Here is a 56,521-nt window from a genome sequence, read left to right on the forward strand (position 1 = left end):
GATCGGCATCATCTTCCAGCAGCCCAACCTGCTCCCGGCACTGACCGCCGCCGAGCAGCTGGTGATTGCCGACCACCTGCGCGGCAGGGCGCTGCGTGCGGCCCGCGGCAAGGCCGCCGAGCTGCTCGACGTCGTCGGACTGGGGGCGGAGGCCCACAAGCGCCCGCACCAGCTCTCCGGCGGCCAGCGCCAGCGCGTCAACATCGCCCGCGCGCTGATGGGGCGGCCCACCGTGCTGCTGGTGGACGAGCCCACCGCAGCCCTGGACCACGAACGCAGCGAGGCCATCGTCCGGCTGCTGCGCCGCATCACCGACGAGTTCTCGGTGGCCACCGTCATGGTCACCCACGACACCGAATTTGTCCCGCTGACCGACGCCGTCGCCACCATGCGCGACGGCAGGCTCACCGCCGCCATCCCGTCCATCCACTGAGTCATCTAGGGCGCAGTTATCGTTCATTCCGGCACCGGAATGAACGATAACTGCGCCCTAGTTGGGCCGGCCGGAGAGGATTGCCTCGTCCCGGGCCTCGTCATAGCTATCCCGGGCGGTGAGCATGGCTGCCACATTGGACTCGGCCCAGGCGCGCAGCGCGGCCAGCGGCTCCAGCAGCGTATGGCCCAGCGGCGTGAGTTCATAGTCGACGCGCGGGGGCACCTGGGCAAAGACCGTCCGCTTGAGCAGTCCGTCCCGTTCCAGTGCGCGCAGCGTCTGGGTGAGCACCTTCGGCGTCACCACGGAGACCATGCCGCGGAGCTCGGAAAAACGCAGCGGCCCGTCGGCCAGCACCTGGATCACCAGCGACGCCCACTTGTCGCCGATGCGGGCAAAGACCACGCGGGACGGGCAGGCCGGGTCGAAGATGTTGGCCGGGACGCTGATGGTATCCATTGGGTAAGTATATTCCGTTGCGGCCATCAGTTTCCAAAAGATACTCTAGGAGCAGCAAGCAGCTAAGACCACAGAACTCAAGGGAGTCCACCATGAAGATTGCAGTATTCGGCGCCACGGGAATGGTCGGTTCGCAGATCACGGCAGAGGCCCTGCGCCGCGGCCACGAGGTCACGGCAGTGTCCCGCAGCGGTTCCGCCGTCGAGGGTGCCACCGCCTTGGCGGCCCAGCTGGGCGACGCCGCGGCCGTCGCCGCCGTCGCCGCGGCGCACGACGCCGTCGTGCTGGCCACCGGTCCCAGCCGCACCGGCGGCGACCACCAGGTCTGGCTCAACGACATGGCCACCGCCGTGGGCGCCGTCGGCGGTACCCGCGTGTTCGTGGTGGGCGGCGCCGGCGCGCTGACCATCAACGGCACCCGCCTGGTGGACCTCCCGGACTTCCCCGAGGCCTACAAGCCCGAGGCGCTGACCATGGCCGCCCTGTACGACACCGTCAAGGCCGCCCCGGAGTCGGTCGACTGGACCATGCAGGCTCCGGCCCCGGCCATCTTCCCGGGCGAGCGCACCGGCAGCTACAAGCTGGGCACCGATTCCCCGGCCGGCGAGAGCATCACCACGTCGGACTTTGCCGTGGCCGCCCTCGACGAGCTGGAGACCCCGGCGCACCGCCGGTCCCGCTACACCGTCGCCAACTAGCCACGGACTGCCGGCCGGCCGCCGGCCGCCGCCACAGGCAGCGGATCAGGACTCCGGCGCCCCGTACCCCAGGTGCGGGGCGCCGAGTCCGAACACGTCCTTCAGCGCGCTTTGCGCGGCATACCAGCCACAGAGCCCATGCACGGCCGGCCCCGGCGGGGTCGAGGACGAGCACAGGTACACGCCCTCGGCCGGGGTCTTCCACGGTTGGGTGGAGACCACCGGCCGTTTGAGCAGCTGGCGCAAGGTGACCGCCCCCGAGCTGAAGTCCCCGCCGATGTAGTTCGGGTTGTACCGCCCGTACTCGTCGGCCGTAATGGTGTTCGTGGCCAGGATGACGTCGCGGAAGCCGGGCGCAAACCGCTCGATCTGCCGGGTGACGGCCTCGGCCCTGTCCACGGTGGAGCCCGCCGGCACATGCGTGTAGGACCAGAGCACGGCCGAGCCCGACGGCGCCCGGCCCGGGTCCAGCGGCGACGGCTGGCTCACCAACACGTATGGATTGGTGGGGTGCTTCCCCGCCGCCACCTCCGCCTCGGAGCGCGCCAGTGCGGCCCGGCTGCCGCCCAGATGCAGCGTCGGGGCGTTGGCCAGCTCGGGATGGGTCCATGGCACCGGCCCGGAGAGCGCAAAATCGACCTTGCAGGCGCCGTTTCCATATTTGAACCCGGCCAGCCTGCGCAGGTACGCCGCCGGGAGTTCCGGGCCCGCCAGCTCCGCCAGGGCGGCCGCCGAGACATCCAGCAGGATGGCCCTCGCCCCCGTCTCGGCCCGCACCTCGGCCGTGCTGGCCACCATCCGCTCCAGCACGATGTCCCCGCCGTGCGCCAGCAAATCCTCGGCCATGGCGTCGGCGATGGCCTGCGAGCCGCCCGCCGGCACCGGCCAGCCGCGCGCGTGCGCATGCGCCCCCAGCAGCATCCCGGCGCCGGCGGTGGAAAGCCGGGGCATCCGGCCCAGCGAATGTGCATCCACGCCGGCCACCATGGCCGGCGCCACGTCCCCGCGGAAGCGCACGTTCCACAGCGGCGATCCCTGTTCCAGCGTGCGCAGCCCGTAGACCAGCGCCGCCAGCGGGTCCCGCGGCATCCGCAGCAGCTGGTGCGAGGTGAAGTCGGTGATGCCGTCCAGCATCCGCACCAGCGGCGCGTACAGGCCGCGGTAGGCCGCGCCATCGCGCCCGAGGGCCGCCGCCGTGCGGTCCAGGTCGCGGTAGGCGATGCCGGCCCGGCCGCCGTCGAGCGGGTGCGCATAGGAGATCTCCGGCACCCGCATCTGCACGCGCTTTTCCAGCTCAAAGGCTTGGAAGAACGGCGAGGCCAGCGCCATCGGGTGCACCGCGGAGCAGACGTCATGCAGGAAGCCGGGCAGCGTCAACGCGGAGCTGCGTGCCCCGCCACCGACCGTCGGCGCCTGTTCGTAGACGCGCACCTTCAACCCGGCGCGGGCCAGGGTGAGCGCTGCGGCCAGGCCGTTGGGCCCGGCACCGACGACGACGGCGTCGTGCGTGCTAGCCAGCGGAGCCATCGCCTTGCCGTTTGGACCGGGCCAGCCGGCCCAAACGGCCCAAACGGCCCAGCTGCCCCGGAACGGCTGCCACCGCGGCCACGACCTTCCGCACGGCGCCGGGCCCCTGCCGGCGCACGCGCAGCGCCGCGGACAGCAGCGCATACTGCGTCCGCTTCAGCGGCACGTCGAAGGTGGTGGGCAGCACCACCACGTTCTTGGAGAAATTGCGCTTGAAGGTGGTCACGTTCGCCAGCGATGGGTAGGTCTCTGAGACGATGCCGGTCAGGCCGCAGCTGTGGTTGCCGCGCTCCTTGAGCATTTTGAAGCTTTCCCACAGCAGCAGGTAGGGGGCAAACACCGCCCGCGCCGCCGCGGAGCTCGCGGCAAAGTAGTAGACGGAGTAGCCGCGGTATTCGGTGGTGATCAGCCAGCTGACGGGCACGCCTTCGTGGTAGGCCACCAGCAGCTCCGTGCACTCGTCCAGGGACGCCAGCAGCATCCGGTAGTAGTCGGAGCTGAACGAGGCGAAGCCATCGCGGGCGGCGGTCTCGGCCATGATCGGGTACAGCGCCGTGCTGAACAGCTCCAGCCGCTCGCTGCGATCGATGGTGCGGATCTCGACGCCGGCCCGGGTGGCCTTGCGGATGCTTTGCCGGGCGTTGGGCCGGAAGCTGGCCAGCAGTTCCTTCTCGTCCAACGTCAGGTCAACCACAATCTCGCGGTCGTACCAGCCCGGTTCCAGCGCCGTGGCGATGGGCACTGGATTCAGTGCCGACGCCGGATGCTCCACCTGCAGCCGGACAAACACCGGATCCACCCGCGCGTCGGAGGCAAATTGGGCCTTCACGGTAGCCAGGAACCGGGCCTCGGCCGCCGGAGTGCGCGGGACGAAGAACACCGGGCCGTTCACCACCACCATGGACTCGCGCAGCCGGCGCGTGGAGTGCAGGTAGGCGGCCAGCGCCACCAGCCCGTCGCCGGGCAGGGAATCGTCAAAGTAGGCGAAGATGCCCAGCGGCTTCCGCCCGGAGTCCCGCTCGAAGGCGGCCCACTGCGGTGTCTGCTCCAGCGGCACCACCGTGCCGGGGTGTGCCTCCACCAGCTCGTCAAAGCGGGCCGGGGTCAGTTCTTCGTGGCGGTAGGGCACGGCATTCACTTAGGGATGTTCTCCTTGCGCGGGGCTGGCGGCGGATTCGTTGTCGCCCGCATTCAAGGGTAGCCGAGCCTCGGGGGCGTGCCCGGAGTGCCGGCCCGGCCGCAGGGCCAGCACGTCCGGGGCAAACTCCAACACCCCGCCCTGCGGATCGTCGGCGCCGGCCCGGCGCACCACGTCAAAGTCCGGACGCAGGATGTCGCGGACCACCACGCCCATGACGGCAATGGTCGCCAACCCGTAGGCCAGCGCGGCCAGCACAAAGTACGGCATGTCGATGGAGTGCTGGGCATTGCCGTCGCCGCGTTCCAGACCCTGGAAGAGCAGCAGCGCCAGGTAGTGCAGCACGGCCGCCAGCTGCCAGAGCAGCATGGTGCGCCACTTCGGGTGGGCCAGCGCCAGCAGTGGCAACAGCCAGAGCGCCTGTTCCGGCGCGGCATGCTTGTCCGTCAGCGTGTAGGCGGCCACCAGCAGGAAGGCCAACTGCCCAACGCGCGGGCGGCGGGCGGCCCCCAGCGCGAGGGTGGCCACCAGTGCGGCGCACACGATGAGCAGCACCAGTTGGACAGTGTTGGCTGCCGCCACCTCCATCGGCGCCAGGCCAAGCCGCACGGCGACCAGGTTCCAGGCGCCGTAGATGGACGACGGCGCGGGTTCCGCATTCACACCATTGCTGATGAAGGCCGTCCAGGCCGGCGGGTTGGCCACCAGCACGGCCAGCACCGGGACAAGCCAGCCAAGGGCGGCCGCGGCGGTGGTTTCCAGCGCCCGCACCAGAGTTCCGCCGCGCAGCGCCAGCAGCACGATCACCACCACCACCAGCAGGGCGTAGGGCTGCACCCCGGAGGCCAGGCCAAGCACGGCGCCGGCGGCGAAGGTCCGTTTCCGCGCAAAGAGCCCCAGACCCACGGCAACCAGGGCCACGGCCCACAGATCCCAACTGCTGAAGGCCGCAAAGAGCAGGAGCGGGCTGGCCGCCAGCATGGCCGCATCCCATGGGCGGCGGCGCATGCTGCGGGCCATCGCCAGCACTGCCACCAGCCAAGCAGCGGTGAGCAGGGCGGCATTGAGGTCGAAGAACGCCAGCTGGCGCACAGCCCCCGTTCCTGCCGGCACCGTCAGCCAGGCGGTGGCGCCCGCCAGGATCCCGGCCAGCGGCGGGGCATCAAAGGTGCTGCCCGGGCTGAAGAAGGGGAACAGCTCCGCCAGGTTTTTGTCCGCGAAGGTGTTGGGGATCGCGGACCAGCACGTGGTGGAATATTGGTCCGGCGTGGTCCAGCCGGCCTCGCGGCAGTGGAATTTGAACAGCAGGGCCACAAAGGCGGACACCACCACCAGCACCACCAGCACGCGCTCCACGGTGAAGAACCCGGGGTCGACGCTGCCCGGTGCCGTGTGCCGGCCCAGCGGCCCGCCGGCCACCTCGGTCATTTTCGACAACAGCGCATCGCTGCGCGAGGGCACAACAATGCGCGATCGCTTGGCGGGCGTGGAGGGGTGGGATTCCTGCATGGATTTGAGCTTACCCGCAGCTTCTGCGCGGCATTGGTCCGCACCGGGCGGGCGTTAAATGGAGCAGCCCACGCGGGCCGGCGTGGGCTGCTGTGGAGCGGTCAAGGGGCCGTGTCCGCGGCGGACCTGCCACAGGGAATGTGTAATGGACATTCCGGACCTCCCTTCAATTGGAGGGCGCGGGCGCACCTAGCGGATGGTCATGATGGTCAGCTTCAGGATTTCCTGCTGGTGTGCCTGGCGGGCGCTGTCGATCCGGTTCTGGTCGACGGGCGTGAAGAAGATCCCCTTGATGCTGGACAGAGAGGTCAAGGGGTGCATGGGTGCCACCTCCTTTCATGCGGTCGAAGGACAATAGAGGGCCGGGTTTGCCATTTGGGGGCGCAGCAAATAAAGCCAATTGAAACACTGTGAATTGGCGGTATTTGGGCATAAAACAGCGCGAATTGTTTATGCCAGGGTTCGAACCCGTACGGGAGTGGCCGGAAAGCGGCGGACCTGTCTCACGCCTGGGCGGTGCACAGCACCGCGGGTGAAAAGGGAGGGGCCTGCGGCTTAGCCTGCCGGGCCTAGCGCACTGTTCCGGAGTATTCCGTTACGAAGCGCGCCGCGCGCAGCCAGCAGGGGCCAGTACATTGCCGAACTCTGCGGTCTGGATTGTAATCATCATGGCCTCCTATTCCCTGGTGCGCGGAGGTTCAGGCGATTGCCTCGAACCACAAGTAAACCTACCCCATAACCGGAGCAGGTGGAAAGACATTTGCAAAAATGTTTTTACATTTCTTTATTCGGGGCCGCTTTAGAGTCCCCAGGCCTCGATGGCGGGGGTCTTCTTGTCCCAGCCCAGCGTGCAGACCTTGGCGGTGCCCAGCAGGAAGTGCCTGCCCTCGCCCGCATCCAGTCCGAGCCACCGGGCGCTGAGCACGCGCAGGAAATGTCCATGGGCCACCAGCAGGGCGTTGCCCACCACTGTCCCGTCGGGCTGCGGCCGGCGCACCCGTTCGACAATGCTGTCCGCGCGCGCCGCAACCTGGGCCAGCGTCTCGCCGTTGGGCACGCCGTCGTCCCAGATCAGGTAGCCCGGGTTCTGCTCCCTGACCTCGGCGGAGTTGATGCCCTCGTAGTCCCCGTAGTTCCATTCGACCGCCGAGGGCTCCACCAGGGCGTCCGGGAAGCCGGCAAGCCCCGCCGTCGTGCGGGCGCGCTGCAGCGGGGAGGTGAGCACCAGGTCAAAGTCGACGCCGGCCAGCGCGGACCGCGCCGAACGTGCCTGCTCCTCGCCCTCGGCGGTCAGCGGCAGGTCCGTGAGTCCGGTGTACTGGCCGCTGCGCGACCATTCCGTTTCCCCGTGGCGCAGCAGCCACAGCTTGGGCAGGGCGGAACCGCTGGCCTGGACTGCTTCAACGCTCACTGGGGGTCTCCTTAGTTGTCGGCGTGCTGGTCGAACGCGGATGCCGCCGCGGGTTCTGCGCCGCGGACGGCGTCCCCCGCCTCGGACGGCGCCGGAGCGGATTCGCTCTGCTCGGCCCACCAGGCCCGAAGCTTGTGCTCGGCATCCGCCGGGCTCAACGGACCGTGTTCCATCCGCTCCTCGAGGAGGAACTTGTACGCGCGGCCCACCACCGGGGACGGACGCAGTCCCAGCAGGGCCATGATCTGTGCGCCGTCCAGGTCCGGGCGGATGGAGGCCAGCTCCTCCTGCTCGGCCAGCACGGCAATGCGCTCTTCAAGATCGTCATAGGCGAAGGAAAGCCTGTCCGCCTTGCGCTGGTTGCGCGTGGTGACGTCGGAGCGGGTCAGCCGGTGCAGGCGCTCCAGCTGCGGTCCGGCGTCAGTGACGTAGCGGCGCACGGCCGAGTCCGTCCAGCCGGCGTCGCCGTAGCCATAGAAGCGCATGTGCAGCTCCACCAGCCGTGCCACGGACTTGATGGAATCGTTGTCGAAGCGCAGCGCCTTCATCCGCTTGGCCGTCAGCTTGGCGCCCACCATGTCATGGTGCCGAAAGCTCACGGCGCCGCCGGTTTCAAACCGGCGCGTCCCGGGCTTGCCGATGTCGTGCATCAACGCCGCGAACCGCAGTACAAAGTCCGGGCCCGGCAGGGCGCCGTCGGGGCCGGTCTCCAGCGAGGCCGCCTGCTCCAGCACCTGCAGCGAGTGCTGGTAGACGTCCTTGTGCCGGTGGTGCTCGTCCGTTTCCAGCTTCAGCGCCGGAACCTCGGGCAGCACAATCTCGGCCAGCCCGGTCTCCACCAGGATGTCGATGCCGGCGCGCGGATGCGCACCGCAGATCAGCTTGACCAGCTCATCGCGCACGCGCTCGGCGGAGATGATGCCGATCCGCTCCGCCATGGCGGTCATGGCCCCGTGCACGTCCGGGTGCACATCGATGCCCAGTTGGGAGGCGAAGCGGGCCGCGCGCATCATGCGCAGCGGATCGTCGGAGAAGGAGGATTCCGGAGACGCCGGGGTGCGCAGCACGCCCGCCGCCAGATCCTTGGCCCCGCCGTAGGGGTCCACCAGGTCCAGCTGGGGCAGGCGCAGGGCCATGGCGTTGATGGTGAAGTCGCGGCGCTGCAGGTCATCCTCGAGCGAGCTGCCGAACGCCACCACGGGCTTGCGCGAATCGGCGTCGTACGCCTCGGCGCGGTAGGTGGTGACCTCGATCATCAGCGGCACCCTGTTGGCCCCGCGCTTGCGGAACCCGATGGTGCCGAACGCGCGCCCCACTTCCCAGTGCGAGTCCGCCCACTTCTTGGCCACCGCCAGGATCTCGTCCGGCGTGGCGTTGGTGGTGAAGTCCAGGTCGGGCGAGGTGCGGCCCAGGAAGAGGTCGCGGACGGGCCCGCCCACCAGGGAAAGTTCGTAGCCGGCGTCGACAAAGAGCTGGCCCAGTTCAAGAACTGCGGGGTCTAACGAGGATGTATCCAGAACGCTTTCCATAGTCCTTTAAGGATGCCAGACTTTTCCGCCGCGGCTTCCGTGAGCGGGGCGATTGCGGGCCTCCAACGGGTGCGCGGGGCACGCGCGGATCTGTCATCATCAGTTGCCAAAGGTAGCTAGAGTGGTCTCCATGGCCCACCCAGTACCCAGCGCCCCGAAGAGGACACCATTGCCGTCGGCAATTGGTGCCCACGTGGCGCCTGCGGGTGCACCCACGGCTTCCCAGCTGCCCACGGTGGAGGAAATCTCCGCCGGCGGCGTGGTGGTGGACAAGCACGACGACGGCCTCCGGGTGGCCATTATCGCCCGCCTTAACAGGGGTGGACGGCTCGAGTGGTGCCTGCCCAAGGGACACCCCGAGGGAGTCGAATCACACCCCGAGGCGGCCGTGCGCGAAATCGAGGAAGAGACCGGCATCAGCGGTATCGTCCTGGCGCCGCTGGGCAGCATCGACTATTGGTTCACCGTCAGCGGCCACCGCGTGCACAAGACGGTGCACCACTTCCTGCTGCGCGCCACGGGCGGATTCCTCACCATCGAAAACGATCCCGACCACGAGGCCGTGGACGTGGCCTGGGTACCGCTGGCCGATCTTGGCCGCCGGCTCTCCTTCCCCAATGAACGCCGCATCGCCGACCTCGCCCGGGAAGTCCTCCCCACCGACTTCTAGTCCCCACTTGCCGGCCCGGACAATCGCTGGCGCGATTTTCCGGGAACCTGGCAAGCGTGGGCCCACCCAGCGGCTCCCCCGCTGACTTCCTGCAAGGTGAGAAGATGGGGTCGATGGCTAATCAGACTGACACCCGCACGCCCGAAGAGGCCCCACAGGACCATTCGCCCCAACGTGCGGCCCGTTCCAGCGCCGGCATGGCCGTGGGCACGCTGGCCTCACGCATCCTCGGATTCATCAAGGGAATCATCCTGGGTGTCGCGGTGGGCGGCACGGTGGTGGCCAACGTCTTTGATTCGGCCAACCAGGTGCCCAACGTCATCTACATCCTCATCGCGGGCGGCGTATTCAATGTGGTGCTCATCCCGCAGATCGTCAAGGCCTCCAAACTGCCCGACCGCGGTGCGGACTACATCTCCCGGCTGCTCACCCTCGGCATTGCCGTCCTGCTGGTGCTCACCGTCGTCGTCACCGTCCTGGCCGGCCCGCTGACACATCTGCTCACCCAGGGATACTCCCCGGGCCAGATGCGCGTTGCCATCGCCTTCACCACCTTGCTCCTGCCGCAGATCTTTTTCTACGGCCTCTATTCGCTGCTGGGCCAGGTGCTGAACGCACACAACTCCTTTGCCGCCTATGCGTGGGCCCCCGTCGTGAACAACATCGTGGCCATTGGCGGCCTGCTGGCATTCATCGCCGTCGCCGGCAGCGCGGGCAGCACCGAGCACACCATTGACAACTGGAGCAGCAGCCAGACCCTGCTGCTCGCCGGCACCGCCACGCTGGGCATCGTGGTCCAGTCCATGGTGCTGATCTGGCCCGTCAAGAAGCTTGGGCTGAAGCTCAAGCCCACATTTGGCTTCCGCGGCACGGGGCTCGGTGCCACGGGCAGGATCGCCGGCTGGTCGATGGCCACCATGGTCGTGGGAAACCTGAGCTTCCTGCTGATCGGCAAGATCGCCACCATTGCCACCGGCGCCCAATCGGACGGGGCCGTCTCCGCCCAGTCCAGCATCGCCGGATCCTTCGCACTCAACCGGGCCACCGAGGTCTACATCATGCCGCACTCGGTGATCGCGTTGTCCATCGCCACAGTGCTCTTCACCCAGATGTCGCGCGCCGCCGCCAACCATGACACCGCCGGCGTCCGTCTGGCCCTTTCGCGCGCCCTGCGGGCCACCGGCGTGGCCACCATTTTCGCCGCCGTCGCCCTGCTGGTCCTCGCGGGGCCGTTCGGCATGCTCTTCGGCGGCGACAAGGAATATGCCGGCCGCCAGGTGGCCATCACCCTGGCCATCTTGGCCATGGGCTCGCCCTTCCTGAGCATCAACTTCATCCTGAACCGGGTGTTCTATGCGGCGGAAAACGCCAAGACGCCGTTCTTCATCCAGTCCATCCTGGTGGTCTTCGGCGTCGGTTCGGCCCTGCTGGCCGCCACGTTCCCGCCGTCGATGATCATCTACGCGCTGGCCGCCAGCTACACGGTGGGCAACGCCATCGCAGTGGTGGTCAGCCACTTCTTCCTGAAGGCGAAGATCGGCGACTACGGCGGCGCCGGCATCGTGCGTGCGCACGCCCGCTTCCTCGCCGCAGCACTCGTGGCCGGCGGCGCCGGCGACGTGGTGCTCTGGATGATGGGCGGGTTCACCGGCGGCGGATTCCCCTGGCAATCCATCGAGAACGCCGCCGTGACCCTGGCCGTGGTGGGAACCCTGATGGCCGCTGTCTACCTTGCCATGCTGAAGCTGATGCGTGTGCAGGAACTGGACGACCTTCTGGGCCCCCTGCTGGGCAAACTCCGCGGCCGGGTGCCCGGGCTCCGCTAGCCTTCCAGGCTCCCGAAGGGGCCGTCGCGTAAGATCGGAATCGAACACGGCCCGTGTCAGGACATTCTGCACGGGCTCTTGGGCAGGAAGAGGAGGAACTGGTGCCACAACCCGTTGACGTGGGCTCCGTGCTGGGCGGTCGCTACAAGGTGACGGCCCAAGTTGTTGTCTCCGCCGAGCGCGACATCGTGCTTGACGGCGTCGACCAGGTCCTCAACCGGCCCGTCAGCATTCTGGTGGCCGCCCCGGAGAACTCCGAGACCCTGTCCCAGAGCGCCCGCGAGGTCGCCACCGGCGAACGCCCCGCGGGTGTCTCCATTCTGGACCTGGGCAAGAGCGATGGCACCACGTACCTTATTGCCAACCAGACCTCCGCCGTCGAGCTGCTGGACCTGGTGGTGCCCACTGCGCCCTACGTTGAGCCCTTCTTCACCGACACCCTTGGGACCGAGATCTTCGGATCCCCGCGCGCCGACGCCCCGGGCCCCAACGGCGCCTACGACTATGTCTATGAGGATGATTCCCCGGTCGAGGAACCGCTGGCCGGCCTCGTCCGCCCCGCGGCGGCACCCCAGCCGCCCCGCGCCGCTCCGCCGCGCACCGCACCCTCGCGCCCGGTCGCGTCGAGCCCGGTAACGGCGCCCACGCAGCCGCCGGCCCCGCTGGCCCCGGCACCTGCAGTGGCCCCGGCGCCCGTCGTCCCTGCCCCCACGCAGCCGCCGGCCCGGCTGCCCAAGGTGACGCTGTGGGAGGACGAGGACTACGGCCAGCCGGCCGCAGCAGCCGCCCCGGCACCCGCCGCAGTGCCGGCCCCGGCTGTCCGTCCGGCCGCCCCCGCGCAGCCGGCCCGCCAGGCCGCCAGCTTCCCTGCCGCGGCGCGTCCGGAGCCGGAATACCTGGACGAGGACGACGACACCGACGAGAACGCCCCGCGCACCAGCGGCCGCTGGCTCACCGGCGGCATCGTGGGCATCCTCGTTGTCGCGGCCCTGATTTTCGCCGTCACCAACATCAGCGGGCTCTTCGGCGGCACCCCCGCCGCCAACCCGGGCAAGACGGCGACGCAGTCCGCCATCAGCACCGGTGACACCAGCACCGCCCCGCAGACCAGTGCTGCCCCCGTCGTGGCGCCGGTCATCGACAAGGTGATCCGCTACATGCCCGCCGCCCCCGACGTCGGAGCCCAGTTCGATCCCCGTCTGCCGCAGGCCTTCGACCAGAACCCGGCCACGTTCTGGACCACGCTGGAATTCTCCAATGACAGCTTTGCCGGCCTGGCCGACAGCATCAACCTGATCGTGGAGCTCAAGGAGCCCTCGGACATCTCGAGCATCACCATCAGCCAGTTGGGCGGATCCGGCGGTAGTTTCAACGTGCTCACCAACAGCACCCCCACCATGGACGGTGCCACGAAGATCGGCACCGGCAGCTTCAGCGCCCCCGACTTCACCCTGAAGGCCCCGGAGCAGACCAAGGCGCAATACGTGATCATCAACTTCACGGAACTGCCCAAGATCCAGCCCTTCGTGACCTATCCGTACAGCATCAAGATCGCCGAAATCGCCATCAAGTAGTTTTCCGCCCCCGGTAGTCTGAATGAGGCTCCCCACCATTTGGAATATTGGGCTCCACTGTGCGGTTGTGCAGGGGGAAAGCCTGATTTAGATGGTCCATCAATGAAAGAAGAGGTTCTCTGACCCGTGAGCGAGACAACTACTCCGGCCAGTGACGTTCGCAATGTCATCATCGTCGGCTCCGGCCCCGCCGGATACACGGCCGCCATCTACACCGCCCGCGCCGATCTGAAGCCCCTGATGATTGCCGGTTCAGTCACCGCCGGCGGCGAACTGATGAACACCACCGATGTGGAGAACTACCCGGGCTTCCCCGAGGGCATCATGGGTCCGGACCTGATGGAGAACTTCGGCAAGCAGGCCGAACGCTTCGGCACCGAGGTCATGTACGAGGACGTCGCCTCCGTTGAGCTCTCCGGCGAGGTCAAGACCGTCACCCTGGCCGACGGCCAGGTCTTCAAGGCACGTGCCGTCATCATTTCCACCGGCTCCGCCTACCGCGAGCTTGGCCTGCCCGACGAGAAGCGCCTCTCCGGCCACGGCGTCAGCTGGTGCGCCACCTGCGACGGCTTCTTCTTCAAGGACCAGGACATCGCCGTCATCGGCGGCGGCGACTCCGCCATGGAAGAGGCCATCTTCCTGACGAAGTTTGCCCGCAGCGTCACGGTGGTCCACCGCCGCGAGAGCCTGCGCGCCTCCAAGATCATGGCCGACCGCGCCCTGGCCCACCCGAAGATCTCCTTCGTGTGGAACAGCGAAGTGGTCGGCATCGACGGCGACGCCAAAGTTTCCAACCTGCGCCTGAACAACCTGGTCACCGGCGTCAAGAGCGACCTCCCCGTCACGGGCGTCTTCGTGGCCATCGGCAACGATCCGCGCATCGAACTGGTCAAGGACCAGCTCGCGCTGACCGCCGAGGGCACCATCGCCGTCGACGGCCGTACCTCCAAGACCAGCATGGCCGGCGTCTTCGCCGCGGGCGATGTCATCGACCCCACCTACCGCCAGGCCATCACCGCCTCCGGTTCCGGCTGTGTAGCCGCACTGGACGTGGAGCACTACCTGGCCGACCAGGAATCCTAAGCCTGCCGACACGCACAACGCCGGTCTGTAGTAGAAAAGAGAAATTCATGAGCAACGCCAAGAGCGCAACAGATGCCACCTTCTCCACCGATGTCCTGGCCGCCGACAAGCCGGTCATTGTGGACTTCTGGGCCGAGTGGTGCGGACCGTGCCGCAAGCTCGGTCCCATCCTGGACGAAATCTCCGTTGACTACGCCGACAAGGTGGACGTCATCAAGGTGGACGTGGATGCCAACCCCGGCATCGCCGCGCAGTACGGCATCACCTCCATCCCCGCCGTGTACCTGTTCCATGGCGGCGAGGTGAAGAACACCGTGATCGGCGCCAAGCCGAAGCAGTTCTTCGAGAAGGAATTCGCGGACTACCTGCAGTAAACCGCCAGACGGAAAAGGCCGGTGCGGCTCCCAGAGCCGCACCGGCCTTTTGCGTACCCGCCGCTATCCCTTGACCGCGCCGGAGACCAAACCCTTGATGAAGTGCCGCTGGAACACCAGATAGATGATGACGATCGGCGCAATGAGAATCACGGTGCCCGCGCACAGCAGCGGGATGTTGGTGCCGTATTGCTGGACAAACTTGCCCAGCCCCGACGGCGCCGTGCGCTTGGCGGGGTCCTGCAGCATGATCAGCGCCAGCAGGAACTGGTTCCACGCCCACATGAAGTAGAGCAGCCCCAGCGTGGCCAGGGCCGGCCAGGACACGGGCAGCAGGACGCTGAGCATCGTCCGCGGCGTCGAGGCCCCGTCGATCTCCGCGGCCTCGGCCAGCTCCTGCGGCAGCTGCTCGAAATGGGAGCGCATCCACAGGATGCCGAACGGCATGAACGCCCCGATCAGCGGCAGGATGACGGCCAGCTGGTTGTCCAGCAGTCCCGCATCCTTGAAGCCGAAGTAGAGCGGAATGATGATGGCCTCGTAGGGCAGCGCCAGGCCCAGCAGGAACAGGCCCATCAGCGCGCTGCGGCCGGCAAAATCAACCGTGGCGAAGGCGTACCCGGCCAGGCTTGCACACAGAAGCGCGATGGGCATCACGACGACGGCGATGAGCGCGCTGGAGCCCAACAGCGAGCCGAACCCGGCGGTGGTCCAGGCATTGGCGTAGTTCTCGAAGTGGAGCCGGTCCGGCCACCGGGGGGATACCGTCAGCGACGCGGGACCCTGCAGACACGCGAGCATGATGGCGCCAAAGGGCACAACCACTGTGGCCGCGGCCAGAAGCAGCACCACCCGCTGGAGGGTCCGGCCTCGGTCAAACCGCCGTCGCCGGACCGCCGCGGCCGGGGCCTTGGGGACGGCCACCAGAGGGGCAACGCTCATTTCACTCTCCTCACGGCTGCATTCACAGCACTGACAATGCCAACAATCACCAGGCTAAGGACCACTGCCAGGGCGCTGGCGGCCCCCCACCCGGTTGTCGGTGACGACCAGTTGGTAGACCTGCACTCCGGGCACCATGGTGCTGCAGCCCGGACCTCCCCCGGTCATGACGTAGACGACGTCGAAGCTCGCCAACGCGGCGATGATGGTGACGGTGACGCCGATCTCACCCCGGACACCGGGGACCGTCACATGCCAGAATTCTTCCAGCTTGCTGGCTCCGTCCAGCCGGGCTGCCTCGTACAGGCTCTCGTCGATCTTGGCGATGCCGGACAGGAAGAGCGGGTAGCACGCCCCGTGGTGACCCAGGTCCCCACCAATCCAACGCTGGGGTAGGCCCAGGTGAAATCGCCCAACCAGCCCTTGGCCAGCGCACTCCACCCCACCGAGACCAGAAATTGGGTGAGCGGCCCGTCGTCGGAGTAGATCTACTTGAACACCACGGCCACGGCCACCAGCGGCAGGATCTGGGGCAGGAAGAGGACCGTGCGGACCAGGCCCAGCCCGCGGTTGCGGACACCGGTGGTCAGCGCCGCCAGCACCAGGCCGAACACCAGCGGAAGCCCCGTGTAGAAGAAGATGAAGCCGAAGGCATTGAGCACCGAGGCCCGCAGCGATGCATCGGTGAAGACCTCGGCGTAGTTCGCCATCCCCACCCAGGTGGAGGGCCCGATCCCGTCCCAGTCAAAGAAGGAGATCCAGACGCTCTGCAGCCAAGGTGCGACGACGAACGCCATGTAGAAGGCAAGGGCCGGGGCCACGCAGAGGAACGCCGTGGTCCGCTGCCGGCGGCGGGAGGTCCGCCGCCGCAACGGCACCGTCCCCGGCCCTCGCACACCGGGTGCTGCTTCTGGACCGCTGAGCGGCGGAGCCGGTTGGGTAATCATCTTTGTCACCTATTCTGCAGCCGAGGCGTGGGCTACCCGTGGACCTTGACCCAGTTGTCCTGGACCGCACCGATGAAGGCCGCCGCGTCGGACTGGCCGCCGATCAGCCGCTGCGTTTCAGCGGTCAGCGTCTTGTCCATGGTGGCCGGGGCGTTGTTGTTGAACGGCACAATACCGTTGGTCGAGCGCAACTGGCCAAACGCGGTCAGCAGGTCCTGCTGGACGGTTCCACTGGCGGCCGAGACGGAGGCGGTGTCGGCCGGCAGGAAGCCCTGCTCGAACGCGAGTTTGGACGCCTCGGGGCTGTGCACGAAGTCCAGGAACGCCGCGGCGGCGTGCTTGTTCTTGGACTTGGCCGAAATGGCATAACCGACGGAGCTGCCGATGGCAGTCTGGGTCTTCCCCGGGAACACGGCAAAGCCGGCGTCGGCCTTCAGTGCGTCGGAAATCTTGCTGGCATCCCAGTTGCCGTCCACGAAGAACAGTCCCTCACCGGCGCCGAACTTGGCCACTGCGCCCTGGAGGTCGACGCTGTTCGCCGTCGCCGGGAAGTATCCCTTGGCATTCCAGTCCAGCAGCTTCTGCGCCCCAAGTTTGTTGCCGTCGGTGTCGAACGAGGCCGATTTGGTGCCGAATGCCCACTTGGCGGCCGCGGCTGCGCCGTCCTCGGACTGTCCGATCGACTGGACGAGGAAGGACGCATGCCCCTGGGCATTGCCGAGCTGCAGCGGGAGGACGCCGGCGTCCTTGGCCTTGGCCATGTCCGCCTCGAGTTCGTCGAGGGTGGTTGGGGCTGCAGTGATGCCGACCTTCGCCGCCAGTGCCTTGTTGTAGAAGAGCCCACCTCGGAGAAACCGGAGGGCACGGCATAGAGGGATCCGGTTCCCATCGTGACGCCGTCCGGGCCCACCTGCCACTGGCTCAGACCGGCCTCGGAATAGGTCCTCGGCCAGTTGTAGGCCTGGCTCTAGGAGTCCAGGTTGGCGATCAGCTTGTTCTTGACGGTGTTGCCCACCATGTTTATCAGGGCAATGTCCGGTGCCTTGTCCGCGTCGAGCTGGCGGTTGAGCCCGGCGTTGTAGTCGCTGAAGTTCGTGGCCGTGACGTTGACCGAGACATTCGGGTTCTTCACTGCGAAGGCCTCGGCGATCTGCTTGGTGGCCGCCCCGGACTCCGGCGTCGTTGCCAATTCGAGGGTGACGTTGCCTGCGGGAACACTGGTGGACACCGCGGACTGGACTGGCGTGGACGTGCCGCTGGATGCAGCGCCCGGGGCGCAGGCGGACAGGGCGACAGCCGCTGCCATGCCCAGGGCCGGCAGAACCAAGATGGACCGTTTCATAGCTCTCCTTTGGGGTGGATCCTTTATGAAAGGATGTTACATAAATAATGAATGCGGTACCAATGTGTGTCAAGCAAAAACTTCTGGAAGTCGTTGGGGCCCGCGGGGACTAGAATCATCGCGTGAGCCCGAAATCCCCCGCCTCCAGCGAACCAGCCCTCCTGCGAACCCTCAACCGGCGCATTGTCCTGCGCACCCTGAGGGACAGCACTTCCTTGGAAACACTGGCCGAGCTGGCAAAAAAGACTGGCATTTCACGGCCCACGGTGGAGGCCGCGCTGGCCGAGCTCGTCGAGCGCCAGTGGGTCGAGGAGCTGGCCCCCTCCATCCACAGCACCGGCCGCCTGGGCCGCCCGGCCAAGCGTTTCAGATTCCGCAATGACTTTGGAATTCTGGTCGGTTTGGACATTGGCGTCCACAAGATCCTGGTGCGGATTGCCGACACCCGTGGCGCCAAGGTCCATGAACACCGGACCGACCTGGCCGGGGACCCCGCCCGTGCCTTGACCATCGAACTGGTGGTCGAGACCGTCCGCGCCGCACTGCGGGAGGCGGGCCACGTCAACTCGCCAATCTGGGCGCTGGGCTGCGGCCTTCCCGGCGTCGTCTCGGCCGACGGCGTGCTGGCCCGCTCCGTCGTCGTCCCCGACTGGGTCGGGCGCAACATCGGCGAGCAGTTGTCCACCCGGCTCAAGACCACAGTACTGGTGGAAAACGATGCCAATCTGGCAACGCTGGCCGAGCACAAGGCCGGGGCGGCCGGCGGCGCAGGCTCGGCCATCGTGGTGACTACGGGCCGGCGCATCTCGGCCGGCCTGATCATCGGCAATACCCTGCTGCGCGGCCGCCACGGAGCGGCCGGCGAGATCGGTACCCTGGACGTCATGCGGTGGAACGAGGCGCCCGGCATCTCGGAGATCGGCGGTTTCGGACAGGCCCTCGGCATGGGACTGTCCGCCCTGGTCCTGGCCGTGGACCCTGAGGTGGTCATCATCCAGGGGCAATTCAGCGGGAAGGAAACGGCCCTGCTGGATGCCGTGCGGGCAGAGCTGAAAAGGAATTGCATCTTCGTCCCCATGCTCCAGCTCTCGCCGCTGGGATCCACCGCCGTCGCCACGGGCGGCGTCGAGCTGGCGAAGGAGCACTTTGAGAGCCAAACGCTCCAGCTGGCCAGCCTAGACTGAGACCACGCGCGCCTCCTTGCGCGCACATTCGGCCGCCCACACGACCTGGTGGGACGCGAAGCTGGCCTGCGCGCTGCTTTGCACCAGGCCGCGGTCCTGCTGCCGCACGGCCGCGAGGAAGGAGCCCACCAATTCGGTGTCGGCGCCCCCATGGCCATCGGCTGCCGAGGCGCTGCCCGGCCCGGAGAGGTCCACGTGTTCCTGGCTGGCGGTGAGGAAATCGTCGATCACCAGCGATTTTCCGTCCCCGGTGATCATGCCCTCGGTGCCCATGATCCGGGTCTTGCGGAAATCCGGCGGGGTGAACGCGGACACCGTCAGTGACGCCGTGGCCCCGTTGTCGAATTCGAGCCCGACGATCTGGTGGTCCACGACGTCGTTCTCCCCCTTGAAGACGCACTGGCCGTAGATGCCGGATTCCAGCGCGGCCCGCACCCCCGCGGCGCTGACATCCGGGCTGAGCACCGACAGCGGCCACCGCTCGCCCACCGGATCGCCCAGGAACCGCTGGTAGATTTTCGGCGCGGAATAGGCACAGCTCTCCACCAGCGGACAGTCCGTGCAACGCTCGGCAGCCCCGGCCGGCCTGTTTTCCGGGCGGAAATGCGAGAGCGAGCCGAAGCTGGACACCTTGCGCACGGGCCTGCCCATGAGGTGCATCAGCCAATCGACATCGTGGCTCGATTTGGCCATCAGCATCGACGACGAGTCCGCCTCCACCGCCCAGTTTCCGCGGACATAGGAATGGGCAAAATGCCACCAGCCAATCGGCTCCAGGTGTTCGATGGAGAGGATCTGGCCGATCCGTCCGCCGTCGAGGATCGCCTTCAGCCCACGGCTGTAGCTGCTGTAGCGCATCACGTGGCACACCGTCATGAGCACACCGTTGCGTTCCACGGCCTCCACAATCCGCTGTGCGGATTCCGGCTCCGGGGCCAGCGGCTTTTCGATCAGGATGTCGTAGCCCGCGTCGGCGAACAGCACCGCAGGCTCCTCATGCATCCTGTCGGGCGTGGCAATGACGACGGCGTGGGCCGCCCGCTCTCCCGCGAGCATCTCGCCCCAGGCGGCGAAGCGCCGTTCGGGCGGAACCCCAAACGTTTCGCCAAAGAGGGCCCGCCGCGCGAGGTCAGGTTCGACGACCGCCGTGATGCCGGCGCCAAAGTCGTCCACCGCGATACGGGCATAGTTGAAGCCCCGCGAGCCCGCACCAACGACGGCGAGTTCCAATCCTGCGCCAACCCCTGTTTTTGCCACCAACCGACAGCACCCCTCTCAAAGTCATGAATATATTTATAAGAACCTTTCATAATGATAGGCCAGACGCCTGGATTCCGAAAGGAGGCCCTTTAATTCCTTGTCTACGCTGGAATGTTTTGGTGGAAATTATGCAGCCCTGATTCATATCGGTGAACGGCCGGGGTGGGGGCCACGCCCTTGCGGCGCCTCCTGCGGGCGGCGCCATGGCTTTTACGTTGCCTGGGCACTGGCTGCGCCTCCCGGCTTCCCGGCACCACTGGCATTGCATCCCCGGTGCTGCCAAGATGGCACCATGGACAGCCCGGACATGGCAACGCCTGCTCTTCCCAAACCCGTCGTGCTGGTAGTCATGGGTGTATCCGGCTCCGGCAAATCCACTGTTGCCGCCCTCCTTGCGGGACGGCTGGGTTGGGCCTTCGAGGAAGGCGATGCCCTGCATCCCCAATCGAATATCGACAAGATGGCCGCGGGGCATCCGCTCACGGATGAGGACAGGCACCCCTGGCTGGAGAAGGTCGCCGATTGGGTCGACCGGAGACTGGACCATGGGGAGAACGGCATCATCACCTGCTCGGCGCTCAAACGTTCCTACCGGAACATCATTAACCGCCGAGGCTCCGGTGTCGCCTTCGTTTTTCTGTCTGGGTCCTCCGAGACCATCAGCGCACGGCTGACCGAACGCCACGGTCATTTCATGCCCACGAGTCTGTTGGAGAGCCAGTTCGCGGCGCTGGAGGAACCGTCCCAGGGTGAGCCCGGAATCCGGATCGACGTTGGCCCGGCTCCAGGGGTGATTGCCCAACGAATCATGGACGAGCTCGGCCTGAACGGCTGAGTGGAACAGGAAGAGAACCATGAACGGAATCTCCACCCTCACCAACACCTTCACCGGGGTGGCCACGGACAGCACCACAGACCTGATGAACCAGCCATGGAACGGCCATGACACACAAGTACTGATCGTGGCGGCCGTCGGCATCGCGATCGTCGTTTTGCTGATCGTCTGGGCGAAGCTGCATGCCTTTCTGTCCCTGAGCATCGGCGCCCTCTTTGTCGGGATTGCTTCCGGCATTGCTCTGGACAAGGTGACCACGTCCTACGAAACCGGCGTCGGCGGGGTGCTGGGCTACGTCGGGGTCCTCATCGCTCTGGGAGCCATGCTGGGCAAGCTGTTGGCCGATTCCGGCGGTGCTGACAAGATCGTTGACACGCTTCTCCACGGCCGGCCGGGAACGCTGCCCTGGAAGATGGCGCTCATTGCCGGCATCATCGGCATCCCAATGTTCTTCGAAATCGGGCTTGTGCTGCTGTTACCCGTCGTGATGCTCGCCGTGCACCGTTCCAAGGGCCCGGCCATGCGGCTTGGCATTCCAGCCCTGGCCGGCTTGTCGGTGCTCCACGGATTCATCCCGCCGCACCCGGGCCCGCTGGCGGCGATCGGCATCCTGCATGCCAATGTCGGTGTGACTCTTGCCTTTGGCCTCCTGATAGCAATTCCAACCGTCATCATCGCTGGTCCCGTGTTTGGCCGTCTGGCCGCACGGATGGTGCCCATCGGCGCCGCTGGCGCCGGCCTGGCCGTCACCGTGGGATCCGCCGGGACCGCACAGACGGTCGGGCCCCAGGATCCGGATGCACAGGCTGCCGGCCCGCACCACGAAGCGCCCCTGGGAAAGGCACAGGATCCGGAAGCCACGCGCAGCCCGTCCTTCGGCTGGACCTTGGTCACCCTGCTGTCTCCGCTGGTGCTCATGCTCATCAAAGCGGCGGCAGACATTTGGATGGACAAAGGCGCCACACTGCGGCCCCTGTTGGACTTCATCGGCGATCCGGTGGTCGCGCTTCTGGTGGCGGTACTGCTGGCCATGGTCACGTTCGGGACAAGAGTGGGCTTCTCCGCCTCGACTCTGACGAAAAAGATTGGCCAGAGCCTGTTGCCGATTGTCGGGGTTATGCTCATCGTCGGCGCGGGCGGTGGGTTCAAGCAGGTCTTGGTCGACGGCGGCACGGGAACCGCGATCGCCAAGATCGCCGTAGCTGCCAGCCTGTCGGCTCTGGTGCTGGGGTGGATTATCGCCGTGCTGATTCGCCTCGCCACAGGCTCGGCGACCGTGGCTACAGTGACGGCCGCCGGAATCATCGCACCCCTGGCAACCGGTCTGGCGCCGGCTCAATTGGCTCTGGTTGTCCTCGCCATCGGTGCCGGATCGCTCTTCTTCTCCCACGTCAACGATGCAGGCTTCTGGCTGGTCAAGGAGTATTTCGGACTGACGGTAGGGCAAACGATCAAGACCTGGTCGGTCATGGAAACCATCATCTCCGTTGTTGGGTTCGGATTCGCACTGCTGCTGTCCGCTTTCGTCTGACTGGACCATTCTGCGACCGGCATCCAGGCGCTGGTCGGCACGCTCGGCATCAAGGCCATCAGCGTCCAATGGCAGGATGCGGCCGCCGCACCAACCACCGCACGCCACGTGCTGCGCAGGTGCCGGCCGCACCTGGACATCACGGGTCTCAACGCCCCGCCACCCGCCCCGAGCAGCACCCTGGTCCCGGCCGGTGGTGGATGGTGTCGTCCCTGCGCCTGTTGACCGACCCGGTGACGGGTGAGGCGCTGGCTGGCCGGGGCAGGCGCTTCCGTGCGCCGTTGAATCCCAGCGTGGCCGTCCCGATGGTTTCACGTGGAACAGGACTTCCAACCATTCATGGGGCCCGTGTGGCGCGGGAACAAGCAGGCGGCCCATGCGCTGTGGGTGCATGGGCCGCGTTCATTTCTTTCCACCGTTGGAGGGCTAGAGCAGGGTTCCGCCCGAGGCTTCGATGCGCTGGCCAGTGATCCAGCTGGCGCCGGGTGCAACGAGGGTGGTGATGGCGCCGCCGATGTCGTCGGGCTGGCCGACGCGCCCCAATGCTGTCTGGGAGGCCCAGAAGGTGTTGAGGTTCTCGTCGTCGCGGACGACGCCGCCGCCGAAGTCGGTGGCAATCGGGCCGGGGTGCGATCGAGTTAACGGTGATGCCGCGTACGCCGAGTTCTTTGGCGAGGTAGCGGGTGTAGGTGTCGATGGCGGCCTTGACGCATGCGTAGATGCTGAATCCGCTGCCGGCGTTGGCCAGAGCCAGGGCGGCGGCGCGGCCAAGGCCGCGGTTTCCGCCGGTGATGAGGGCGATGAGGGCGATAGGTTGCGTGTTCATGATGCTGCTTTCTGATGCGTGGGGGCCGGGACGTGCCGCCCGAATGTGGTTGTGCGCTCGGTGATGTGTGCGGGATCCGGCACGGTCATCGGTGGAGTTCGTGGGCGGGTTAGGCGATGGCGTGCTGGTGGGTGGCGACCCAGTCCGTGAAGGTGCGGGCTGGATGTCCTGTCAGTGCGAGGACGTCTCCGGAGACGGCGAGGGCTGTTGCTTCGGCGCCCATCGCGCCCAATGCGGATTCACGGACAATGGCGGGAGTTCCTTCGGCGAACGCGGTCGCATTCGCGGTGTCGATGTTGATCCGTTCGACGCGGAACTCGCGCCCGAGAACATCACCGGCGATCGTCGCCTGGTCGCGCACCGAAAGCGCCTGCGGCCCGGTGATCGAGAAGGCCCCGCCCCTGGGCTGCTCGGTCAGGAGCACGGCAACGGCAGATGATGCGATGTCTTCCGTGTGCACGACGGGCAGCTTCGCGTCGAGGTACGGGGCCCGGACGACTCCACGAGCGCTCTCCGAGGTCCACATCAGGAAGTTGTAGTTGAAGCCACTGCAGCGCAGGAACGTCGACGGGAGCCCAGCCTCGACCGGCGTCTTTTCTCCCGCCCTGTGCCGGGCCGTGATGACGTTGGAACCGCCAAGGGGGATGGGGGTGCTGACGGTGAAGGACGACAGGAGCACGACGTGCTCGAGGCCCGCGGCGGCCGCGGCCTCGGCGAAGACGGCGCCGTTGTCCTTGGCCATATTTATGAACGCGCGATCAAAACCGGCCAGTGCGCGGCGGACATCGTCGTGGTTGGTCAGGTCACCCTTGATCACCTCGATGCCCTCGGGCAGCGTCGCTGCTTCCGGGTTGCGGACGAGGGCCGCGATGTGGTGCCCGCGACCGAGAAGTTGCTTTGCAACCGAGGCGCCTACTGTGCCGGTCGCTCCAGTGACGAGGATTTTCATCGTGCTTCCTATCTGCCGCCCGACCATTCGAGCGGAACGGTGTTAACTAGAACATGACATCACCGATAACGAAACGGTGGTCACAAGATTGCGTTATCATTGGACCATGTTCGAATCTGAGAACGATCCGTCGCCCCGTGCCCGCATCCTTGAAGCGGCAACGGCCCTTCTCCGCACTGAAGGACGGGAGGCCGTCTCGACGCGATCGGTGAGTGCGGCGGCGGGCGTCCAGCCCCAGACCATCTACCGCCAGTACGGCGACAAGGCGGGACTCCTCGACGCGGTGGCCACCGAGGGGTTTCGCGTCTACCTCGAATCGAAGGCCGCCCGCCCCCGGGCAGTGGACCCGGTCGATGATCTGCGGGCCGGATGGGACCTGCATGTTGCCTTCGGCCGGGAGAATCCCGCGTTGTATGTGCTGATGTACGGGGAACCTGATGTGGGGCGTGATCTTGGTTCCGCGGGCCAGGCTGCCGACATCCTCCGCGACCTTGTCGGCGCTGTCGCCAGGGCCGGTCGGCTGCGTGTCGATGTTGAAAAGGCCGCAGCCATGATCCAGGCGGCAGGTGTCGGGGTGGTCCTCACGATCCTTGCGCAAGGGCCCTTAGCGGTGAGCGGGCTCTCCGAGGGGGTGCGGGAAGCGGTGATCGAAGCGGTCGCCACCGGGCCGGAAGGTAGGGAAACGATAAAGTCATCAACGCCCGCAGTTGAGCATGCGATCGCCCTTCGGGCGTCGCTCCGCGATGTCGACAAGAACCTCTCCCCCGGAGAAACCCTCCTGCTCGACGAGTTGCTGAGCAAGATAGCCGACCGAAGCTGAAGCCGACAATCGCCCTCCGATCCGACGCCAAAAAAGCCCAGGAGATCGACGAACTTCCCCCCGGGATCGGGGCCCCTCCATCCCGGGGATCTTCGCAGGTGCGCGAGGCGGAGGACTCGCGCACGTGGGAATCGTCGTTGTCACTATAGACGAAGAAGTCCCTGTCATTTTCCGATGTAGTGCACACGACTTTGGATATCTGTGCCCTCGACTTCGGAAAATGACACCCGCCCTGGAAGATGGGCTGGTGGATTCCGGGCCCATCACAGATGAGGGTGTAGCAGTCGGCGGCGCGTTCGACAGCGACACGGCAACCGGCATGATGCCCGTTGCGCACCGCGTCGCCGGCGTGATAGCTTTCCGGTTATCGTGATCAATCGGTAGGAGGTGAGACCCATGAACGCAGTATCCATAGTGGGCGCTCCCCTGCAGTCCACGATCGCGCGACTGAGGTAGTCGCCACCGGGAGCGCCCGATAAGGCAATTCGCGAAAGGCGACTCCCATGAACACAACTCCTTCTTCACCTCTGCACCTCACCTCGACGACGGCCTCCGACCGGCCGAGGCCCGACCAGGATCAGCCGCAGGTCGACGCCACAAGGCGGGCGCGCGCCGGGGGCGAGCGAGCATTGGTCCTCGGTGGCGGCGGATCGGCAGGCAATGCGTGGTTGATCGGCGTCATCGCCGGCCTGTGCGAGGCCGGGTTGGATGTGACCGAGGCCGATCTGATCATCGGTACGTCGGCCGGCTCGACGGCCGCGGCCCAGATCACCGGCGCGAGCCCGACCCAACTGCTTGCCGACATCCTCGCCGCCGTGCCCCAGCCACGGACTGGTCCGGGTGGATCCGACCGAGGACGCATTGCGATCAGGCCGGTTGCCGACCATATGCGGAGGATGGGCGAGATCATCGCCGCCGCTGAGGATGCGGCCGACATGCGCCGCAGAATGGGCGCGGCGGCACTCGACATGGATGCGGCGTCGGATGGTTCCTGGCAAACACAGTGGCGCGCTACCGTCGCCGCGCGGCTGCCCAGCCAGCACTGGCCGCAACGAACGGTGCTCATCACGGCGGTCGATGCCCATACCGGTGAACCCGTCGTGTTCGACCGCCACAGTGGGGTCGACCTGGCGGACGCCGTCGCCGCCAGCTGTTCCAGTGGCTTTCCCTACAGGATCGGGGACAGCCGATACATCGACGGCGGCTACCGACGCAACGAGAATGCCGATCTGGCAGCCGGATACGCACGTGTGCTGGTGCTGTCACCCTTCGGCGGCAGAACACGGCATCCGCTGGAGTGGGGCATGCAGCTCGCGGCGCAGGTCGACGAGCTTCGCGCCCGCGGGAGCAGAGTCGAAACCATCGCCCCGGACAGCAACCCCCGGGACATGTTCGGCGCCAATGCGATGGATCCGTCGACGCGTCCACCCGCCGCCCGGGCCGGACACGACCAAGGCAGAGCCCTCGCCGGGCAGCTCGCGGAGTTCTGGCGCTGACGGCCACGAAACCAGTCGACTCGGTAGGCGTGAGGACACCTGCTTCTGCCTCGGATGGCCGATGGGCGGGACATACCTCACGCTAGCTTCCTTCCCCCCGGCCCGGGCCCGGTGGTGCGGTGTGGGACTGCCGGGTCGTCGAGACCGACGAGTTCGCCCGGTGGTGTCGCCGCTGCGGATGCGAGGCTGCGCCGCGCGACAGCGTGACCCGGTGGCTGGCGCACGAGCCGCCGGGTGGCGCCCGACGACGTTGCTGATCACGATCCGCCGCTATCGCTGCGATGGGCGCTGGAAGGCATCGTGTGCCAGCACTTGACCGTCGCTCGGGTCGCCGAGGGCCTCGGCGTGTCGTGGAACACCGCGAACGACGCGGCGCTGGCCGAGGGCAGGCGTGTGTTGATCGAGGACCCACACCGGTTCGACGGTTTCGCCGTGGCCGGCGTCGACGAGCACTGCTGGCGCCACACCGGCACCGCGCTGCTCACCGAGAAGCATGGCAAGGCCGTGATCGACTCCGTCGCCAGCGGCGTCCCGGCCACGCTAACCGAGATCCGCAAGCTCGGCCGGACCCTCAAGCAACGCGCCACGGACATCCTCGCGTTCTTCGACCGGCCCGGCACCAGTCATTGTGGCGGCCTGTCCCGGTTCATTCCCAGATGCAGACCCCACGGATCCGAACACGGCGAGGGCCGCCGACCAGAGATGGTCAACGGCCCCGCGGTGCAGCGTTCTTCGGATCTCACAAAGCGGCTCAGCTGCCCTTGTGGCCTCGACCCTTGCACACGTCCTCGCGGTAGACTTGGACAATCGATGGGCGCGGCGCGCTGACCTCGCCGCGGGCCGGCTGCGTGCCGGCCGCCACATAGTCCGGGAAGAGTGAGTTTGGCTTACCGTAGCTGCCGTCCTCGCCCGGGTGCTGCACCGCCACGTAGACCATCGATTCCTCGTCATGCACAATGGGCCCGCAGGTTTCGGCGTTGCGCGGCATGGAGAGGAACTGCTGGACGTTGCCGCGGTTCGTTCCTTCCAGACCCACCTTGAACAGGCCGTCGTTGTAGCCAATGCCAGACGGAGCGCCGTCGGTGGAGATCCACAGGTTGCCCTGCGTGTCGAAGGCCAGATTGTCTGGGCAGGAGATCGGGCTGACCTGATCCACGGGAAAGCCGCTGAAGTAGGTGACGTCGCCCTGCGCGGGATCGCCGCAGAGCATCAGCAAGTTCCAGTCGAAGGTGGTGGATGTCTGGTCTCCGCGCCGTTCGGAGATCTCCACGATGTGCCCGTCGCGGTTGTCGTTTCGCGGATTCATCTCATCGGCCGGGGCGTTGGCCCCGACACCTCGGTTGGAGTTGTTAGTGCAAGCCACGTAAACCTTGCCGGTCTGAAGGCTCGGTTGCACATCCTCGCAGCGGTCCATCTTGGTGGCACCGGCCTTGTCGGCGGCAAGGCGCGTATGGACGAGCACCTCTTCGATGCTCATGCCGGCAATGGCGCTCTTGCCATTGAGGACGAGCGGCAGCCATTGGCCCGCGCCGTCGAACTTTCCGTCTGCGGGAACGGTGCCCGAACCGTTGATCTCTGCCGCTGAGTTGCCGGTGAACTTGGCAACGTACAAATCACCCTCGGACAGCAGGGTCATGTTGTGTTGCTTGTCGTTCTTCTTGTACTTGTTCTTGGAGACGAATTTGTACAGGTAATCGAAGCGCTCGTCATCGCCTGAATAGGCCACGGCCTTTCCGTTGCCGGCCATGATCACGTTGGCGCCCTCGTGCTTGAAGCGACCTAGTAGATCGTCGTGGCTAAGGTGCGCAGTTGGAGGGATGATGTTCCTGGCGGGTTCTTCCCCGACCGCCCGCCGGGAGCGAGACCACGATGTCCAGGACGAAGTCGCGGCCGGTGGCGCTCAGCCCGGCGGAGCGGCAGCTGCTGACGGCTCTGACCCGCACGGGCTCGCATCCGGCCCAGCAGGTTCGCCGGGCCAGGATCCTGCTCGAGCTGGACGAGAACAGCCCCGGCCGCCACGGGCCGGTTCCCGCCCAGACGGTGGTGGCCGAGCGGGCCGGCGTTGCCGTTGACACGGTCGTTAAGGTCTCCAAGGCCTACGCCGACCGGGGCGGCGACGTCGTCGCCACGATCACCCGGAAGAAGCGGGCCACGCCGCCGGTGGAACCGACCGTCACCGGCGAGGTCGAAGCCCGCCTGATCGCGCTGGCCTGTTCCGCCCCTCCCGAGGGCAAGGACCGGTGGAGCCTGCGCCTGCTCGAGAAGCACGTCGCGCTCATCGAGGACATCCCCGACCTGGACCACTCCACCATCGGGCGGGTCTTAAAAAAACGGAACTTCGCCCCCACCTGAAACAGTGCTGGACCATCCCGCCGCACGCCAACGGGGAGTTCGCCGCCCGGATGGAAGACGTCCTGGACATCTACGCCACGCCCTTCGACCCGGATCGGCCGGTGGTGTGCATGGACGAGAAGCCCTACCAGCTCCTCGCCCACGCCCGGGACCCGATCCCGGCCGCGCCCGGGCGCGACCGCAAGGAGGACTCGGAGTACGTCCGGTGCGGGACGTGTTCGATCTTCGTGTGGGTCGAGCCCCTGGCCGGCTGGCGGCACGTGGACGCCCAATCCCGCCGCACCATGCTCGACTGGGCCCACCAGGTCGAGCGCCTGCTCACCGTCGACTACCCCGACGCCGGGAAGGTCGTGCTGGTGATGGACAACCTCAACACCCACACGATCGGCTCGCTCTACGAGACGTTCGCACCGGCCAAGGCCCACGCCCTGGCCCAGCGACTCGAGATCCACCACACCCCCAAGCACGGGTCCTGGCTGAACATCGCCGAGATCGAACTCTCCGCCCTCACCCGCCAATGCCTGGACAGGCGCATCGACGACCTCGACGTACTTAACCACGAACTGGCCGCCTGGCAAGCCAGCACCAACGCCGACCAGCGGCAGGTGAACTGGCACTTCACCACCAGCGACGCCCGCACCAAGCTCCGCCACCTATACCCCGAATATTAGAGACGACGATCTACTAGACTGGTGTGCTTCTTGGGTACGGAGTTAGGGTTCTCGGGGTCGAGCTCCACTATGTAGCCGAACCGGTTGGGTTCGTTGCGGTAGTCCTGGCCGCGGGCGTCGAAGCGGGGATCCTCGTTCTCCCAGCCCATGGCCGTGGCCTTGTTCTCCAAGCCATAGCGGCGGTCCTCGGTGGAGGTGCCATTGGTGCGGAAGAAGCCGTTGAAGTTCTCTTCGCCGGAGAGGATGGTGCCCCACGGTGTGGAGCCTCCGGAACAGTTGCCCAGGGTGCCCAGCACAAAGCGGCCTTTGGGATCGCCCTTGGTCTTGACCAGGTCGGAGCCGGCCAATGGACCGGTGAGCTCGAATACGGTGTCCAGCGTGATTCGACGGTTCAGTGTGCCGCCACGGACGTAGTCCCACGGCTGGCCCTTGGCATCGCGGGTGAGCTCAACCACTGTCATGCCAACCGCGTTGCGGAAGATGTTTCGGCGCTGCGCCTCTTCGGCCGCGGAGGCGGGCGCGGCCGGGAACATGATCTGCGGGTTCACGTATTCGTGGTTGCAGACCAGCAGGCCCTTCTTGCCATTGGGTTGGCGAAGGATCTCCGTGTAGTCGTTGTTGTAGCCAAACTGCGTGGCCTGCGCGGCCGCCGTTTGCTTCTCGAAGTTGAAATCCGGGGAATCATTGAACAGCGGGTCACCCCACCGGATGATCGGCGACCAGTCGTAGCCGGCGGGGACGTCGAAACTATCCACCGCGGCGTCCACGGCCTTGATCGGGCTGAAGGGCAGCCGTGCGTTGCCGGAGCCGTTGGATCCGCTGGTGTTCGTGACGGGCTGGGCGGCGGCCGGGGCTGCACCGCCCAAGGCGACGACGGCGGCGCCCAAGACGCCTGCCGCACCTACGCCCAGTGCCGTGCGGCGGGAGAACTCGGCAGAAACAATGTTCCGGAAGTAGCTGTTGGCGGACGTGTTGCAGACGGCCTTGGCACAGGCATTGTCGCACTTGAGATTGCACGTCACAGCACTGCGCTTGCCCTTGGTATGTCCCAACATGGGCAGCAGCTTCTTCTTCAGATCAGTCATGGTGAGCCTTCCATAGGTGGTGCGGTGGGTCCCACACTGCCAAGGCCAAAAGACGGAACTGCGTGGCCAAGCTGAACAGCCAATGAACAAGGCCGCCGATACGGCGACTTCGTTCCATTGGGGCAGGCGTGAGCATGGCAGTTTGGTTCAGGGCGGATGAGGGTGCGCTCAACGAGATCGGTGGCGTGCCGGTCGGGCAGATCCGCCATGGCAACTTCACCAGTGCTGTCATGGCGGTGGTGTTCGGGCAGGGCCGGCAGCGCGAGGAGAACAACCGGTGGGTGTGGTTCCGCCGCAACAGACACTCCCCATGCCTGTCGCTGAATCCGTGGATGAGCTCAATGACCGGATCCGCGGCTAGGAAGTCCAGTCACCGTTGCCGGCAGAGGTCTTCGGCCTGGGGCTGGTGCTGAACCCGAGGGTTGGCAGGTCCGCGATGGTTACGGCGCTGATGGTGAAGTACTCCGTGCCGGCACGGTTCATCGGCAGGAAGGTCCGGGTATCCCTGCGGGCGTCCGAGGCCGTGGGGTTCGGCGGCCTCGGCGTGGCGGCAGGCATCAGCGGGTAGCCGCCCCTACCCTGCGCCTGCCCACGGTCCGAGCGGTCCTGGACGAAACCCTGACCGCCGCCGGGAAGGAACAACTCTCCAACCAGAGCTTCCTGGCCGAGCTACTGCTGGCCGAGTGCGACGACCGGGACCTGCGCTCCTTGATCCGGCGCGTCAAAGCCGTGAACTTTCCCCGGGACAAATGGCTGGGAGATTTCGATGTCTTGGCAAACCCGAAAATCAACCCCGCCACGATCCCCACCCTCGCCACAAGGCTCGTGAACGAACTCGTGGAAGCCGTCGATGAGAAGGTCCTGGCCAAGACCATCGCCCAACAAACTACGGGCTAGGCTAGCCGGGCGGTCCTCATTCAAGCCGCGACAACGGTGTGAACCGAATCAAGCTTCTCGCGGGTGTGGCCGGGATAGAAGTGGAGCGGAGGAGCCCGACCGGTCAGGACTCGGCTGCAGACCGGATTTCCGAGTAAGAGGAACACCAAAATTTTGTTGGGTCGTTTGGTTACACTTTGGGGTCTGCCGGACATTAACAGGGCATGAGCTTACAAACCGTCCGGAAGGAACGAGGGGTCTTGGAGAGGGAGAAACGCTTCTTGGCGACCCATGCCGCCTGCCACGACCGCATCTACCGCTATTTCCGCCGTCGAACAGAAAACGCCGCCACCGCTGAAGATCTTTGCGCCGAAGTCTTCAGGATCACGTGGGAAAAGACGGGGCAAGACGACAGCCTTTCGGTCATGGTGCTCTTCGGGATTGCGAAAAACGTGCTCCGCAACCATGACCGGTCCACCCTTCGATCCGCCACTCTCCTCGGAGCTCTTCGGTTCGAACGGAGCCATGAGCGCGACGATAATGAATCCCCCATCCATGCGGCACTGAGCCGGCTCGGCCCCGACGATCGCGAAGTACTGCTTCTGACCTACTGGGACGGCTTCAGCTCCACCGAGGTCTCGGACCTGCTCAATACCAGCGCCACAGCAGTCAGGATGCGTTTACACCGGGCCCGCAAAGCCCTAAGCCGCCTACTAAAAACAGAAACACAGCCAGAGGGAGCAGAAGGATGAGTAAAACCAGCATGTCGGGCCGGTTCGGACGTCAGCTTGCCTCTGTCGATCCCGGGGACTCCGTCAGCGAATCCGAACTGGCCAGGAGCCGGGCCCGGTCCCTTTCATTCCTGAATTCCGAGACCGAGGCCAGGATCGGGGCCGTATCCCGCATCGATGCACACACCCCGTCGCACACCTCATTCAGGGCAAACCCGACACGCATCCGACGCCGCATTGTGCTGGCATCGGCGGCTGCGGCTCTTCTCGCGGGCGTCATCGTGGTCGCTGACGTCACCCTGCCCAACCATCCGGGAGCAACCGCCGAGGCCGTCGAGGTCCTGAACAACGCCGCGGCGGCAACAATCCAGACCTCCGACCCGGTGGTGGGAGCGGGCCAGTACCTGAAAATCGAAACAACATCCGTCAACTTCGGAGGCGCGCAAGCCGCGGACGGAAGTCAGTTGTCCTGGCTGGACAAGACCGGCGGGCAGCTCTATGTTCCGGCAGACCGGGAGGGGGAATGGGTCTGGAACCGCGAAGAGCGTCTCCCCCTTGAGTCCTCCAGCGAAGCCGCCAAGGCGGCAGCGGCCGAGATGCGGAAAGCAGATCAGGGGCGGCCGGAAGGGCAGCCCCCGATGGTCGGGATTCTGCGTGCCCCAGGGGGCGCCTTCTACGGGAGCGAACCAACAGTCATTGCGGGCACGCCCCTCACCGAGGCCGGCAGTCTGCCCAGGGATCCACAGGCTCTGCTGAACCTCATCTACGAGCGGACGAAGGGGGCCGGGAAGTCTCCTGAACGAGAAGCCTTCGTGACGATCGCAGACAGCCTGCGCACCGGCGTCGTCCCTGCCGACCTGCGCGCCACCCTCTACAAGGCCGCTGCCCTCATCCCCGGCGTCACCGTCGGGGACAGGCAGGCAACAGTCGACGGCAGGACGGGGATCGCCATCGGCATCCCCTCTCCCGACGGAGTAGCGAGAACGGACATCATCATCGATCCCACCTCGGGACTGGTAATCGGGGAACAGGACGTACTGCTAAAGGATTATCCCGGCTTTCCCGCCGGGACCGTCTCAACCTGGACCTCCGTGAAGACCTCCGTGGTGGACTCCGCCCCCTAAGCTTCGATGACCACTATGGAGGACGCTTAGGCGTCTCCGATGTTCCAGGCCTCGGAACGGGGCCGCACTCTGCCATCCGCAGCCCACGGACCAGAGTCATCCCTCAACCACGAGCTGCGACAAGTAGAGACGGCCGGTCACTATTGGGGGGACCGGCCATCTCAGTGGTCCTGAATCAGGTTGACACACTCAGGGCGGTCAGCGTTCTTGGCGAACCAGTCGGCACACTCCCCCGCGGATAACATCCGGGTCGTTGGTTCAGTTCCCGACGACGGCTGTGGCGCCGACCTCGGCGGCAGACTGCTGGCGGTATTTCACCTGGCACGCCGCCTGCCATACGACGATGGTTCACGCATTCATCGACGGGAATCCCCGACTCCCCGGTCATGGCCATAGTGCGCAGAGACTGTACCTCCCAGCACATCAATGAGCAAGAAGATTCCTGCCGCCATGTCACCGGGGCGGGTCGGGCGCAGGATCCCGAGTGTCCGGCACACTTGAATTCCATACCCGCAGCCTCGGTGATGATCAGTTCTTCCCCACTGACCCATACCCTCGGAATCGAGGTCAGGACGCAGTGGTGCGGGTGGGCCTCCGCGAGGGCTTCGACCCGAATGGGGATCTCGGCCCGCGCGGTGCACAACTGCTGGATCATCCTCGCCAACTGCGGCTGCACGAGGCCGGCTCCCCCTGGTGGCTGACTTGTTCCGCTACCAACGGGAGAGCCTTCCATGCGCCGTCTGGGAGGTGGTGATGGCACGTAGTTTTGCCCCGTCCTGGGACAGTGTCCGGTCCAGGAACTCCATGCCTGTTCGGTCCAGTACCACCGTGGTGGTCTGGCCTGGACCGGGATCCCCTCCAGCAAAACGAAGTCGAAAGCTTCCCGGAACCCGCGAACATCTCCTGGCGGTCCAGGCAGCCGGCCGGTCCGAGGCAGGGCGCGTCGTTGCCTTCCGGGCTGGCTGCAAGACTTCATCTCACTGCCTTGGGCAGCAAGTCAATTTGGTGGTCTTAGAGCCGGAAGCTGGAACCCTTTGGCACGATGGCTTCGCCATCGTGGACGATCCGTTCGGTCATTGCCGCGGCGGCGATCTGACCACCGAGCAGCTCTCCCCAGTGGGCGGAGCCCAGGTTCGAGGCCAAGATCAGCGCGGCATGCTCGGAGCGGGAGGGTGCCAACTGGAAGAACAGGTGCACCGCGTCCGACTCGAAGGGAATGTAGCCCAAGGAGCCAGAGGCGACGATCAGCCCGTAGCGTCCCCGACAACTCGGAAGGCGCGGTCCTACTCAGCCAGATCCCCAGTAGATCGCCGGCTTCCCCTGGCCTGAGCTGCGGGGTTTCCGGAATGCCGTCCAGACCCTCGGGCAGTGCCTCGCCGTGACCCATGTGAGGTTGTCGATCCGGACGCTAGAAAGCCAGCGCAGCGATGACAATTTCATCCTTCGCCTGCAGCACGATTCCCCTACCACTCGACGGACGCGGCAGCCACCTCCACCAGTTCAATGCCGGGGTGCTGCCGCGCGACCGTGAGTGCTGCCCGGTCCGGATCCACACCTGTCATCCTCTCGGCATGGCCGACGCGAGGTAGAGGGCGTCGCAGAGCCCCAGGGGTTGAGCAGGTCATAGAGGTCCGCCGCCTGGGCATCGGAGCACATCCGCTGATTGGTCATCAATCGAAGCGTAGCCATCCTGCCGGACGGGGGCCTGGACATTCCCTTCCGCGGCCAGCGGTGCCGTGGACGCGGCCCGGGTCTGAAGTGCTGGATCCACTGCGGGCGGCCTCCCCTGGTGGGCCTCTGCGGGAAGCGCCCTGCGGTCCGCTTGCGGTCCACCCTGGCAGTGGCCGACCGCTGATTCGGCTGGAGCTGGTCTCCCATGTTTCACGTGAAACGGAGCCGGACCGGAGGCTGCCCTAGGACGAGACCAAACCCCGGGCCACCATCGGCTGCGTTGCGGGCCAGGGCAGGTGTTGCTGGTCGTGGGCCAGCCCGCCACCATTCGCGTCCTGCCGGTCGCGGTGGCCCAGGCGGAGGGCATCCTGGTCGGCTACCTGCCCGGGTGGACCGCAAGCGGACCGCAGACCTGCACCCGGGCGAGGCCAAGATGCCCGGGGCGCGGCGATCATTGCCGAGGCCGCCCGGCTCCCGCCCCACGCCCCACGCCCTGCGCCCTGTGCCCTGTGCCCTGTGCCCTGTGCTCCATCGTGGTTGCCGACGAGCAGGCCGCGGAACTGTCCACGTTCTGCTGCTTCGATGACGACCTGGCCAAGCAGCCCACGGCCACCTCGAACCGGATCCGCGGCCTCCTCACCCAGATCCACCCGGCCCTGGAACGGGTCGTAGACAAGCACCTGGACCACCCGGCCGTGGACGCACTGCTGGCCAAACACTCGACACCGGCGGCGCTGCGCAGGGCCGGCCAGCCACGGGTTGCGGCCCTTCTCTCGAAGTACGCGCCCAGAGCCAGGAAGGGCTGGGCCGCGGATGCGTTCACAGCACTGGGCGCGCAGACCGTCGTGGTTGACGGCCCTAACGCTGCGGGCATCGTCCTGCCACAGCTGGCAGGGATGTATGCCCAGCTGCGCACCGCCCGGGAGTATGTCGTCACCCAGGTCGAGGCCCTCGTGGCGGCCCACCCTCAACACCGCATCTTGACTTTCATTCCGGCGGTCGGGGACGTCGATCCGCGGCGACCACCCGTTCAGGCCCGACACCAGCCGTCGCCTCCTCACAAGAAATCCCATGCCGACCCTTAAGGAAGAATTCAGGGCACCCTCCCGACGGCGGCACCCGGAGACCCATTCGGCCCATCTGGTTTTGGCTCCCGTTCGCCAGCCACCCTAACCTCGCTTCGCTCGGCCAGGGAACCCTGCTGCTTCTCCTAGCTCCACTCAACAGAGGGGGTGCTATCAGGGGGCGGGCGAGGGCCGGCTTCGGGGTGGGCCGGTGACGTCACGCAGTCTTGCGGTCGCCCATACCGTCGAACCGTCTTGCTGCCCGTAGACCGAACGCGGCGCCATTGCTTCTACCCTGGCGGGGCCTGATAGCCCTAGCGGAGCGGCGTCCTTCTGGCGCGTGGCCAACCTCTCAAAGATGGTGACCGGCTGCAGACGGGCGCATCGATATGCCCCGATGGTCTGATCCGGCAGCTATGCTCGGCCATCCGGTATCGAGATCAAGGTCCCGTTCTGGCTTCAAAACGGCCAGTAAAGCTTGTTGGATGACGCTCTTGTTTCACGTGAAGCAACGTACAGTTCGCGCGATGAACGAAGAGTGCTGTGGTCCGTGGCCAGCCGTTCAGGCTTTCTTCCACGCCGCGCCGACGGTCGGCCGCCGCGGCAATCGGACGGCTTGATCCCATCAGGTCCCGCCCGGTTCCTCCCAGCGACGCCCGGCTGCCCTGGCGGCAACCCATCCACCTGGGAATCCCGTGCGTGCCCTCGCACCCCGAGGGTCGCCGGTTGCCATACGCCCCGGAGCCGGCCAAGAGTGGCAGTGCTCCCGAACAGCGCAATAGGGTCCACGCCGCACCGTCGGCCGCCACAGAAGAGATGGGTGCTCCCCTAACGGTGCCCCGGTCAACTCCCTGCCCGAATCCAACTCTGGATGTCCGCTGGCCAGTGGCCGACCGGATTTCGCGGCACCACTCCTCCTGAACCACCGCGGCGGGAACGGTTGCATGGGGGCGAGTGAGGCACTGCTCTGTGGCTGGTCGGCTTCAGTCTGACAGGCGCCTTGTCGCTCAACAGGGCAGGCACCCATGCCGTCGACCGCGGCACGGGCCAACGTGGGTATGGCGCACCGATTGGTTCGTGCACCACGGAACCGCCAAGCTGCAACCCAAGAACACGGGCCACGGCAAGACCTCTGACCGCACCGGCAAGTAGTGGGGTTGGAACGGGTGAGGTTGGGACGGACGCGCAAGCACGCTGGACATGTTTCACGTGAAACGACATCGGCCGCATGGAGACCGGTGGCCAGGAAGATCCGGACGGCGGGCAGACGCCCCGGAGCCCGGCGCACCGCAAACCGTCAGCAAACATTGACCGCCTGGTCAGTTCGGCCCGGTGAAACGGACTGCAGGAAGTGGGCGCAACCGAACGTCGCCATCCCTGGGCGCGGTCCGCACCAACATCCCACGAGGCGCCAGTTCTCAATCAGAGCACCTGCCCGGCACCCAAAGGCTCTATTCGGCAGCCGCCGGGCCAGATCCACGGGATTCACCCTCCAATTCGGTGCGCTTAGGATCAATCCTGGAGAAGCCAAAAGCAAGGGATGAGGGCATGGAAAAGGGGCCGTGTGGTTTCACGTGAAACCACACGGCCCCTCCCTGAAGCAAGATCCTATTCGGAAGCCGGCGACAACACATCCATGATGCGGTTCAGGTCCTCCACCGAGGCAAACTCGATGCTGACCTTGCCCTTGCGGGCGCCGAGGGAAATCTTGACGTTGGTGTCCAGACGGTCGGCCAGCGAGGTGGCCAGAAAGTCCAACCGCTCGTGGCGGGGACTCGGCTTGGCCGCCGGGACGCGAGCTGCCTCGTCAGGTGCCTGGTACATGGCCACTGCCTCTTCGGTGCCACGGACGGAAATGCCCTCGGCAACAATCCGCTGGGCCACGCGTTCAATGGCCGCAGCATCCGGCAGGGCCAGCAAAGCCCGGGCATGGCCGGCGGAAAGCACGCCGGCGGCAACGCGGCGCTGCACGGTGACGGGCAGCTTGAGCAGGCGCAGGGTGTTGGACACCTGGGGACGCGAGCGGCCAATCCTGTCGGCCAGCTGCTCGTGTGTGGTGCCGAAGTCCTCCAGCAGCTGCTGGTAGGCGGCTGCCTCTTCCAGCGGGTTCAGCTGGCTGCGGTGCAGGTTTTCCAGCAGCGCATCGCGGAGGAGGTTGTTGTCCTCGGTGTCGCGGACAATGACGGGGATGGTGGCCAGACCGGCTGCCTGGGTGGCACGCCAGCGGCGCTCACCCATGACCAATTCGTACGGCTCCGCACCCTTTTCGGCGGACTTGCGCACCACGATGGGTTGCAGAACACCGATTTCCCGGACGGAGTGGACCAATTCGGCCATGTCTTCTTCATTGAAGACTGTGCGTGGCTGCTTCCGGTTGGGATGGATGTCCCCCACCGGCAGTTCGAGGAATTGGGCGCCCGGAACATTGAGCAGCGGCGCCAACGGCTCCGCCTTCTTCCTTGTTTCACGTGAAACAGCTGTGGAAGTCGCCGCCTGGCGTGCCTTGGGTTCCGGGAAGAACAAGTCCACGGGCCGCGAAACGGTGGCCGTTGTGGTGCCGCCGTCTGCCTCGTCCCCGGCTGCGTTCGGAATGAGTGCACCCAAGCCGCGGCCCAGGCCCCTGCGCTTTTCAGTCATGGACAGTTCCCTCCAGTGGAAGATCCCAACGAATATTGGGTGAAGACGTTGCGGTGTAGATGAAAGTCTAGCGTTCGGCCAGTTCGGCCGCGGCTTCCAGGTAGGACAGCGCGCCGGTGGATGAGGGATCGTATGTCATCACGGTCTGCTGGTAGCTGGGTGCCTCGGAAATACGCACGGAGCGCGGAACCACAGCACCCAGCACCTGGTCCGGGAAATGTTCACGGACATCTGCGGCCACCTGGGCGGCCAGATTGGTCCGCCCGTCGTACATGGTCAGCAGGATCGTGGAAACCACCAGATCCGAATTCAGGTGCTTTTGGATCATTTCGATGTTCTTGAGCAGCTGGCTGAGGCCTTCCAGCGCGTAGTACTCGCACTGGATGGGAATCAGGACCTCGTTGGCGGCGCAGAAGGCATTGACTGTCAACAGGCCCAGACTGGGCGGGCAGTCGATGAACACATAGTCCAGCCGCTCCTCGCCGTTCTTCTCGCGGGTCTTGGCATAGACATCCAGCGCACGGCTGAGCCGCTGCTCGCGGGCCACCAGGGAAACCAGCTCGATCTCGGCGCCGGCGAGGTGGATGGTGGCCGGGGCCACGATCAGATTGTCGATGTCCGGGCAGGGTGCGACGACGTCGGCCAGGGCCAGGTCGTTGATCAGGACGTCATAGATGCTGTCCACATCGGCATGGTGCTCAACACCCAGGGCCGTGGAGGCGTTGCCCTGCGGGTCGATGTCCACCACCATGACGTTCAGTCCGGCGGAGGCCAGGGCCGCGGCAATGTTCACCGTGGTGGTGGTCTTGCCAACGCCGCCCTTTTGGTTGGCAACGGTCAGGATGCGCGTTCTCGACGGGCGCGGAAGCCTGCGGCCCAGCAGCCGCTCGCGGCGTTTGTTCTCGCTGATGAGCTGGCGTGCGATGGGGCTGCCGTCGTCCAGATCGTCCAGGATGCTGCCCGTGACGGGGATGTTTGTTTCACGTGAAACAGCCGTCCGACGCTGATTCTCAATCGGATTCGGTTGATTAAGTATGGAACTTGCCGCCTTGGCCTGCATGGTCACAGCCTGGGAGCCGGAACGCGCAGAACCCAGCGACATGAACGGCGGGATCCGTTGCATAGATCCTTCAGTGCTTGTCACTGTGCCACGCTCACTTTCATAGGGCTTTGCTTGCCGCTCCCTAGCCTATCGGTTGCGGCTGGGAGCAAGGGACTTGATGGGGCCGGTGCCGCGAATCAGCGGCGGGCCACCTTCACGCGAACCACTGTGGTGGGCTCGTCCAGGATGTCCGCACCGGCGGTCACCACCTCGGTGGAAACACCGCCCAGCTTGCGGATGATCTTGGCCGCCTTCTCGATTTCCTCGGCAGCGCTGCGGCCCTTGATGGCCAGCAGTTCACCGTGTCCATCAAGGAGCGGAATGGTCAAGGGTGCCAGCGTGTTCAGGGCAGAGACGGCGCGTGCCGTCACCACCGAGCATTCGACCTTGCCCAGTGCAGCCTCGGCACGGGAGCGGATGATCTCCACGTTGTTCAGCTTCAGATCCATCACCACTTCTTCGAGCCAGGCGACGCGGCGCTCCAGCGGCTCGATCAGGGTCAGTTCAAGGTCCGGGCGGGCGATCGCAAGGCACAGGCCGGGCAGGCCGGCACCGCTTCCGACGTCGGCCACGTGGGCGTTGGGGGCAATCAGCTCGGCGACGACGGCGCAGTTGAGCACGTGCCGGCTCCAGAGCCGGGGCACCTCACGGGGCCCGATCAGGCCGCGCTCGATTCCGGATGTTTCCAGGTGCTCGACATAGCGCTTGGCCAGATCCAGCCGGTCGCCAAAAATGCGCTCGGCGGCAGCCAGTTCGACTTCGGTCAGCTCAACCACAAAAAATCTCCTCAGCACGGGCCACGCCGGCCGCCCCGAGGGGCGGCCGGCGTATGCCTCATGGCTTGTTTAAAGCGCGGTGACCACGATGTGGCGGTCAGTGCCTTCGCCCTCGGATTCGCTGGCGAACCCCAGATCGGCGATGGCGTCATGGACAATCTTGCGTTCGTAGGCACCCATCGGGGCCAGGGCCACGGCGCCCCCGTCGGCCTTCACCTTGTCCACAGCATCCTGGGCAATCTTGGCCAGCTGGCCGTTGCGCTCTTCGCGGTAGCCGGTGATGTCCAGGACCAGGCGGGAGCGGTTGCCGGTGGCGGAAAGAACCGACAGTCGGGTCAGTTCCTGGAGTGCCTCCAGCACCTCGCCGCCGGGGCCGACCAGGCTCTTGAGCCCGGCGGTCTCCTCATCGGAAACCACGGAAATGTAGGTGCGGCCGTTGCGCACCTCAATGTCGATGTCGCCGTCAACGTCGGCGATGTCCAGAAGTTCCTCGAGGTAATCGGCGGCTACGTCGCCCTCTTCCTCAAGCCGGCTGGCACCGGTGGCTGCGGACTCAACGTCCGTGGCGTCGTCGTCGTTGGCAAGCTCTACATGGCTATCAGCAGTCATTACTTCTTCTTCCTGTTCTTGCGCTGCGGCTGGACACGCTGGCCCTTGGTCTGGACAATCTCTTCCACGACGGCTTCGCTCTTCTTGCCGACGCTCAGCAGGGGCAGACCCTTGGCCGCGCGGCGCTGCTGGTATTCGCGGTAGGCCGGCGAGCCCGGAGTGGGCATGCGGCGGATCACGAAGAACTGCTGGCCCATGGTCCACAGGTTGGTGGTGGTCCAGTAGATCAGCACACCGATGGGGAAGTTGATGCCACCGACGCCGAAGACCAGCGGCAGTACGTACAGCATCATCTTCTGCTGCTTCATGAACGGGCTGGCCATCGCGTCGTCGCTCATGTTCTTGCTCATGATCTGCTTCTGCGTGATGAACTGCGAGGCGGTCATGGCGACGATCATCAGCAAGGAGAGCACGACGACGGCGGCGTTCAAGTTGCCGCCTTGGAGCTGCGGCAGGAAGGCGGCAGAGAGCGGGGCACCGAAGATTTCGGCCTTGTCGAACTGCACCACCTGGGCGTGGCTCATGGCACCGATGGTGTCGCCGGCGGAGCTGGCGTGCGAGACGCCGGACAGCACCTGGAACAGGGAGAAGAAGAACGGCATCTGGATCAGCATGGGCAGGCACGCGGAGAACGGGTTGGTGCCGTGCTCCTTGTACAGCGCCATCTGCTCCTGCGCCATGGCCTGGCGGGAGAGCTGGTCCGTCTTGCCCTTGTACTTGGTCTGAAGTTTCTTCATGTCCGGCTGCAGCGCCTGCATGCCGCGCTGGGCCTTGATCTGCTTGACGAAGACGGGGATCAGGGCAGCGCGAATCACCAGCACCAGGCCAATGATGGACAGAGTCCAGGTCACGCCGGAGGCGGGATCCAATCCGAGGAAGGAAAAAGCGTCATGGAAGAAGACCATGATCCACGAGACCAACCATTTGAAGGGAGCCAGGATCGCCCCGAAGAAATCAAACATTCTTTTCTATTCTCCTCAAGCCGCCGTGCGGCCTTCTGCATCCGATTGAGCTGCCAAATACCGATCCGGATGGTTCAGCTGGACAATGTAGGGGACCAGCGCGGGGTCATCCCCGTGGTCGTGGGCCGGAACGGGGTCAATGCCCCCGGCGTTCCAGGGGTGGCAGCGGAGCAGGCGCCGCGCCGCCAGCCAGCTGCCCTTGACGGCACCGTAGACGGTGACCGCTTCCAGGGCGTAGGCCGAGCAGGTGGGGAAGAACCGGCAGACCGGTCCGTAAAGAGGGGAAATGAGCCGGCGGTAGAGCTTCAGCGCAACAACAAGAAGGTTGCGGGGAGCGTTCCAGATCAGCCTGCCGGCACAAGAAAGCGCCCGAAGCGGCCAAGATGCCGCCGGGCGCTGAGCACGGGAAGGAAAGGAGGCTGCAGCAGTGGCCATGGCGTCCTAGTCCCTTCCCTTGTCGATCACTGCATCGCCTCGCGCGGGCAGGCGGCCCAGTGCTTTGGCGTATGCGCCGTCGAAATCTTTCACCAGGTCCGGCCATGTCGCACCGGCGGCAGCAGGCAATGCCCGCACCACGATGCACATGCCGTCGGGGTGGCTGCGCAGGGCTGTTCCCGCCGCTTCCCTCAGTCTCCTCTTAACGAGGTTCCGGGCAACAGCGTTCCCAACAGATTTCGCAACAATGAACCCGATCCGCGTTGGCTCGCCGGGAACAGCAGGGGCCACATATAACACTAAGTTCCGGCGCCCATTGCGGACGCCGGAACGTACAGTATGTGAGAAGTCGGCCGGGAAACGCATTCGATTCCTGGTGGCTAGCACCTTGCGCCCACGCCTACTTCTTAAGGCTCGACAAGAAAGTCAAGCAATGAGTGGTTACGCCGACAGCTCTACGCGGCCCTTGCCACGACGGGCTGCCAGAATGGCACGGCCGGCGCGGGTGCGCATGCGAAGGCGGAAGCCGTGCTTCTTGGCACGACGGCGATTATTCGGCTGAAAAGTCCGCTTGCTCACGGTAGTTACTCCAAGACTAGATGCGCCTTGCCCAGAACTACAGGGGAAGTGCAGGACGACGCTGAATTGTGTGGGTGTCTGCCCGATCGCAACCAATTTGGCAGCGAACGCACATAGGCAGAAAGCAGACACTAAGGACTACACAACGTTAGGTCATCGACGGGCCCACAGTCAAACCGGAGCCCGGCAACCGTCCCTTAACCATGCGGATGCCGGGGCCTGTGGACAGGGGATCGACGGCGCCGACTTCCACCCCCAGAGGGGCGTTCAGGGCCGTTTTGGGCAGGCTCCTGTGACATTTATCCACAAGTGGAAACCCTGCTATCTTCTGGCCAATCGATCCTCTAGGCTAGGCCAGTGGCCAGTTATCCACTGCCTGTGAATAACTCTGTGGATGACCGCTTCCAGCCACCTGATCCAACTGAGCAAAGGGTAAAAATGAGTACTGACGAGATCAACGATGTCGGCAGTTCATGGCGCCGGGTAGTGCGCATCCTTGAACAGGACGACAGCGTCACGCCGCGCCAGCGCGGATTTGTGGTCCTTACCCAGCCCCAGGGGCTGATTGGCAGCACGCTGCTGGTGGCCGTGCCCAACGATCTGACCCGTGAGGTTCTGCAGACGCAGCTCAAGGGCGCCCTGGACGATGCCCTGCGCCAGGTGTTTTCCGAAGACATCCACTGCGCGTTCAGCGTGAACTCGGATTTGGTGCCCGCACAGGAGGAGGAGCATGCTCCCGAGCCCGTTGCGGTGAAGCCGCGGCCGGAGCCGGAAGCCAAGCCCGCACCCACGCTGCCCAGCAATTCCCAAGAGTTTGGCCGGCTCAATCCGAAGTACGTCTTTGACTCCTTCGTGATCGGCTCCTCCAACCGCTTTGCCCACGCGGCCGCCGTCGCCGTCGCCGAAGCACCCGCGAAGGCCTACAACCCGCTCTTCATCTATGGCGATTCCGGGCTGGGCAAGACCCACCTGTTGCATGCCATCGGCCACTACGCCCGCCGCCTCTACAACGGCATCCGGGTGCGGTACGTAAATTCCGAAGAGTTCACCAACGATTTCATCAATTCCATCCGTGACGACGAGGGTGCCAGCTTCAAGCAGCTGTACCGCAACGTGGACATCCTGCTCATTGACGACATCCAGTTCCTGGCAAACAAGGACGCCACGCAGGAGGAGTTCTTCCACACTTTCAATGCCCTGCACAACCACAACAAGCAGGTGGTCATCACCTCCGACCTCCCGCCCAAGCGGCTGCAGGGCTTTGAGGAGCGCATGCGCTCCCGCTTCGAGTGGGGCCTGCTGACGGACGTCCAGCCGCCCGAGCTGGAAACCCGCATTGCCATTCTGCGCAAGAAGGCCATCGGCGAGGGATTGTCGGCACCGGACGATGCCCTGGAGTACATCGCGTCCAAGATTTCCACCAACATCCGCGAGCTTGAGGGCGCGCTGATCCGCGTCACCGCGTTCGCCAGCCTGAACCGCCAACCGGTGGATGTGGCCCTGGCGGAGATTGTCCTCAAGGACCTGATCACCGACGACGGCGCCCAGGAAATCACCGCGGCGGCGATCATCGGCCAAACCGCCGCCTACTTCAACATCTCGTTGGAGGAGCTCTGCAGCAAGTCCCGCACCCGGACGCTGGTGACCGCCCGCCAGATTGCCATGTACCTGTGCCGCGAGCTGACGGACATGTCCCTGCCGAAGATCGGCCAGGAGCTCGGCGGCCGCGACCACACCACTGTGATCCATGCGGACCGCAAGATCCGCGAGCTGATGGCCGAGCGCCGGGCCATTTACAACCAGGTGACCGAGCTGACCAACCGAATCAAGCAGCAGCAGCGCGAAGGCTGAGTCGTGCGCCACAGCTGAAGTAATTAACACCTGTGGATAGACCTGTGGATTGTTAAGTGCACAACCCCGGTTTAACTGCGCATAACCCACCCACCCCCTGTGGATCCCTGAAACGGCGCGGAAAGTTGTCCACCCCCATCCACCGGCCAACCCGTAGTGGCCCCACATCTTGTGCACAGCCAAGATCCGCGAACCAGCACGGACAAGCGGAGTTATCCACAGTTTCCACAGGGGTTATTAACACTACGAATCCCAAAAGATTTGGTTTTCAAACAACATTTTCGTTTCCACCACCACGCGCCCCTTCCAGCCAAACCACAATGACCAGCCCAGCTGGTCAAGGGGCTAAGCTGTCTGCAAACATGTAGTTCCACGTTGGGGATTCATGTAGTTCGCCTTGGCCTGTCGGCCAAGGACCACAAATCCCCTGCGTACCCACGATTTTTTGAGGATGAAAGGCGGCACCATTCCGTGAAGTTCAGAGTCGAACGGGATGTCCTGGCCGAAGCCGTCAGTTGGACAGCCCGGTCCTTGTCGCCGCGCCCGCCGGTTCCTGTGCTTTCCGGTTTGCTGATCAAGGCTGAGGCCGGCACCGTCTCGATCGCCAGCTTCGATTACGAAATTTCGGCGCGTCTGCAGATCGCTGCCGATGTCACTACCGAGGGAACCATCCTGGTTTCGGGACGGTTGCTCGCGGACATTTGCCGCAGCTTGCCCTCGGCTCCCGTCGACGTCGAAACCGATGGGTCCAAGGTGACGCTCACCTGCCGGAGCAGCCGATTCAACCTGGCTACCATGCCGGTGAACGACTACCCGGAACTGCCGGCCCTGCCCGAACTCAGCGGAACCGTCAATGGCGAGGCCTTCGCCCAAGCCGTCTCCCAGGTCATCATTGCCTCCAGTAGGGACGACACCCTGCCCATCCTGACCGGTGTCAAGATGGAAATCGAGGACGACTTGATCACCCTGCTGGCCACGGACCGCTACCGGCTGGCCCTGCGCGAAGTGCACTGGAAGCCGTCAACACCGGGCATTTCAACCTCCGCCCTGGTCAAGGCCAAGACCCTCAACGAAGTGGCCAAGACCCTTGGTGGCTCCGGCGAACTGAACATTGCACTCTCGGACAACAGCGAGCTCATCGGCTTCGAAAGCGCCGGGCGCCGCACGACGTCGCTGCTGGTCGATGGCGACTACCCCAAGATCCGCTCGCTGTTCCCGGACAACACTCCGATCCATGCAACGGTGGAAACCTCGTCCCTGGCCGAGGCCGTGCGCCGCGTGTCCCTGGTGGCCGAGCGCAACACCCCCGTGCGGATGGCATTCACCGACGGCCAGCTCACCCTGGACGCCGGCACCGGCGAGGACGCCCAGGCCTCCGAGGTCCTGGAGGCCGCACTGGTCGGCGATGAGATCACCGTGGCCTTCAACCCGCATTACCTCAGCGAGGGGTTGAGCGCGTTCGACAGCAAGTACGTCCGGTTCTCGTTCACCAGCGCACCCAAGCCCGCGATGATCACGGCCCAGTCCGAGATCGACGGCGAGGACCAGGATGAGTACCGCTACCTCGTCATGCCGGTGCGCCTGCCCAACTAACAGTTCGTGCGGGCCAAGCGCCCGGGAATGCCTTGGAAATCAACTCCTGACAGCAGAGGAAATGCCGTGCACATTGGTCTTGTCGGTCTTGGAAAAATGGGTTTCAACATGCGCGCCCGCCTGCGCGACGCCTCCATCGAGGTCACCGGTTTCGACCGGAATCCGGACATCAGCGATGTCCCCGACCTCGCGTCGCTGGTCAAGACACTGCCGGCACCTCGGCTGGTCTGGGTGATGGTGCCTTCGGGAGACATCACCGACGCAGTGGTCACCGAGCTCGCGGGCCTGCTCGAGCCGGGCGATCTGCTCGTTGACGGTGGAAACTCGCGTTTCACCGAGGACCAGAAGCACGCGGCCATGCTGGCCGAAAAGCAGATCGGGTTCATGGACGTCGGCGTCTCCGGCGGTGTCTGGGGCCTGAAAAACGGCTACGGGTTGATGGCCGGTGGATCCGAGGAAGACGTCGCCCGGGCCATGCCCGTCCTGGACGCGCTGCGTCCGGAAGGTGAGCGGGCCGAGAGCTTCGTCCATGTCGGCGGCGTCGGCGCGGGGCACTACGCCAAGATGGTCCACAATGGCATCGAGTACGGGCTGATGCAGTCCTACGCCGAGGGCTATGAACTGCTGGCGGCCAAGGACATCGTCAAGGACCTGCCGGGCACGTTCCGCGCCTGGCAAAAGGGCACCGTCGTGCGCTCCTGGCTGCTGGACCTCATGGTCAAGGCGCTGGAAGAGGACCCCGGCCTGGCCTCGATCGATGACTATGTCGAGGATTCCGGTGAGGGCCGCTGGACGGTGGAGGAAGCCATCGCCAATGCCGTGCCTGCCCCCGCCATCACGGCAGCGCTTTTTGCCCGTTTCTCCTCCCGCGAGGACAACTCCCCCGCCATGCGGATGGTCTCGGCCCTGCGCCACCAGTTTGGCGGGCATGCCACCAAACCCTCCGGGTCCTAGCCACCGAAGGTTTTTGTGTACCTGGAGCACCTTTCCCTCACCGATTTCCGCAGCTATGAGCAGGTGGATCTGCCGCTGGGCCCCGGAATCACTGTGCTCGTGGGCTCCAACGGGCTGGGCAAGACCAACCTGGTCGAGGCCGTCGGCTATCTGTCGACGCTGAGCTCGCACCGGGTCAGTTCGGACGGGCCGTTGCTCCGTTTTGGTGCGGACCGTGCCCTGATCCGCGCGAAACTGGTCCGCGGCGCGCAATCGGTGATGCTGGAAGTCGAGCTGAACGCCGGCCGCGCCAACCGGGCCCGCATCAACCGGGCCAATCCGGTGCGGGCCAGGGACATTCTGGGGATCTGCCGCACAGTGCTTTTTGCCCCGGAGGATCTGGCGCTGGTCAAGGGAGATCCCAGCAACCGCCGGCGTTTCCTGGATGAACTGCTGGTCACCCTGATGCCACGGCACGCCGCCACCCGCAGCGACTATGAGCGCGTGCTCAAACAACGCAATGCCCTGCTCAAGAGCGCCAAGTCCCAGCACTATTCGCGGGCCGGCGTGAGTGAGGGGCATCTTGCAACCCTTGATGTCTGGGACGAGCACATGGCCGCGGCCGGTGCGGCGCTGCTGGCCGCGCGGCTGGAACTGCTGGAAAAGCTGATGCCAAAGCTCGGTGCCGCCTACAGCCAGCTCACCGATGGATCCAAGGAATTGCGGGCCATCTACCGCTCCACGCTGGAGGAGCCGCTGGCCGAGGACGACGGCGATTCTCCGGCGGGGCTGTCCCCGGCGGTCGATGGCCAGCAGTCCCTGGCCGGACTGGGCATCGAAGAGCTGCGGGAACGGTACATCGCCGCCTTCGCCGCCTCCCGGCGCCGGGAGTTGGAACGCGGCTTGTCGCTGGTGGGTCCGCACCGCGACGAGCTCGAGCTGATCCTCGGCCAGGCGCCGGCGCGCGGCTACGCCTCCCACGGCGAAACCTGGTCCGTGGCCTTGTCCCTGCGGCTGGCGTCCTACTACGTGCTGCTGGAGGACTCGGCGATCGAGGGCAATGCGCCCATCCTGATCCTCGATGACGTCTTTGCCGAGCTGGACACCCAACGCCGCACCAAGCTGGCCGCCATCGTTTCCACGGCGGAGCAGGTGCTGGTGACGGCCGCCGTCGACGCCGACATCCCCACCGAGCTCAGCGGGGCGCAGATCCGCGTGATTCCGGGTGGAGTGGTCCCCCTTGAAGCCTGAAACGCCGGATCCCGACGACCACACCACCGAGGTGGATGCGGCGCAGGCGGCGTTGAACCGGATGCGGGCGATTGCGAAGAGCCGCGGCGAACTGCGCATCCCGCGCAGCCGGTTGGGCATGGACGCGAAGCCGAAAAAGGTGCGCGATCGGCGTCCGTTCCTTGACACCAAGGACTCCGGGCGGGACCCACTGGGCCTGGGCAAGGTGGTCGGGCGGCTGGTCAGCGAACGCGGCTGGAGCTCGCCGCTGGCCATCGGATCCGTCATGGCGCAGTGGAATACGCTGGTGGGCGCGGACATTGCCGCACACTGCCAGCCGGAAAGCTTTGAGGAAACCACGCTGCATGTGCGCTGCGATTCCACCAGCTGGGCCACGCAGCTGCGCCTGCTCAGTTCGTCGCTGCTAGCCCGCTTCGATGCCGAACTCGGCGCCGGTGTCGTGACCAAAATCCTGGTGCTCGGCCCCACCGCGCCGAGCTGGCGCAAGGGGTTCCGCACTGTGAAGGGCCGGGGTCCGCGCGACACCTACGGATAGCCGGGGGCGGCACCGCCGGAAGGCACTGCTGGCCGCCTGAAACAGGCGGGAGCACAATGCCCCCTATTCGAGGCCCGTTGGTGCGGTCCTAGCGCGCTTACTTGGCCATCCAGGGCCATGGCGCACCCGTTTGTCGCACCCCACAAGGTAGAATGAGCGTGAATACTGGACGCCGGATGGCAGCAGCCCCGAGGGGCGCGGCACACGGCGGCTTTAGTTACGTGCCTGCACCAGGGCCGGCCCGCCATCTTGCATGGGCGGCCTGCACTGCGACGGCAACCACCGAAGAATAGAGGGGTCGAACGCGCCTGTGACTACCAGCAATCCTGTGAATCCCGAGAACGCGGCGAATCCGGAGCCGGGCGGCGACACCGCCCCTGCATCCTCCGCCGGAACCGCGTCCCCGGCGGATTCCCCGGCAGAGACGGCCGCACCCCGCGAATACGGCGCAAGCGACATCACGGTCCTTGAGGGGCTGGAGGCCGTCCGCAAGCGCCCCGGCATGTACATCGGATCCACCGGACCCCGCGGTCTGCACCACCTGGTGTACGAAGTTGTGGACAACTCTGTGGACGAGGCCTTGGCCGGCTACTGCGACCACATCGAGGTGATCCTCCAGGCCGACGGCGGCGTCAAGGTTGTGGACAACGGCCGTGGCATCCCCGTGGACATCCACCCCACCGAGGGCAAACCCACCGTTGAGGTGGTCATGACCATCCTGCATGCCGGCGGAAAGTTCGGCGGTGGCGGCTACGCAGTCTCCGGTGGTCTGCACGGCGTGGGCATCTCCGTGGTGAATGCACTCTCCGCGCGCGTGGACACGGTGGTCCGCCGCCAGGGCCACGCGTGGCGGATGAGCTTTGCCGACGGCGGCAAGCCCCAGGGCGAGCTGGTCCAGGGCGAGGCCACCGACGAGACGGGCACCACCCAGACCTTCTATGCCGATCCGAGCATATTCGAGTCCACCGAGTTCGATTTCGAGACGCTCCGGGCCCGGTTCCAGCAGATGGCGTTCCTGAACAAGGGCCTGAAGATCACCCTGACGGACGAGCGCACGGCCGCCGTCGTGGACACCGACGGGGATCTGGACCTGGATTCGCCCCAGGATGGCACCGACCCGTCGGGACACCGCGAGGTTGTCTACCAGTACAACGATGGCCTGCTGGACTACGTGAAGTACCTGAACTCCTCCAAGAAGGTCGATGTCATCCACGAGGACGTCATCGCCTTCGAAACCGAGGATGCCGGGCGCAGCATGGCCGTGGAACTGGCCCTGCAGTGGACCACCGCGTACTCCGAGAGCGTCCACACGTATGCGAACACAATCAACACGCATGAGGGTGGCACGCACGAAGAGGGTTTCCGTGCGGCCATGACCAGCCTGATCAACCGGTACGCCCGCGAAAAGAACATCATCAAGGAAAAGGATGACAACCTCACCGGTGACGACATCCGCGAGGGCCTGACGGCCGTCATCTCGGTAAAACTGTCCGAGCCGCAGTTCGAGGGCCAGACCAAGACCAAACTGGGCAACTCCGAGGTCAAGGGCTTCGTCCAGCGCGTGGTCACCGACGGCCTGGGCGACTGGCTGGAGCGCAACCCCGGCCCCGCCCGCGATGTCATCCGCAAGTCCATCCAGGCCTCCCAGGCGCGACTGGCGGCCCGCAAGGCACGCGAGAGCACGCGCCGCAAGGGCCTGCTGGAGTCCGGCGGCATGCCCGGCAAGCTCAAGGACTGCCAGTCCAAGGATCCGTCCATCTCCGAGATCTACATCGTGGAGGGTGACTCGGCCGGCGGCTCCGCCGTGCGCGGCCGCAACCCAACCACCCAGGCCATCCTGCCGCTGCGCGGCAAGATCCTGAACGTGGAGAGGGCCCGCCTTGACCGCGCGCTGGGCAACGCCGAGGTCCAGGCCATGATCACCGCCTTTGGTGCGGGCATTGGCGAGGACTTCGATGTGGCCAAGGCCCGGTACCACAAGATCGTGCTGATGGCCGATGCCGATGTGGACGGCCAGCACATCACCACGCTGCTGCTCACGCTGCTGTTCCGCTACATGCGCCCGCTCATCGAGAACGGCTACGTGTACCTGGCCCAGCCGCCGCTGTACCGCATCAAGTGGTCCAACGCGCCGCACGACTACGTCTACAGCGACCGCGAACGCGATGCCGTGCTGGCCTCCGGCCAGGCCTCGGGGCGCCGCATCCCCAAGGACAACGGCATCCAGCGCTACAAGGGTCTGGGCGAGATGGACTACACCGAGCTCTGGGACACCACCATGGACCCTGACCACCGCACGCTGCTTCAGGTCACCATGGATGACGCCGCCGCCGCTGACCAGACCTTCTCCGTCCTGATGGGCGAGGATGTCGAATCCCGCAGAAACTTCATCCAGCAGAACGCCAAGGACGTCCGATTCCTTGACATCTAGGGCGCCAGCGCCCCAGACATTGCGAATCGGACATATATTGGGAATGGAATATAAAGACTATGAGTGACGAAACTCCAGGTATCCCGGAGGACGGCGGCGACGCCATCGAAGGGACCATCACCACCGACCGCGTGGAACAGGTTGACCTGCAGACGGAAATGCAGCGCTCCTACCTTGACTACGCCATGGCGGTCATCGTGGGACGCGCCCTGCCGGACGTCCGGGACGGCCTCAAGCCCGTGCACCGCCGCGTGCTCTACGCGATGTTCGACGGCGGCTACCGGCCGGAGCGATCCTTCAACAAGTGCGCCCGCGTGGTGGGCGAGGTCATGGGCCAGTACCACCCGCACGGCGACACGGCCATCTACGATGCCCTGGTCCGCCTGATCCAGGACTGGACCATGCGCTACCCGCTGGCGCTGGGGCAGGGCAACTTCGGCTCTCCCGGCAACGACGGCGCGGCCGCCCCGCGATACACGGAAACCAAGATGGCCCCGCTGGCCATGGAGATGGTCCGAGACATTGACGAGGAAACCGTCGATTTCCAGGACAACTATGACGGCAAGAACCAGGAACCGACCATCCTGCCGGCGCGGTTCCCGAACCTGCTGGTCAACGGCTCCTCCGGCATCGCCGTCGGCATGGCCACCAACATCCCGCCGCACAACCTGCGCGAGGTGGCCGACGGCGTCCAGTGGTACCTGCAGAACCCTACGGCCACCCGCGAGGAGCTGCTCGAGGCGCTGATCGTCCGGATCAAGGGCCCCGACTTCCCGACCGGTGCCCAGATCCTGGGCCACAAGGGCATCGAGGACGCCTACCGGACCGGCCGCGGGTCCATCACCATGCGCGCCGTGGTGTCCGTTGAGGAGATCCAGGGCCGGACCTGTCTGGTGGTCACCGAGCTGCCCTACCAGGCCAATCCGGACAACCTGGCGATCAAGATCGCCGAGCTGGTCAAGGACGGCAAGATCGCCGGCATCGCCGATCTGCGCGATGAGACCTCCGGCCGCACCGGCCAGCGACTCGTCGTCGTGCTCAAGCGCGACGCCGTGGCCAAGGTGGTGCTGAACAACCTCTACAAGCACACCCAGCTGCAGGACAACTTCAGCGCCAACATGCTGGCCATCGTCGACGGCGTGCCGCGCACGCTGAGCCTTGATGCCTTCATCCGCCATTGGGTCACGCACCAGTTGGACGTCATCGTCCGCCGCACCCGGTACAGGCTCCGCAGGGCCGAGGAGGAGGCGCACATCCTGCGCGGCCTGCTCAAGGCCCTGGATGCCCTGGACGAGGTCATTGCCCTCATCCGTGCGTCCTCCACCACCGAGGAGGCCCGCGAGGGCCTGATGCGCCTGCTGGAGATCGATGAGCTCCAGGCCAAGGCCATCCTGGACATGCAGCTGCGCCGCCTGGCCGCGCTGGAACGCCAGAAGATCCAGGATAGGCACGCCGAGCTCGAGGTGATGATCACCGAGTTCAACCGCATCTTGGCCAGCCCGGATGTGCAGCGCGGCATCGTCAGCGATGAGCTGGCGGAGATCTCCGCGAAGTATGGCGATGACCGCCGCACGCAGATCATGATGGGCTTTGATTCCAACATGAGCATGGAAGACCTCATTCCCGAAGAGGAGATGGTGGTCACCATTACCCGCGGGGGATATGTCAAGCGCACCCGCAGCGACAACTACCGCTCGCAGCACCGCGGCGGCAAGGGCATCAAGGGGGCCCAGCTCCGCGGGGACGACGTGGTGGAGCACTTCTTCGTCACCACCACGCACCACTGGCTGCTCTTCTTCACCAACCTGGGCCGCGTCTACCGTGCCAAGGCCTACGAGCTCGTGGAGGCCGGCCGCGACGCCAAGGGCCAGCACGTGGCCAACCTGATGGCCTTCCAGCCGGACGAGAAGATCGCCCAGGTGCTGGACCTGCGCGACTACCAGCAGTCCCCCTACCTGGTGCTGGCCACCAAGACCGGCCTGGTGAAGAAGACCCGCCTGGAGGACTACGACACCAACCGTGCCGCCGGTGTCATCGCGATCAACCTGCGCGACGGCGATGAACTGGTCTCCGCCCAGCTGGTCTCCGAAACCGACGACCTCCTGCTGGTCTCCCGCAAGGGCCAGTCCATCCGCTTCACCGCCACCGACGAGGCGCTGCGCCCGATGGGCCGTGCCACCTCCGGTGTGACGGGCATGAAGTTCCGCGGCACGGACGAGCTCCTGGCCCTGGACGTGGTCCGGGACGATTCCTTCGTCTTCATCGTCACCGAGGGCGGCTACGCCAAGCGCACGGCCGTGGATGAGTACCGGCTGCAGGGCCGTGGGGGCCTGGGCATCAAGGTGGCCAAGCTGGTCGAAGACCGCGGCGACCTTGTGGGCGCCTTGATCGTCCACGAGGACGACGAGGTGCTGGTGGTCATGGGCGGAGGCAAGGTGGTCCGCTCGAACGTCAGCGAGGTCCCCGCCAAGGGCCGCGACACGATGGGCGTGGTCTTCGCCAAGCCTGACAAGAACGACAAGATCATCGAGGTGGCGCGCAACAGCGAACGCGGCCTGGAGCATGATCTGGAGCATGAAGAGGACGAGAATTCCGAGTCCGAGGCATCGGCCGACGGCGCGCTGCCGGACTCCGAGGCAGGCTCCGAGACCGATTCCCAGCCCGACGTTCAGGGTGATGAAGTATTTTTGGAAAATGATGACGCAACAAGTGGAGGTACCCCGTGAGCACCAGTAACCCGAACCCGAGGCCCACATCCGGCCCGCGGGTAGGGGCGCCTGCGCGTCCGCCGCAGCGGCCCGCCGCCGGCGCGGCCCGCCCCGCGCTGGTGAAGCCCGCTCCGAAGGCCAAGGCCCGCCGTGCACGCCTGCTGGTGAGCAAGGTTGAGCCGTGGTCCGTGCTGAAGATGGCCTTCCTGCTCTCCGTGGCACTGGGCATCATCACCGTGGTGGCCGCCATCGTCCTGTGGACGGTGCTTGACCTGACCGGACTGTTCGACAAGGTCAACGCGCTCATGTCGGACATCCAGGGCGCAGAGAGCGGTGCCTTCGACCTGAAGAAGTTTGCGTCTCTGGGCCAGGTGGCTTCGTTCGCGACCATCATCGCCGTCGTCAACGTGGTGCTGTTGACCGCGCTGTCGATGTTGTCCGCTGTGCTCTACAACGTCTCCGCCACCCTGGTGGGTGGCATCGGCGTGACCCTGACCGACGATTAATCCGGTGCCATAATCCCTGAATGGGCGGGCCCAAAAGACCTTTGGGCCCGCCGATTTTGGGAGTTGGGCTTTCATGCGGTACAGTTTTATCTCGGCCCGGTGAGGGCCGGAGGGCGCATAGCTCAGGCGGTTAGAGCGCTTCGCTGATAACGAAGAGGTCCCAGGTTCAAGTCCTGGTGCGCCCACGGAAACCAAGGGTTTCTTTGGAAAGAAGGTACGTGTGAAGAAGTTGCTGGTAATTGCAACTGCATTTGCAGGATTCCTTGTTATCCGAAGGAAAATGCGGGATTCCAAAATCCAGAAATCAACCTGGAGCCAGGCGACCGACACGGTCAACTGACAATAGGAATACTGGATACCTCCCATGGGGGCATGGCGCAATTGGTAGCGCACCTGCTTTGCAAGCAGGGGGTTCGGGGTTCGAGTCCCCGTGCCTCCACCATAGGAAGAACACCCCGGCCACTGCGGCCGGGGTGTTCTTTGATTTAAGGGACGGACCGGCCCTGCCCCGAGGTGCCCTAGTGTTGACGGGTGACTGTTCTCCTGGCCGTTCTCGGCATTTTGGGTGTTTCGGCGTCCGGCCCCATCATGGCGGCCACCGCCGCCCCTGCCCTGGCCATCGCGTTTTGGCGCACCGCGCTGGGCGCGGCCGTCATGGCGGTTCCCGTCGCCACACGCCAGCGGACCCAGCTGTCCAAGCTGCGCTGGGCGGACTACAAATGGGGAATCGCGGCCGCCGTCGCACTGGCCCTGCACTTTGCCTGCTTCATCACCTCGGTCAAGCTGACCAGCGTGGCCGCGGCCACGGCCCTGGTATGCCTTCAGGCGGCCTGGATTGCCGTCTTCCAGCTCCTGGGCGGCATCAAGCCCGGCAGGCCGGTTGTGCTGGGGCTGGGGCTCGCGCTGGCCGGCGTCGTCGTGGTCTCGGGCTTCGACATCGGCCACTCCCCGCAGGCGGCCAAGGGCGACGCCCTGGCGCTGGCCGGCGGTGCGCTGGCCGCACTCTATACGATGGCCGGGGCCAAGGCCCGGCGCACCATGTCCACGGGCATCTACACCATGCTCTGCTACGGGGTCTGTGCCGTGGTCCTGCTGGCGATGTGCCTCATCTGGCGCCAGCCGCTGGCGGGCTTCCCGCCACAGGCCTGGTTGGGAATTGCCGCCGTGACCTTGGTCTCGCAGATCATGGGCCACACGATTTTCAACCATCTGCTCGCCACCATCAGCCCGTTGGTGGTCTCCATGATGATTCTGCTGGAGATCCCCGGGGCCGCCATCCTGGCGGCGGTGTTCCTGGGCGAGACGCTCCCGGCGGGCACCTACGCCGGCCTGGCCCTGATCTTGGCGGGACTGGGCGTGGTGGTGCTCCTGCAGGGCCGCAGTTCGCTGGCGCGGCGGCCGCGCCGGGAAGGCGACGGCACCGGCGGCGCGGACTAGCTAGCGCGGGCGGCGTGCCAACTGGTTGATGCTGGCCGTGTGGACGGCGCGGAGCATCTTGGCCGGGAAATAGACCGAGAAGAACACCACCATGGGCGCCTTGAGGGCGATCTTGTTGATGTTGTGCGCCTTGTAGGTGCGCTCAAAACGGGTCACGTAGTAGCGGTAGTCCCGCGGTGAGTCCTCGAGCCGGCGGGCGGACATGCCGCTGACCATGCTGGGTATATACCGGACACTGA

At 65.7% G+C, this 56,521-nt stretch carries 53 protein-coding genes, 2 tRNA genes and 5 pseudogenes (2 of these 60 running past the window's edge); 32 read left to right on the forward strand and 28 right to left on the reverse strand.

Features of this window, described 5'->3' with window-relative positions:
* Nucleotides 1–433: the 3' portion of an ABC transporter ATP-binding protein gene (locus tag ACQCSX_RS13670; protein ID WP_427015850.1), read on the forward strand. It extends 266 nt beyond the left edge of the window; 433 of the gene's 699 nt are visible here — the last part of the coding sequence; its start codon lies off the left edge, out of view; it ends in the stop codon at nt 431–433.
* A gap of 57 nt (nt 434–490) precedes the next feature.
* Here the strand turns inward: ACQCSX_RS13670 and ACQCSX_RS13675 are convergent, their stop codons facing one another.
* Entirely contained in the window at nt 491–892 is a 402-nt protein-coding gene (locus ACQCSX_RS13675) for a winged helix-turn-helix transcriptional regulator (RefSeq protein ID WP_427015851.1), read from the reverse strand.
* 92 nt (nt 893–984) lie between these two features.
* Here ACQCSX_RS13675 and ACQCSX_RS13680 point away from each other — a divergent pair, with 92 nt between their 5' ends.
* Complete coding sequence (locus tag ACQCSX_RS13680) at nt 985–1,590, forward strand: NAD(P)-dependent oxidoreductase (protein WP_427015852.1); 606 nt, start codon at nt 985–987, stop codon at nt 1,588–1,590.
* Between the two features lie 45 nt (nt 1,591–1,635).
* Here ACQCSX_RS13680 and ACQCSX_RS13685 read toward each other — a convergent pair whose 3' ends face one another.
* From ACQCSX_RS13685 to ACQCSX_RS13710, 6 genes are all read right to left on the reverse strand, one after another.
* Entirely contained in the window at nt 1,636–3,117 is a 1,482-nt protein-coding gene (locus ACQCSX_RS13685; RefSeq protein ID WP_427015853.1) for a phytoene desaturase family protein, read from the reverse strand.
* Nucleotides 3,101–4,255 carry a lipid II:glycine glycyltransferase FemX gene (locus ACQCSX_RS13690; RefSeq protein ID WP_427015854.1) on the reverse strand — a complete coding sequence of 385 codons (1,155 nt, stop codon included), beginning with the start codon at nt 4,253–4,255 and terminating at the stop codon, nt 3,101–3,103. The genes ACQCSX_RS13685 and ACQCSX_RS13690 overlap by 17 nt, the downstream gene beginning before the upstream one ends.
* The gene (locus ACQCSX_RS13695) at nt 4,256–5,764 is read right to left on the reverse strand and encodes a glycosyltransferase family 87 protein (RefSeq protein WP_427015855.1); all 1,509 of its coding nucleotides are present in this window, start codon (nt 5,762–5,764) and stop codon (nt 4,256–4,258) included.
* 189 nt (nt 5,765–5,953) lie between these two features.
* A complete protein-coding gene (locus ACQCSX_RS13700) occupies nt 5,954–6,085 on the reverse strand; it encodes a hypothetical protein (protein ID WP_427015856.1) in 132 nt (43 codons plus the stop codon).
* Nucleotides 6,086–6,563: 478 nt separating this feature from the next.
* Nucleotides 6,564–7,175 (reverse strand): histidine phosphatase family protein, encoded by a 612-nt coding sequence (locus ACQCSX_RS13705; protein WP_427015857.1) that lies wholly within the window; start codon nt 7,173–7,175, stop codon nt 6,564–6,566.
* 11 nt (nt 7,176–7,186) lie between these two features.
* Nucleotides 7,187–8,704: a CCA tRNA nucleotidyltransferase gene (locus tag ACQCSX_RS13710; protein ID WP_427015858.1), complete on the reverse strand. Its 1,518-nt coding sequence runs from the start codon at nt 8,702–8,704 to the stop codon at nt 7,187–7,189.
* Nucleotides 8,705–8,834: 130 nt separating this feature from the next.
* Here ACQCSX_RS13710 and ACQCSX_RS13715 point away from each other — a divergent pair, with 130 nt between their 5' ends.
* From ACQCSX_RS13715 to trxA, 5 genes are all read left to right on the forward strand, one after another.
* Nucleotides 8,835–9,374, forward strand: a complete 540-nt coding sequence (locus ACQCSX_RS13715; protein WP_427015859.1) for an NUDIX hydrolase — start codon at nt 8,835–8,837, stop codon at nt 9,372–9,374.
* Nucleotides 9,375–9,487: 113 nt separating this feature from the next.
* Nucleotides 9,488–11,200, forward strand: coding sequence for a murein biosynthesis integral membrane protein MurJ (murJ, locus tag ACQCSX_RS13720; RefSeq protein WP_427015860.1), 1,713 nt, complete (start codon nt 9,488–9,490; stop codon nt 11,198–11,200).
* A gap of 101 nt (nt 11,201–11,301) precedes the next feature.
* Nucleotides 11,302–12,774 (forward strand): ABC transporter substrate-binding protein, encoded by a 1,473-nt coding sequence (locus ACQCSX_RS13725; RefSeq protein ID WP_427015861.1) that lies wholly within the window; start codon nt 11,302–11,304, stop codon nt 12,772–12,774.
* A gap of 126 nt (nt 12,775–12,900) precedes the next feature.
* Nucleotides 12,901–13,857 (forward strand): thioredoxin-disulfide reductase, encoded by a 957-nt coding sequence (trxB, locus tag ACQCSX_RS13730; protein ID WP_427015862.1) that lies wholly within the window; start codon nt 12,901–12,903, stop codon nt 13,855–13,857.
* A 47-nt stretch (nt 13,858–13,904) separates the two neighbouring features.
* A complete protein-coding gene (gene trxA / locus ACQCSX_RS13735) occupies nt 13,905–14,231 on the forward strand; it encodes a thioredoxin (protein ID WP_427015863.1) in 327 nt (108 codons plus the stop codon).
* A gap of 63 nt (nt 14,232–14,294) precedes the next feature.
* Here trxA and ACQCSX_RS13740 read toward each other — a convergent pair whose 3' ends face one another.
* From ACQCSX_RS13740 to ACQCSX_RS13760, 5 genes are read right to left on the reverse strand one after another with little or no spacing between them, the layout of a single operon-like run.
* Nucleotides 14,295–15,173, reverse strand: coding sequence for a carbohydrate ABC transporter permease (locus tag ACQCSX_RS13740; RefSeq protein WP_427015864.1), 879 nt, complete (start codon nt 15,171–15,173; stop codon nt 14,295–14,297).
* A 54-nt stretch (nt 15,174–15,227) separates the two neighbouring features.
* Nucleotides 15,228–15,614, reverse strand: a complete 387-nt coding sequence (locus ACQCSX_RS13745) for a carbohydrate ABC transporter permease (protein WP_427015865.1) — start codon at nt 15,612–15,614, stop codon at nt 15,228–15,230.
* Between the two features lie 47 nt (nt 15,615–15,661).
* Nucleotides 15,662–16,120: a carbohydrate ABC transporter permease gene (locus tag ACQCSX_RS13750; protein WP_427015866.1), complete on the reverse strand. Its 459-nt coding sequence runs from the start codon at nt 16,118–16,120 to the stop codon at nt 15,662–15,664.
* Between the two features lie 32 nt (nt 16,121–16,152).
* Nucleotides 16,153–17,037 carry an extracellular solute-binding protein gene (locus ACQCSX_RS13755; RefSeq protein ID WP_427015867.1) on the reverse strand — a complete coding sequence of 295 codons (885 nt, stop codon included), beginning with the start codon at nt 17,035–17,037 and terminating at the stop codon, nt 16,153–16,155.
* A gap of 50 nt (nt 17,038–17,087) precedes the next feature.
* Nucleotides 17,088–17,462 (reverse strand): hypothetical protein, encoded by a 375-nt coding sequence (locus ACQCSX_RS13760; RefSeq protein ID WP_427015868.1) that lies wholly within the window; start codon nt 17,460–17,462, stop codon nt 17,088–17,090.
* A 122-nt stretch (nt 17,463–17,584) separates the two neighbouring features.
* On the opposite strand from ACQCSX_RS13760, the gene ACQCSX_RS13765 reads away from it, so the two are divergent.
* Nucleotides 17,585–18,646 carry an ROK family protein gene (locus ACQCSX_RS13765; RefSeq protein WP_427015869.1) on the forward strand — a complete coding sequence of 354 codons (1,062 nt, stop codon included), beginning with the start codon at nt 17,585–17,587 and terminating at the stop codon, nt 18,644–18,646.
* On the opposite strand, the gene ACQCSX_RS13770 is transcribed toward ACQCSX_RS13765, so the two are convergent.
* Complete coding sequence (locus tag ACQCSX_RS13770) at nt 18,638–19,903, reverse strand: Gfo/Idh/MocA family protein (RefSeq protein WP_427015870.1); 1,266 nt, start codon at nt 19,901–19,903, stop codon at nt 18,638–18,640. The genes ACQCSX_RS13765 and ACQCSX_RS13770 overlap by 9 nt on opposite strands.
* Before the next feature lie 295 nt (nt 19,904–20,198).
* On the opposite strand from ACQCSX_RS13770, the gene ACQCSX_RS13775 reads away from it, so the two are divergent.
* A complete protein-coding gene (locus tag ACQCSX_RS13775; RefSeq protein WP_427015871.1) occupies nt 20,199–20,741 on the forward strand; it encodes a gluconokinase in 543 nt (180 codons plus the stop codon).
* A gap of 85 nt (nt 20,742–20,826) precedes the next feature.
* Nucleotides 20,827–22,272 carry an SLC13 family permease gene (locus tag ACQCSX_RS13780; protein ID WP_427019052.1) on the forward strand — a complete coding sequence of 482 codons (1,446 nt, stop codon included), beginning with the start codon at nt 20,827–20,829 and terminating at the stop codon, nt 22,270–22,272.
* A gap of 426 nt (nt 22,273–22,698) precedes the next feature.
* On the opposite strand, the gene ACQCSX_RS13785 is transcribed toward ACQCSX_RS13780, so the two are convergent.
* The 3 genes and pseudogenes from ACQCSX_RS13785 to ACQCSX_RS13795 all read right to left on the reverse strand — a co-directional run bounded on the left by ACQCSX_RS13785 (nt 22,699) and on the right by ACQCSX_RS13795 (nt 24,047).
* Entirely contained in the window at nt 22,699–22,890 is a 192-nt protein-coding gene (locus ACQCSX_RS13785) for an SDR family oxidoreductase (protein WP_427019053.1), read from the reverse strand.
* A 58-nt stretch (nt 22,891–22,948) separates the two neighbouring features.
* Nucleotides 22,949–23,098 (reverse strand): annotated as a pseudogene (locus ACQCSX_RS13790) (hypothetical protein); the annotation flags it as partial.
* A 109-nt stretch (nt 23,099–23,207) separates the two neighbouring features.
* A complete protein-coding gene (locus ACQCSX_RS13795) occupies nt 23,208–24,047 on the reverse strand; it encodes an SDR family oxidoreductase (RefSeq protein WP_427015872.1) in 840 nt (279 codons plus the stop codon).
* 106 nt (nt 24,048–24,153) lie between these two features.
* Here ACQCSX_RS13795 and ACQCSX_RS13800 point away from each other — a divergent pair, with 106 nt between their 5' ends.
* The 3 genes and pseudogenes from ACQCSX_RS13800 to ACQCSX_RS13810 all read left to right on the forward strand — a co-directional run.
* The gene (locus ACQCSX_RS13800; RefSeq protein WP_427015873.1) at nt 24,154–24,867 is read left to right on the forward strand and encodes a TetR/AcrR family transcriptional regulator; all 714 of its coding nucleotides are present in this window, start codon (nt 24,154–24,156) and stop codon (nt 24,865–24,867) included.
* Between the two features lie 503 nt (nt 24,868–25,370).
* Nucleotides 25,371–26,363 carry a patatin-like phospholipase family protein gene (locus ACQCSX_RS13805; protein WP_427015874.1) on the forward strand — a complete coding sequence of 331 codons (993 nt, stop codon included), beginning with the start codon at nt 25,371–25,373 and terminating at the stop codon, nt 26,361–26,363.
* Nucleotides 26,364–26,470: 107 nt separating this feature from the next.
* Nucleotides 26,471–26,876 (forward strand): annotated as a pseudogene (locus ACQCSX_RS13810) (ISL3 family transposase); the annotation flags it as partial.
* A gap of 238 nt (nt 26,877–27,114) precedes the next feature.
* On the opposite strand, the pseudogene ACQCSX_RS13815 reads toward ACQCSX_RS13810, so the two are convergent.
* Nucleotides 27,115–28,149, reverse strand: a pseudogene (locus ACQCSX_RS13815) (PhoX family protein); the annotation flags it as partial.
* Nucleotides 28,150–28,232: 83 nt separating this feature from the next.
* Here ACQCSX_RS13815 and ACQCSX_RS13820 point away from each other — a divergent pair.
* Both ACQCSX_RS13820 and ACQCSX_RS13825 read left to right on the forward strand, forming a co-directional pair.
* The gene (locus ACQCSX_RS13820; protein WP_427015875.1) at nt 28,233–28,715 is read left to right on the forward strand and encodes a helix-turn-helix domain-containing protein; all 483 of its coding nucleotides are present in this window, start codon (nt 28,233–28,235) and stop codon (nt 28,713–28,715) included.
* Entirely contained in the window at nt 28,604–29,386 is a 783-nt protein-coding gene (locus tag ACQCSX_RS13825) for an IS630 family transposase (protein WP_427015289.1), read from the forward strand. The genes ACQCSX_RS13820 and ACQCSX_RS13825 overlap by 112 nt, the downstream gene beginning before the upstream one ends.
* Here ACQCSX_RS13825 and ACQCSX_RS13830 read toward each other — a convergent pair.
* Nucleotides 29,383–30,471, reverse strand: a complete 1,089-nt coding sequence (locus ACQCSX_RS13830) for a PhoX family protein (RefSeq protein WP_427015876.1) — start codon at nt 30,469–30,471, stop codon at nt 29,383–29,385. The two genes, ACQCSX_RS13825 and ACQCSX_RS13830, sit on opposite strands and share 4 nt — an antisense overlap.
* A 376-nt stretch (nt 30,472–30,847) precedes the next feature.
* On the opposite strand from ACQCSX_RS13830, the gene ACQCSX_RS13835 reads away from it, so the two are divergent.
* The 4 genes and pseudogenes from ACQCSX_RS13835 (at nt 30,848) to ACQCSX_RS13850 (ending at nt 33,202) form a co-directional block, all read left to right on the forward strand.
* Nucleotides 30,848–31,039, forward strand: coding sequence for a Mu transposase domain-containing protein (locus ACQCSX_RS13835; protein WP_427015877.1), 192 nt, complete (start codon nt 30,848–30,850; stop codon nt 31,037–31,039).
* Nucleotides 30,973–31,353: pseudogene (locus ACQCSX_RS13840) on the forward strand (ATP-binding protein); the annotation flags it as partial. The gene ACQCSX_RS13835 and the pseudogene ACQCSX_RS13840, both read left to right, overlap by 67 nt.
* A 275-nt stretch (nt 31,354–31,628) precedes the next feature.
* Nucleotides 31,629–32,099: an RNA polymerase sigma factor gene (locus ACQCSX_RS13845; protein ID WP_427015878.1), complete on the forward strand. Its 471-nt coding sequence runs from the start codon at nt 31,629–31,631 to the stop codon at nt 32,097–32,099.
* Nucleotides 32,096–33,202: a CU044_5270 family protein gene (locus ACQCSX_RS13850; RefSeq protein WP_427015879.1), complete on the forward strand. Its 1,107-nt coding sequence runs from the start codon at nt 32,096–32,098 to the stop codon at nt 33,200–33,202. The genes ACQCSX_RS13845 and ACQCSX_RS13850 overlap by 4 nt, the downstream gene beginning before the upstream one ends.
* 1,011 nt (nt 33,203–34,213) lie before the next feature.
* On the opposite strand, the gene ACQCSX_RS13855 is transcribed toward ACQCSX_RS13850, so the two are convergent.
* Nucleotides 34,214–34,429, reverse strand: coding sequence for an ATP-binding protein (locus ACQCSX_RS13855; protein ID WP_427015880.1), 216 nt, complete (start codon nt 34,427–34,429; stop codon nt 34,214–34,216).
* Nucleotides 34,430–35,163: 734 nt separating this feature from the next.
* Between ACQCSX_RS13855 and ACQCSX_RS13860 the strand changes: the two are divergent.
* A pseudogene (locus ACQCSX_RS13860) lies at nt 35,164–35,877 on the forward strand (IS110 family transposase); the annotation flags it as partial.
* Between the two features lie 1,668 nt (nt 35,878–37,545).
* Here the strand turns inward: ACQCSX_RS13860 and ACQCSX_RS13865 are convergent.
* From ACQCSX_RS13865 to rpmH, 8 genes are all read right to left on the reverse strand, one after another.
* A complete protein-coding gene (locus ACQCSX_RS13865; RefSeq protein ID WP_427015881.1) occupies nt 37,546–38,574 on the reverse strand; it encodes a ParB/RepB/Spo0J family partition protein in 1,029 nt (342 codons plus the stop codon).
* A gap of 67 nt (nt 38,575–38,641) precedes the next feature.
* Nucleotides 38,642–39,634: a ParA family protein gene (locus ACQCSX_RS13870; protein ID WP_427019054.1), complete on the reverse strand. Its 993-nt coding sequence runs from the start codon at nt 39,632–39,634 to the stop codon at nt 38,642–38,644.
* A 179-nt stretch (nt 39,635–39,813) separates the two neighbouring features.
* Nucleotides 39,814–40,452, reverse strand: a complete 639-nt coding sequence (gene rsmG / locus ACQCSX_RS13875; protein WP_427015882.1) for a 16S rRNA (guanine(527)-N(7))-methyltransferase RsmG — start codon at nt 40,450–40,452, stop codon at nt 39,814–39,816.
* A 69-nt stretch (nt 40,453–40,521) separates the two neighbouring features.
* A complete protein-coding gene (locus tag ACQCSX_RS13880) occupies nt 40,522–41,061 on the reverse strand; it encodes a protein jag (protein WP_427015883.1) in 540 nt (179 codons plus the stop codon).
* The gene (gene yidC, locus ACQCSX_RS13885) at nt 41,061–42,023 is read right to left on the reverse strand and encodes a membrane protein insertase YidC (protein WP_427015884.1); all 963 of its coding nucleotides are present in this window, start codon (nt 42,021–42,023) and stop codon (nt 41,061–41,063) included. Before yidC ends, ACQCSX_RS13880 begins: the two co-directional genes overlap by 1 nt.
* Nucleotides 42,024–42,038: 15 nt before the next feature.
* A complete protein-coding gene (yidD, locus tag ACQCSX_RS13890; RefSeq protein ID WP_427015885.1) occupies nt 42,039–42,458 on the reverse strand; it encodes a membrane protein insertion efficiency factor YidD in 420 nt (139 codons plus the stop codon).
* Nucleotides 42,459–42,464: 6 nt separating this feature from the next.
* Nucleotides 42,465–42,845 carry a ribonuclease P protein component gene (gene rnpA, locus ACQCSX_RS13895; protein WP_427015886.1) on the reverse strand — a complete coding sequence of 127 codons (381 nt, stop codon included), beginning with the start codon at nt 42,843–42,845 and terminating at the stop codon, nt 42,465–42,467.
* 54 nt (nt 42,846–42,899) lie between these two features.
* Nucleotides 42,900–43,037 carry a 50S ribosomal protein L34 gene (gene rpmH, locus ACQCSX_RS13900; protein ID WP_011776797.1) on the reverse strand — a complete coding sequence of 46 codons (138 nt, stop codon included), beginning with the start codon at nt 43,035–43,037 and terminating at the stop codon, nt 42,900–42,902.
* Nucleotides 43,038–43,475: 438 nt separating this feature from the next.
* Between rpmH and dnaA the strand changes: the two genes are divergently transcribed.
* From dnaA to ACQCSX_RS13960, 12 genes are all read left to right on the forward strand, one after another.
* Complete coding sequence (dnaA, locus tag ACQCSX_RS13905) at nt 43,476–44,888, forward strand: chromosomal replication initiator protein DnaA (protein ID WP_427015887.1); 1,413 nt, start codon at nt 43,476–43,478, stop codon at nt 44,886–44,888.
* A gap of 471 nt (nt 44,889–45,359) precedes the next feature.
* Complete coding sequence (gene dnaN, locus ACQCSX_RS13910; RefSeq protein WP_427015888.1) at nt 45,360–46,481, forward strand: DNA polymerase III subunit beta; 1,122 nt, start codon at nt 45,360–45,362, stop codon at nt 46,479–46,481.
* Between the two features lie 66 nt (nt 46,482–46,547).
* Nucleotides 46,548–47,435 (forward strand): phosphogluconate dehydrogenase (NAD(+)-dependent, decarboxylating), encoded by an 888-nt coding sequence (gene gnd / locus ACQCSX_RS13915; RefSeq protein WP_427015889.1) that lies wholly within the window; start codon nt 46,548–46,550, stop codon nt 47,433–47,435.
* A gap of 15 nt (nt 47,436–47,450) precedes the next feature.
* Nucleotides 47,451–48,665: a DNA replication/repair protein RecF gene (recF, locus tag ACQCSX_RS13920; RefSeq protein ID WP_427015890.1), complete on the forward strand. Its 1,215-nt coding sequence runs from the start codon at nt 47,451–47,453 to the stop codon at nt 48,663–48,665.
* Nucleotides 48,655–49,200 (forward strand): DUF721 domain-containing protein, encoded by a 546-nt coding sequence (locus ACQCSX_RS13925; RefSeq protein WP_427015891.1) that lies wholly within the window; start codon nt 48,655–48,657, stop codon nt 49,198–49,200. Before recF ends, ACQCSX_RS13925 begins: the two co-directional genes overlap by 11 nt.
* A 310-nt stretch (nt 49,201–49,510) precedes the next feature.
* On the forward strand, nt 49,511–51,631 hold the full coding sequence (gene gyrB, locus ACQCSX_RS13930; RefSeq protein ID WP_427015892.1) for a DNA topoisomerase (ATP-hydrolyzing) subunit B: 2,121 nt from the start codon (nt 49,511–49,513) through the stop codon (nt 51,629–51,631).
* A 59-nt stretch (nt 51,632–51,690) separates the two neighbouring features.
* On the forward strand, nt 51,691–54,357 hold the full coding sequence (gene gyrA / locus ACQCSX_RS13935) for a DNA gyrase subunit A (protein WP_427015893.1): 2,667 nt from the start codon (nt 51,691–51,693) through the stop codon (nt 54,355–54,357).
* Nucleotides 54,354–54,845, forward strand: a complete 492-nt coding sequence (locus ACQCSX_RS13940; protein WP_427015894.1) for a DUF3566 domain-containing protein — start codon at nt 54,354–54,356, stop codon at nt 54,843–54,845. The genes gyrA and ACQCSX_RS13940 overlap by 4 nt, the downstream gene beginning before the upstream one ends.
* A gap of 111 nt (nt 54,846–54,956) precedes the next feature.
* A tRNA-Ile gene (locus ACQCSX_RS13945) sits at nt 54,957–55,030 on the forward strand.
* A gap of 35 nt (nt 55,031–55,065) precedes the next feature.
* Nucleotides 55,066–55,185: a DLW-39 family protein gene (locus tag ACQCSX_RS13950; RefSeq protein ID WP_427015895.1), complete on the forward strand. Its 120-nt coding sequence runs from the start codon at nt 55,066–55,068 to the stop codon at nt 55,183–55,185.
* Nucleotides 55,186–55,211: 26 nt separating this feature from the next.
* Nucleotides 55,212–55,287, forward strand: a tRNA-Ala gene (locus tag ACQCSX_RS13955).
* An 89-nt stretch (nt 55,288–55,376) separates the two neighbouring features.
* Nucleotides 55,377–56,282, forward strand: a complete 906-nt coding sequence (locus ACQCSX_RS13960; protein WP_427015896.1) for a DMT family transporter — start codon at nt 55,377–55,379, stop codon at nt 56,280–56,282.
* Here the strand turns inward: ACQCSX_RS13960 and ACQCSX_RS13965 are convergent, their stop codons facing one another.
* A protein-coding gene (locus ACQCSX_RS13965) for a glycosyltransferase (RefSeq protein WP_427015897.1) crosses the window boundary here: on the reverse strand, nt 56,283–56,521 show its final stretch. Its footprint extends 676 nt past the window's final position; 239 of the gene's 915 nt are visible here — the last part of the coding sequence; its start codon lies beyond the right edge, outside the window — the gene reads right to left on this strand; its stop codon occupies nt 56,283–56,285.

Origin of the sequence: Pseudarthrobacter sp. P1, assembly GCF_050156935.1 — a bacterium.
Classification (GTDB): Bacteria; Actinomycetota; Actinomycetes; order Actinomycetales; family Micrococcaceae; genus Specibacter.

What these genes read in the sequence shown, in the direction of transcription:
- ACQCSX_RS13695 (WP_427015855.1), bottom strand. Translation starts at nt 5,764, where the DNA reads ATGCAGGAATCCCACCCCTCCACGCCCGCCAAGCGATCGCGCATTGTT.
- gyrA (WP_427015893.1), top strand. Translation starts at nt 51,691, where the DNA reads ATGAGTGACGAAACTCCAGGTATCCCGGAGGACGGCGGCGACGCCATC.
- ACQCSX_RS13880 (WP_427015883.1), bottom strand. Translation starts at nt 41,061, where the DNA reads ATGACTGCTGATAGCCATGTAGAGCTTGCCAACGACGACGACGCCACG.
- murJ (WP_427015860.1), top strand. Translation starts at nt 9,488, where the DNA reads ATGGCTAATCAGACTGACACCCGCACGCCCGAAGAGGCCCCACAGGAC.
- trxA (WP_427015863.1), top strand. Translation starts at nt 13,905, where the DNA reads ATGAGCAACGCCAAGAGCGCAACAGATGCCACCTTCTCCACCGATGTC.
- ACQCSX_RS13710 (WP_427015858.1), bottom strand. Translation starts at nt 8,704, where the DNA reads ATGGAAAGCGTTCTGGATACATCCTCGTTAGACCCCGCAGTTCTTGAA.
- dnaA (WP_427015887.1), top strand. Translation starts at nt 43,476, where the DNA reads ATGAGTACTGACGAGATCAACGATGTCGGCAGTTCATGGCGCCGGGTA.
- ACQCSX_RS13775 (WP_427015871.1), top strand. Translation starts at nt 20,199, where the DNA reads ATGGACAGCCCGGACATGGCAACGCCTGCTCTTCCCAAACCCGTCGTG.
- ACQCSX_RS13760 (WP_427015868.1), bottom strand. Translation starts at nt 17,462, where the DNA reads ATGAAACGGTCCATCTTGGTTCTGCCGGCCCTGGGCATGGCAGCGGCT.
- ACQCSX_RS13675 (WP_427015851.1), bottom strand. Translation starts at nt 892, where the DNA reads ATGGATACCATCAGCGTCCCGGCCAACATCTTCGACCCGGCCTGCCCG.
- ACQCSX_RS13680 (WP_427015852.1), top strand. Translation starts at nt 985, where the DNA reads ATGAAGATTGCAGTATTCGGCGCCACGGGAATGGTCGGTTCGCAGATC.
- ACQCSX_RS13850 (WP_427015879.1), top strand. Translation starts at nt 32,096, where the DNA reads ATGAGTAAAACCAGCATGTCGGGCCGGTTCGGACGTCAGCTTGCCTCT.
- ACQCSX_RS13870 (WP_427019054.1), bottom strand. Translation starts at nt 39,634, where the DNA reads ATGCAGGCCAAGGCGGCAAGTTCCATACTTAATCAACCGAATCCGATT.
- ACQCSX_RS13780 (WP_427019052.1), top strand. Translation starts at nt 20,827, where the DNA reads ATGAACCAGCCATGGAACGGCCATGACACACAAGTACTGATCGTGGCG.
- yidC (WP_427015884.1), bottom strand. Translation starts at nt 42,023, where the DNA reads ATGTTTGATTTCTTCGGGGCGATCCTGGCTCCCTTCAAATGGTTGGTC.
- ACQCSX_RS13805 (WP_427015874.1), top strand. Translation starts at nt 25,371, where the DNA reads ATGAACACAACTCCTTCTTCACCTCTGCACCTCACCTCGACGACGGCC.
- ACQCSX_RS13715 (WP_427015859.1), top strand. Translation starts at nt 8,835, where the DNA reads ATGGCCCACCCAGTACCCAGCGCCCCGAAGAGGACACCATTGCCGTCG.
- ACQCSX_RS13800 (WP_427015873.1), top strand. Translation starts at nt 24,154, where the DNA reads ATGTTCGAATCTGAGAACGATCCGTCGCCCCGTGCCCGCATCCTTGAA.
- ACQCSX_RS13750 (WP_427015866.1), bottom strand. Translation starts at nt 16,120, where the DNA reads ATGATTACCCAACCGGCTCCGCCGCTCAGCGGTCCAGAAGCAGCACCC.
- ACQCSX_RS13700 (WP_427015856.1), bottom strand. Translation starts at nt 6,085, where the DNA reads ATGCACCCCTTGACCTCTCTGTCCAGCATCAAGGGGATCTTCTTCACG.
- ACQCSX_RS13685 (WP_427015853.1), bottom strand. Translation starts at nt 3,117, where the DNA reads ATGGCTCCGCTGGCTAGCACGCACGACGCCGTCGTCGTCGGTGCCGGG.
- ACQCSX_RS13865 (WP_427015881.1), bottom strand. Translation starts at nt 38,574, where the DNA reads ATGACTGAAAAGCGCAGGGGCCTGGGCCGCGGCTTGGGTGCACTCATT.
- ACQCSX_RS13820 (WP_427015875.1), top strand. Translation starts at nt 28,233, where the DNA reads ATGTCCAGGACGAAGTCGCGGCCGGTGGCGCTCAGCCCGGCGGAGCGG.
- ACQCSX_RS13795 (WP_427015872.1), bottom strand. Translation starts at nt 24,047, where the DNA reads ATGAAAATCCTCGTCACTGGAGCGACCGGCACAGTAGGCGCCTCGGTT.
- yidD (WP_427015885.1), bottom strand. Translation starts at nt 42,458, where the DNA reads ATGGCCACTGCTGCAGCCTCCTTTCCTTCCCGTGCTCAGCGCCCGGCG.
- ACQCSX_RS13740 (WP_427015864.1), bottom strand. Translation starts at nt 15,173, where the DNA reads ATGAGCGTTGCCCCTCTGGTGGCCGTCCCCAAGGCCCCGGCCGCGGCG.
- ACQCSX_RS13830 (WP_427015876.1), bottom strand. Translation starts at nt 30,471, where the DNA reads ATGACTGATCTGAAGAAGAAGCTGCTGCCCATGTTGGGACATACCAAG.